The organism is Streptomyces inhibens, assembly GCF_003389455.1.
GTDB classification, from domain to species: Bacteria; Actinomycetota; Actinomycetes; order Streptomycetales; family Streptomycetaceae; genus Streptomyces; species Streptomyces inhibens.
The window spans coordinates 1-57671 of the sequence record NZ_QUAC01000039.1 but is presented as its reverse complement, the minus strand read 5'-3'; the positions used below and the strand labels follow the sequence as shown (position 1 = coordinate 57671).

48 protein-coding genes and 5 pseudogenes (1 of these 53 running past the window's edge) are annotated in these 57671 nt (G+C 71.4%); 28 read left to right on the top strand and 25 right to left on the bottom strand.

All coding sequences use genetic code 11. The annotated features are described in order from the left end of the window. From DY245_RS06110 to DY245_RS45865, 3 genes and pseudogenes are all read right to left on the bottom strand, one after another. On the bottom strand, positions 1-336 hold the 5' end (the start) of the coding sequence (locus DY245_RS06110) for a Dyp-type peroxidase (protein ID WP_220377856.1). The gene continues 1143 nt to the left of window position 1, outside the view; the window shows 336 of its 1479 coding nt (coding positions 1-336); its start codon is at positions 334-336; its stop codon lies beyond the left edge, outside the window. Positions 337-818: 482 nt separating this feature from the next. Beyond that, positions 819-1166, bottom strand: coding sequence for a DoxX family protein (locus DY245_RS06105; protein WP_128504329.1), 348 nt, complete (start codon positions 1164-1166; stop codon positions 819-821). A gap of 251 nt (positions 1167-1417) precedes the next feature. Then, positions 1418-1602: pseudogene (locus tag DY245_RS45865) on the bottom strand (MFS transporter); the annotation flags it as partial. A 171-nt stretch (positions 1603-1773) separates the two neighbouring features. Between DY245_RS45865 and DY245_RS06095 the strand changes: the two are divergent. The 3 genes and pseudogenes from DY245_RS06095 to DY245_RS06085 all read left to right on the top strand — a co-directional run. Continuing rightward, a pseudogene (locus DY245_RS06095) lies at positions 1774-2936 on the top strand (cytochrome P450); the annotation flags it as partial. A gap of 107 nt (positions 2937-3043) precedes the next feature. Beyond that, on the top strand, positions 3044-3694 hold the full coding sequence (locus DY245_RS06090; RefSeq protein WP_128504327.1) for a TetR/AcrR family transcriptional regulator: 651 nt from the start codon (positions 3044-3046) through the stop codon (positions 3692-3694). 166 nt (positions 3695-3860) lie between these two features. Continuing rightward, positions 3861-4055: a ferredoxin gene (locus tag DY245_RS06085; protein WP_128504325.1), complete on the top strand. Its 195-nt coding sequence runs from the start codon at positions 3861-3863 to the stop codon at positions 4053-4055. Positions 4056-4103: 48 nt separating this feature from the next. Here the strand turns inward: DY245_RS06085 and DY245_RS06080 are convergent, their stop codons facing one another. Further along, positions 4104-5048, bottom strand: coding sequence for a GlxA family transcriptional regulator (locus tag DY245_RS06080; RefSeq protein WP_128504323.1), 945 nt, complete (start codon positions 5046-5048; stop codon positions 4104-4106). Between the two features lie 219 nt (positions 5049-5267). Here DY245_RS06080 and DY245_RS06075 point away from each other — a divergent pair, with 219 nt between their 5' ends. The 8 genes and pseudogenes from DY245_RS06075 (at position 5268) to DY245_RS45860 (ending at position 9067) form a co-directional block, all read left to right on the top strand. After that, the gene (locus DY245_RS06075) at positions 5268-5936 is read left to right on the top strand and encodes a DJ-1/PfpI family protein (RefSeq protein ID WP_128504321.1); all 669 of its coding nucleotides are present in this window, start codon (positions 5268-5270) and stop codon (positions 5934-5936) included. Between the two features lie 46 nt (positions 5937-5982). Further along, positions 5983-6291 carry a hypothetical protein gene (locus tag DY245_RS06070; RefSeq protein WP_128504319.1) on the top strand — a complete coding sequence of 103 codons (309 nt, stop codon included), beginning with the start codon at positions 5983-5985 and terminating at the stop codon, positions 6289-6291. A 20-nt stretch (positions 6292-6311) separates the two neighbouring features. Next, entirely contained in the window at positions 6312-6791 is a 480-nt protein-coding gene (locus tag DY245_RS06065) for a DUF2269 family protein (RefSeq protein ID WP_128504317.1), read from the top strand. A 2-nt stretch (positions 6792-6793) separates the two neighbouring features. Then, positions 6794-7063, top strand: coding sequence for a DUF3817 domain-containing protein (locus DY245_RS06060; RefSeq protein WP_128504315.1), 270 nt, complete (start codon positions 6794-6796; stop codon positions 7061-7063). 387 nt (positions 7064-7450) lie between these two features. Continuing rightward, a complete protein-coding gene (locus tag DY245_RS44125; protein ID WP_181923540.1) occupies positions 7451-7606 on the top strand; it encodes a hypothetical protein in 156 nt (51 codons plus the stop codon). A gap of 61 nt (positions 7607-7667) precedes the next feature. Continuing rightward, positions 7668-7952 (top strand): annotated as a pseudogene (locus DY245_RS06055) (site-specific integrase); the annotation flags it as partial. A gap of 237 nt (positions 7953-8189) precedes the next feature. Then, a complete protein-coding gene (locus DY245_RS06050; RefSeq protein WP_128504313.1) occupies positions 8190-8624 on the top strand; it encodes a VOC family protein in 435 nt (144 codons plus the stop codon). Between the two features lie 104 nt (positions 8625-8728). Beyond that, positions 8729-9067: a hypothetical protein gene (locus tag DY245_RS45860; RefSeq protein ID WP_244942856.1), complete on the top strand. Its 339-nt coding sequence runs from the start codon at positions 8729-8731 to the stop codon at positions 9065-9067. Positions 9068-9119: 52 nt separating this feature from the next. Here the strand turns inward: DY245_RS45860 and DY245_RS48160 are convergent. From DY245_RS48160 to DY245_RS06030, 4 genes and pseudogenes are all read right to left on the bottom strand, one after another. Beyond that, positions 9120-9245 (bottom strand): annotated as a pseudogene (locus DY245_RS48160) (low temperature requirement protein A); the annotation flags it as partial. An 85-nt stretch (positions 9246-9330) separates the two neighbouring features. Continuing rightward, positions 9331-10698, bottom strand: a complete 1368-nt coding sequence (locus DY245_RS06040; protein ID WP_181923539.1) for an FAD-dependent oxidoreductase — start codon at positions 10696-10698, stop codon at positions 9331-9333. A gap of 240 nt (positions 10699-10938) precedes the next feature. Then, on the bottom strand, positions 10939-12648 hold the full coding sequence (locus DY245_RS06035) for a flavin monoamine oxidase family protein (protein ID WP_128504311.1): 1710 nt from the start codon (positions 12646-12648) through the stop codon (positions 10939-10941). 177 nt (positions 12649-12825) lie between these two features. Further along, positions 12826-13521 (bottom strand): TetR/AcrR family transcriptional regulator, encoded by a 696-nt coding sequence (locus DY245_RS06030; protein WP_128504309.1) that lies wholly within the window; start codon positions 13519-13521, stop codon positions 12826-12828. A 126-nt stretch (positions 13522-13647) separates the two neighbouring features. On the opposite strand from DY245_RS06030, the gene DY245_RS06025 reads away from it, so the two are divergent. From DY245_RS06025 to DY245_RS06000, 6 genes are read left to right on the top strand one after another with little or no spacing between them, the layout of a single operon-like run. Continuing rightward, entirely contained in the window at positions 13648-15330 is a 1683-nt protein-coding gene (locus DY245_RS06025; protein WP_128504306.1) for an amidohydrolase, read from the top strand. A gap of 40 nt (positions 15331-15370) precedes the next feature. Further along, positions 15371-17044 carry an ABC transporter substrate-binding protein gene (locus DY245_RS06020; protein ID WP_244942852.1) on the top strand — a complete coding sequence of 558 codons (1674 nt, stop codon included), beginning with the start codon at positions 15371-15373 and terminating at the stop codon, positions 17042-17044. Beyond that, positions 17041-18009, top strand: a complete 969-nt coding sequence (locus DY245_RS06015) for an ABC transporter permease (RefSeq protein ID WP_128504303.1) — start codon at positions 17041-17043, stop codon at positions 18007-18009. Before DY245_RS06020 ends, DY245_RS06015 begins: the two co-directional genes overlap by 4 nt. Next, entirely contained in the window at positions 18006-18869 is an 864-nt protein-coding gene (locus DY245_RS06010) for an ABC transporter permease (protein WP_128504301.1), read from the top strand. The genes DY245_RS06015 and DY245_RS06010 overlap by 4 nt, the downstream gene beginning before the upstream one ends. Beyond that, a complete protein-coding gene (locus tag DY245_RS06005) occupies positions 18869-19900 on the top strand; it encodes an ABC transporter ATP-binding protein (protein ID WP_128504299.1) in 1032 nt (343 codons plus the stop codon). The genes DY245_RS06010 and DY245_RS06005 overlap by 1 nt, the downstream gene beginning before the upstream one ends. Next, positions 19897-20760: an ABC transporter ATP-binding protein gene (locus tag DY245_RS06000; protein WP_128504297.1), complete on the top strand. Its 864-nt coding sequence runs from the start codon at positions 19897-19899 to the stop codon at positions 20758-20760. The genes DY245_RS06005 and DY245_RS06000 overlap by 4 nt, the downstream gene beginning before the upstream one ends. A gap of 264 nt (positions 20761-21024) precedes the next feature. Here DY245_RS06000 and DY245_RS05995 read toward each other — a convergent pair whose 3' ends face one another. The 5 genes from DY245_RS05995 to DY245_RS05975 form a co-directional block, all read right to left on the bottom strand. Next, positions 21025-23592, bottom strand: a complete 2568-nt coding sequence (locus DY245_RS05995; RefSeq protein WP_128504295.1) for an ABC transporter permease — start codon at positions 23590-23592, stop codon at positions 21025-21027. Positions 23593-23730: 138 nt separating this feature from the next. Next, entirely contained in the window at positions 23731-24483 is a 753-nt protein-coding gene (locus tag DY245_RS05990) for an ABC transporter ATP-binding protein (RefSeq protein ID WP_128504361.1), read from the bottom strand. Positions 24484-24636: 153 nt separating this feature from the next. Then, the gene (locus tag DY245_RS05985) at positions 24637-25899 is read right to left on the bottom strand and encodes a sensor histidine kinase (RefSeq protein ID WP_425329350.1); all 1263 of its coding nucleotides are present in this window, start codon (positions 25897-25899) and stop codon (positions 24637-24639) included. A gap of 5 nt (positions 25900-25904) precedes the next feature. Further along, entirely contained in the window at positions 25905-26645 is a 741-nt protein-coding gene (gene cseB / locus DY245_RS05980; RefSeq protein WP_128504293.1) for a two-component system response regulator CseB, read from the bottom strand. A 550-nt stretch (positions 26646-27195) separates the two neighbouring features. Next, entirely contained in the window at positions 27196-29298 is a 2103-nt protein-coding gene (locus DY245_RS05975; RefSeq protein WP_128504291.1) for an ATP-binding protein, read from the bottom strand. 166 nt (positions 29299-29464) lie between these two features. Between DY245_RS05975 and DY245_RS05970 the strand changes: the two genes are divergently transcribed. Together DY245_RS05970 and DY245_RS05965 are read left to right on the top strand one after the other, a co-directional pair. Then, entirely contained in the window at positions 29465-31513 is a 2049-nt protein-coding gene (locus tag DY245_RS05970; protein WP_181923538.1) for a sensor histidine kinase, read from the top strand. Continuing rightward, entirely contained in the window at positions 31506-32219 is a 714-nt protein-coding gene (locus DY245_RS05965; protein ID WP_128504286.1) for a response regulator, read from the top strand. Before DY245_RS05970 ends, DY245_RS05965 begins: the two co-directional genes overlap by 8 nt. On the opposite strand, the gene DY245_RS05960 is transcribed toward DY245_RS05965, so the two are convergent. The 7 genes and pseudogenes from DY245_RS05960 to DY245_RS05935 form a co-directional block, all read right to left on the bottom strand. Then, on the bottom strand, positions 32182-34482 hold the full coding sequence (locus DY245_RS05960) for a M14 family metallopeptidase (protein ID WP_128504284.1): 2301 nt from the start codon (positions 34480-34482) through the stop codon (positions 32182-32184). The genes DY245_RS05965 and DY245_RS05960 overlap by 38 nt on opposite strands. A gap of 121 nt (positions 34483-34603) precedes the next feature. After that, complete coding sequence (locus DY245_RS45140) at positions 34604-34705, bottom strand: ALQxL family class IV lanthipeptide (RefSeq protein ID WP_220377855.1); 102 nt, start codon at positions 34703-34705, stop codon at positions 34604-34606. A 5-nt stretch (positions 34706-34710) separates the two neighbouring features. Then, a complete protein-coding gene (gene lanL, locus DY245_RS05955) occupies positions 34711-37509 on the bottom strand; it encodes a class IV lanthionine synthetase LanL (RefSeq protein ID WP_128504282.1) in 2799 nt (932 codons plus the stop codon). 1 nt (position 37510) lies between these two features. Next, a complete protein-coding gene (locus tag DY245_RS05950) occupies positions 37511-38662 on the bottom strand; it encodes a radical SAM protein (RefSeq protein WP_220377854.1) in 1152 nt (383 codons plus the stop codon). A 310-nt stretch (positions 38663-38972) separates the two neighbouring features. Then, positions 38973-39851: pseudogene (locus DY245_RS05945) on the bottom strand (haloalkane dehalogenase); the annotation flags it as partial. Between the two features lie 25 nt (positions 39852-39876). Beyond that, positions 39877-40281 (bottom strand): pyridoxamine 5'-phosphate oxidase family protein, encoded by a 405-nt coding sequence (locus DY245_RS05940; protein WP_128504278.1) that lies wholly within the window; start codon positions 40279-40281, stop codon positions 39877-39879. Then, the gene (locus DY245_RS05935; RefSeq protein WP_128504275.1) at positions 40278-40970 is read right to left on the bottom strand and encodes an NAD(P)-dependent oxidoreductase; all 693 of its coding nucleotides are present in this window, start codon (positions 40968-40970) and stop codon (positions 40278-40280) included. Before DY245_RS05935 ends, DY245_RS05940 begins: the two co-directional genes overlap by 4 nt. 76 nt (positions 40971-41046) lie before the next feature. Here DY245_RS05935 and DY245_RS05930 point away from each other — a divergent pair, with 76 nt between their 5' ends. Next, a complete protein-coding gene (locus DY245_RS05930; protein ID WP_128504273.1) occupies positions 41047-41703 on the top strand; it encodes a TetR/AcrR family transcriptional regulator in 657 nt (218 codons plus the stop codon). 292 nt (positions 41704-41995) lie between these two features. On the opposite strand, the gene adh is transcribed toward DY245_RS05930, so the two are convergent. Together adh and DY245_RS05920 are read right to left on the bottom strand one after the other, a co-directional pair. Further along, a complete protein-coding gene (adh, locus tag DY245_RS05925) occupies positions 41996-43519 on the bottom strand; it encodes an aldehyde dehydrogenase (RefSeq protein WP_128504271.1) in 1524 nt (507 codons plus the stop codon). Between the two features lie 67 nt (positions 43520-43586). Next, a complete protein-coding gene (locus DY245_RS05920) occupies positions 43587-44900 on the bottom strand; it encodes a GAF domain-containing protein (RefSeq protein WP_128504269.1) in 1314 nt (437 codons plus the stop codon). A 457-nt stretch (positions 44901-45357) separates the two neighbouring features. Here DY245_RS05920 and DY245_RS05910 point away from each other — a divergent pair, with 457 nt between their 5' ends. Further along, the gene (locus DY245_RS05910; RefSeq protein WP_244942850.1) at positions 45358-46014 is read left to right on the top strand and encodes a TetR/AcrR family transcriptional regulator; all 657 of its coding nucleotides are present in this window, start codon (positions 45358-45360) and stop codon (positions 46012-46014) included. Positions 46015-46100: 86 nt separating this feature from the next. On the opposite strand, the gene DY245_RS05905 is transcribed toward DY245_RS05910, so the two are convergent. Further along, a complete protein-coding gene (locus DY245_RS05905; protein WP_128504265.1) occupies positions 46101-47378 on the bottom strand; it encodes a glycoside hydrolase family 18 protein in 1278 nt (425 codons plus the stop codon). A gap of 517 nt (positions 47379-47895) precedes the next feature. On the opposite strand from DY245_RS05905, the gene DY245_RS05900 reads away from it, so the two are divergent. Beyond that, on the top strand, positions 47896-49071 hold the full coding sequence (locus DY245_RS05900) for an acyl-CoA dehydrogenase family protein (RefSeq protein ID WP_128504263.1): 1176 nt from the start codon (positions 47896-47898) through the stop codon (positions 49069-49071). A 161-nt stretch (positions 49072-49232) separates the two neighbouring features. Here DY245_RS05900 and DY245_RS05895 read toward each other — a convergent pair whose 3' ends face one another. Continuing rightward, entirely contained in the window at positions 49233-50399 is a 1167-nt protein-coding gene (locus DY245_RS05895; RefSeq protein ID WP_128504261.1) for a pyridoxal-phosphate dependent enzyme, read from the bottom strand. Positions 50400-50915: 516 nt separating this feature from the next. Between DY245_RS05895 and DY245_RS48155 the strand changes: the two genes are divergently transcribed. Further along, a complete protein-coding gene (locus DY245_RS48155) occupies positions 50916-51071 on the top strand; it encodes a hypothetical protein (RefSeq protein WP_425329349.1) in 156 nt (51 codons plus the stop codon). A gap of 40 nt (positions 51072-51111) precedes the next feature. Here DY245_RS48155 and DY245_RS05885 read toward each other — a convergent pair whose 3' ends face one another. Continuing rightward, entirely contained in the window at positions 51112-51537 is a 426-nt protein-coding gene (locus DY245_RS05885) for a hypothetical protein (RefSeq protein ID WP_128504259.1), read from the bottom strand. Between the two features lie 209 nt (positions 51538-51746). Between DY245_RS05885 and DY245_RS05880 the strand changes: the two genes are divergently transcribed. The 5 genes from DY245_RS05880 (at position 51747) to fxsA (ending at position 57574) form a co-directional block, all read left to right on the top strand. Next, a complete protein-coding gene (locus DY245_RS05880; RefSeq protein ID WP_043268198.1) occupies positions 51747-52187 on the top strand; it encodes an Lrp/AsnC family transcriptional regulator in 441 nt (146 codons plus the stop codon). Positions 52188-52243: 56 nt separating this feature from the next. After that, on the top strand, positions 52244-53908 hold the full coding sequence (locus DY245_RS05875) for an amidohydrolase (protein WP_128504257.1): 1665 nt from the start codon (positions 52244-52246) through the stop codon (positions 53906-53908). Positions 53909-54471: 563 nt separating this feature from the next. After that, positions 54472-56145 (top strand): apolipoprotein N-acyltransferase, encoded by a 1674-nt coding sequence (lnt, locus tag DY245_RS05870; RefSeq protein WP_128504255.1) that lies wholly within the window; start codon positions 54472-54474, stop codon positions 56143-56145. Further along, entirely contained in the window at positions 56142-56897 is a 756-nt protein-coding gene (locus DY245_RS05865; RefSeq protein WP_128504253.1) for a polyprenol monophosphomannose synthase, read from the top strand. The genes lnt and DY245_RS05865 overlap by 4 nt, the downstream gene beginning before the upstream one ends. Positions 56898-56986: 89 nt before the next feature. Then, positions 56987-57574 (top strand): FxsA family membrane protein, encoded by a 588-nt coding sequence (fxsA, locus tag DY245_RS05860; protein WP_128504251.1) that lies wholly within the window; start codon positions 56987-56989, stop codon positions 57572-57574. Positions 57575-57671 lie beyond the last annotated feature (97 nt).

Here is a 57671-nt window from a genome sequence, read left to right as displayed (position 1 = left end):
GCGGGCGACCTGGACCAGGCCCTCGAAAGTTAAGGACACCCCGACCCAGGTGGCAGTGATGGACGGATCCTGGCCATAGGCCCGGCGGGAAAGCGAGAACTCCTCATTGAAGTCCTCGACCGCGGCGGTCACCGAGACGGTGTTCAGCATGACGGACAGCCAGCCGCGGCCACCCGCGCCCTTGTCGTCGGGGAAGCGCACATAGCGGAACGCCATGTAGTCCTTGTTGAACGCGGCCAGGATGTTGCCCTGGATTTCCCTGGATCTGCGCAGTGGCGGTTCCGGAAGCTGCTCGATTTCCGGGGCAGCCGTAGGGCGCGCTGAGATAGTGGTCACTTCTCTCCTTGACGGGAACTTCGAGTGCTTGAGGAGCGTCGGGCGGCTTCGCACGCAGGCGAATTCGGCTCCTGGCACACCGATGCGGAAGTTGATGCGGAAGAGGCACAAGGGCACACCAAAGGCAGCCGGTGCACGGCTTGTGACGCCAGCCCAGCACCGAATCGGCCGCCCCGCAGAAGCACCGACGCCAACCGGAGCACAAGGTCACTCGCACCGGTGAGTACGCGTCGGTCACGGTGCACGGAACCCGCACAGTGAGAAGTTTCAGGAAGGGAGCGAGTCCAGTGAGTGCAGTGAGTCCCACCGTTCGTCGCATACGTGGGACTCCGGAGGAAGCGCGCGTGAACAACGCGAAGGGCGCCTGACGGGCAAAGCCCGATTCAGGCGCCTACTTTCGGGATCCTGGAAGAACCCGAGCTTCTTCGGGGAGTAGCTCACCGGCAGGTTCTTCGCTCCGGTTTACGGGGCCGGGACGCTGCTCAGGCGGTGAACCCGAGCACCAAGGCGCCGACCACCGGCGCCGCGTACAGCAGCGGGAACGGAATGTGCGAGTACCAGCGCGCCCGGACGACGGTGACGACAGCACCGGCGAAATACAGCACCAGGCCGATCCCGGCCATGACGCCGACAACCGGCAGGATCAGGCCGACCAGCAGGCCCGCCGCTCCTGCGGCTTTGGCGGTACCGAGCCAGGGCCACCACGAGCGGGGGATGTCGTAGTCGGCCAAGGGCTGCACGACCCACTTGGCCCGGAAGAAGAGGGAGGCGGCCGAGAAGCCCGCCATGGCGGCGGCCAGGACGGTGACGACAACGTAGGTGGTGGACATCAGTAGTGCTCCGATCACGCGGTTGCCGGTGCGGGCCTGCTCCGGCCGGGTGTCATGCGTTCCTCACTGCCATGACGTGCCGCGCCGCAGGAATGTGACCGGTGAACGACATCAATTTCGCGCGGATCGGATGCCGCCGCTGGTGGCGCTGCCGATGCCGGTGGCTGCGCGGCCCGCAGCTCCCACCGTCCCCACAGCGTGAGCACGAGAGCGGCTGCCGCAAACAGGCCCGGAGTGAGGCCGCCAGCCCAGTACATGTCTCCCAGCCGGCCCGTGACCGGCGTGGCGACGGCCCCCGCCAGCAGGGTGGCGTGACTGCCCAGGTGGCGTCGGAGGCCGAGGCGTTCAGCAGTCGGGGGAGTTCCGGGAGCAGCGGGATCGCCAGGGTCTGCATCAGGGCGACCACGATCCCGGCCAGGGCCGGAACTGCCACCACAGCGTTCGTCTGTGGCACGACCCTGGCGGGCGGGGAAGGGGCTTCGGGCGCGGTAAAGCCTCCGTCCGGCAGGGGTGTGACGCTCTCGGCCAAAATTAAATCAGTTGCTTGACTTAACTTGGCGGACGAGGTTGCCTGATCTTCAGGGACGGCCGAACCGAGGAGGCAGCGATGGAGCACAGCGACGGGCAGCAGGCGCTGAACTACCCGATTCCCAGCACGACGGCCTTGGAGCCGCCGGCAGAGTGGGCGCGGCTCCGGCAGCAGTGCCCGGTGGCGACGGTGACTTTGCCCAGCGGCGACAGCGCGTCCCTGCTGACCAGGTACGACGACGTCAAGCAGGTGCTGTCCGACCCCCGCTTCACCCGGCTCCTGAACGCCGACGACGCGGCCCGGATCTCGGACAGCGACTCCGGGGGAGTGTTCAACGACTCCCTTGCCACGACGATCCCCCAGGCGGGCGAAGAACATCAGCGGTGGCGCCGGGCAGTGGTGAAGTGGTTCACCGCCAAGCGCATGTCCGCCCTGCGCCCCGGAATCGAAGCGATGACCGAGCAGCTCATCGACGACATGCTCGACCGCGGACATCCCGCCGACCTCAAGGCCGCGCTGGCGTTCCCGCTGCCGGTGTGGGTGATCTGCGACCTGCTGGGCGTGCCGGACTCGGACCGGGACAAGTTCGCCTACTGGTCCGACACCATGCTCAACCTGACCCGCTACACACAGGAAGAAGTCGCAGCGGCACAGAGCGAGTTCGCCGACTACATGAGCGGCCACATCGCCGCGAAGCGGACCCGGCCCAGCGACGATCTGCTCAGTTCCCTTCTGGACTCCGCGGATGCCCAGGGCGGCGGACTGTCCGATCGGGAACTGGTGGCCACCGGTCAGGCGCTGCTGATCGCCGGGCACGAGACGACGGCCAACATGATCGGCAAGATGGTGGCCATGCTGCTGGCAGACCGGCGGCGCTGGGAGCAGCTGGTGCAGGACCGGTCGCTGGTGCGTTCGGCGGTGGAGGAGGCGCTGCGCTTTGACGCCAACCCGGGATTCGGTATGCCGCGCTATATCGGCGAAGATGCCGAGGTGGCCGGAACCGTGCTGCCGCGCGGAACCACCGTGGTGTGCAGTATGGCTGCGGCCAACCGGGACGAGAGTGCTTTCGGCGGCGCCGAGGAGATGGTCCTCGGCCGCAGTCCGAACGCTCATCTGGCGTTCGGTGCCGGGGCTCATTCATGCCTGGGTCAGGCGCTGGCCCGCACCGAACTGCAGGTCGTTCTGGAGGTGCTCCTGCGCCGGCTTCCCTCGCTGGAACTCGCCGTCGCGGCGGAAGGCCTNTGCGCCGGCTTCCCTCGCTGGAACTCGCCGTCGCGGCGGAAGGCCTGCGTCGGCTTGAGGGACTGGTCGTCGGAGGGTTGAGTGAAGTCCCGGTCAGGTGGTGATCATGGCAGGCAGGACGGCGCGGGCCGAGCAGGTCAGCGAGACCAGAGAGCGGATCCTTGAGGCCGCGGAGCGGCTGTTCGCCGAGCGCGGTGTCTATGCGGTGTCCAACCGCCAGGTCAGCGAAGCGGCGGAGCAGGGCAACAACGCCGCGGTCGGTTACCACTTCGGCACCAAAACCGACCTGGTGCGTGCGATCACCCGGAAACACACCGAGCGGATCGAGCAGGCACGCGTGCGGATGCTCGCCGAGACCGGCGACTCGTCGGAGCTGGGGGACTGGGTGGCCTGCCTGGTGCGGCCCACCACCGAACATCTGGCATCGGTGGGCAGCCCCACCTGGTTCGCACGGTTCTGTGCCCAGGTGATGACCGACCCGGCGCTGCAGGACATCATGGCCGAAGAGTCGCTCACCTCCCCGGCGCTGCGGCAGACGCTGGAAGGGCTGAACCGGTGCCTGCCCGAACTTCCGGCCGACGTCCACGTCGAGCGGGGTGCGATGGCCCGCCAGCTGATCGTGCACACCTGCGCCGAGCGTGAACGCGCCCTTGCCGAGAACACCTCCACCCCACGCTCCAGCTGGCATGACGCCGCCACGGGCCTGATCGACGCGATCGTCGGACTGTGGAGGGCCCCGGTCACACGCTGCCGGTGATGGCCGCCGGTGACGGCCTGCCGGAGACGGCTCGCTGGAGACGGCCTTCGCCCCCCGGCCTCGGCAGCTGAATCCGGCACTCCGAGAACATGCGCGCCGGGGAACCGGTGCAGGCGCCCCCTGTCTGCACTCGGCATACCCCGCGCCGAGAGACAGAGAGGCATCCATGCACGTATCCGTTGACCAGGACAGGTGCTGCGGCGCAGGCCAGTGTGTGCTGCTCGCGCCGGAGGTGTTCGACCAGCGGGAGGAGGACGGGATCGTCGTCCTCCTCAACCCCGAGCCGCCCGCTCAGCGTGCCGACGACGTTCACCAAGCCACGGCCGTCTGTCCGGCCGTCGCCATCCAGATCCAGGACTGACATCAACTCGGACGCTGACCCCGGCGTCCGGGAGTTGGTGGGCCAGGGTCACGTCCCTTGGAAGGCGCGCCGATAGGCGTGGGGGCTGGTGCCGATCAGGCGCTTGAAACGGTCCCGGAAGGCGGTGGGTGAGCCGAAGCCGACTTGCAGTGCGATCCGGTCGACGGGGTGGGTGGTGGTCTCCAGCAGGTACTGGGCCTGGCGGACCCTGGCCCGGTGCAGCCACTGGAGCGGTGAGGTGCCGGTCTGTTCGCGGAAGCGTCGGTTCAGGGTGCGGACGCTCATGCCGGCCTGCGAGGCGAGGTCGTCGAGGGTGAGGTCCTGGCGGGCGTTGTCCTCCATCCACCGGAGGAGGGGTTCCAGCACCGAGCCGCGGGGGGCAGGCGGGTGCTCGTGGACGATGAACTGGGCCTGGCCGCCCTCCCGTTCCAGCGGCATGACGGACAGGCGGGCCGCGTCGGCGGCCACGGCCGAGCCCAGGTCGCACCTGATCAGGTGCAGGCACAGGTCCAGCCCGGCGGCGGCTCCGGCCGAGGTGAGCAGCTGCCCGTTGTCCACGTAGAGCACATCCGGGTCTACGTCGATGGCGGGGTGGCGGGCGGCGAACTGTGCGGCGGCGGCCCAGTGGGTGGTGGCCCGGTGGCCGTCGAGGAGTCCGGTGGCGGCCAGGACGAAGGCGCCCGTACAGATGGAGGCGAGTCTGGTGCCCCGGGCGGCAGCCTGTCGCAGCGCGTCGATGACTTCGTCAGGGACGGGAGCGGCGGGGTCGGCGATGCCGGGAAGGATGATCGTGTCCGCCTCGGCCAGCGTGTCCAGCGACCAGTGTGCGCGCAGGGTGAATGCCCCGGCGTCGATGTCTTCGGTGGGCGCGCACACGCGGACGCGGTAGGCGGGGCGGCCATCGGGGCGCCGGGTTCGTTCGAACACCTCGATCGGGGTGGACAGGTCGAAGGGGATGACTCCGTCGAGGGCGAGGACGGCCACGGTATGCATGGCTCAACCATAGAAGGACGCCAGGCCTCGGCCAGCCGATTCCGGACACCCTCTGCCTTTTCTGCGCAGGTGAGAGGCCTTTCGGCTCGCTTGGCCATAATCCGTTGGGTTCTGGCATTTCAGCCACTACTGGGTCGTCCGGCCGGTGACTAGCGTCGGTGTCTGCGCTCCACATGGGGGCACTACTCCACCGGATCCACCAGAAAGGGACTCGTTCCGATGCTGTGCCAGATCGTGCTGTTCGACGGCTTCGACCCACTGGATGTCATCGCCCCGTACGAGGTGCTGTTCGCCGGCGGGATGGCCGCGGCGGGTGCGCTACAGGTCGAGCTGGTCTCGGCCGAAGGTCCGCGCGAGGTGCCCAGCGGCGCGGGAGTGCTTTCGCTGCGAGCCGTCGCCGCACTCGACCCGCAACGCGCGGACTTGGTCCTGGTGCCGGGAGCGGCGGGCCCCCTCGGTGACCCCTCCGACCCTGACGCCCCGGGGAACGAGGACTCCATCCCCGTCCTGCTCGGCCGTGCCCTGCAGACCGGACTGCCGGCCTTGCTCAAGGAAGCCCTGGAACGTCCGGGCCTGACCATGACCACGGTCTGCGGCGGCTCCATGATCCTCGCCATGGCCGGGCTGATCGACGGCCGGCACGCGACCACCAACCACTTGGGTCTCGACCTGTTGGACGCCACCGGCGTGGTCGCGATCGACGCCCGCGTTGTCGACGACGGCGACCTGGTGACCGGCGCGGGCGTCACCTCCGGTCTGGACCTCGCCCTGTACCTGCTGGAGCGCGAACTGGGCCCCCGCATCGCTCGCGCCGTCGAGCAGCTCTTCGCCCACGAGCGCCGGGGCACCGTCTGGCGCGCCACCGGCCCGGTTCCCGCCGGCTTCTGACGTCCCCCCGAACGCCAGCTCCCGAGCACTTGAGAAAGCGCACCCCATGTCTGTCGAAGGTATCTGGAACATCGTCATTGCCACTCCGATCGGCCAGCAGCAGGCCGTACTGCGGCTGTTCAGCGAGGGCGGCGCACTGCGGGGCGTCGCCACGGGCGAGGCGGAGGAGGTGCCGCTGTCCGATCTCACGCTCCAGGCCGCCGACCGGCTGACCTGGAGGCAGTCGATCACCCGGCCGATGCGCCTCCATCTCTCCTTCGACGTTGCTGTCCACGGCGACGAGCTGACCGGCACGGCCAAGGCCGGCCGGCTGCCCGCCACCAAGGTCACCGGTCGCCGCGACACCGCCGCCTAGCTGGAGCCTCCGGAACCCTCATGACGAAATTTCTCCTCACCGTCCACGTCCTGGCGGCCATCATCACCATCGGTCCCGTGACCGTGGCTGCCAGCATGTTCCCGCCCTCTGCCCGACGCGCCCTGGCCACACCCGACGATGCGGCGGCGCTCGCCACGGTGCGGACCCTGCACCGTATCTGCCGGGTCTACGCCGTGATCGCCGTCGCAGTACCGGTGTTCGGGCTGGCGACCGCCAACAGCCTGCGTGTGCTGGGCAGCCCATGGCTCATGACGTCGATCGCGCTGACCGTGGCCGCCGCGGCCGTACTCGCCGCACTCGTGCTGCCGCGGCAGAGCTCCGTACTCGCCGCCCTCGACGGCACGGACGCGACCCACGATGCCACGGCCGTCCGCCGGGTCGCGGGCCAACTGGCAATGTACACAGGGGTGTTCAACCTGCTGTGGGCCACCGTGACCGTCCTGATGATCGTCCGCCCCGGATCCACCACAGGAGCCTGACCATGAACCGACCGAGCAGACTCCTACGGGGCACCGCACCCGCCGAACTCGCCTCCCTGGCGGTCCTGCTGATCAATGTCAGCGTGCTGCACTTGCAGGCCGTTGCCTCGGCGATCGGCCCCCTGCACGGCTGCGCCTATCTGATCGTCATCATCGCGGCGGCCCGCGAGGCCGGCCCGGACCGGACGGCCACCGCACTCTCGGTCATCCCCGGCATCGGGGGCATGCTCGCTCTGCGGCGGCTCGCCACGAGGTACGCACAGCCGGCCTGACCGGCGGCTACTGCCGGAGAGTGCGCATTGAACCCCGCGGAACCAGGTTTCGGGGACGCAGTGGTGTTGAGGCCTCCGTCGGCAGAGCTCGGGTTCGCCGCATGGACCTGCTCGGTCCGCTGAAGATCGCGAGGGGCCAACCTTCCAGGACTGCGTCCGTGGGCCTCCATCTGCGTACTTGCCCAAGCAGAGGGCGAAGAGGGAGGCCGGAGTCCGGTTCCCTCTCCTCCTCCGCCGAGCGCAGGCCCGCAGTGCGGCATGGCCCGCGGTCGGCGGCGGCCCGGGCGGCACCCGCAGCCCGGGCCGCCGACCGGCCGAAGCGTTACGCTCGTTTTGTATGCACTCATTCCGATTGTATGCACTCGTTGTGATCTTGTGGAGGCGGCCATGAGGCAGTACGAGGAGTACCCGACTCCGTCGCAGGCCGAGGGCGAGCGGCTGGAAGAGGACATGGATCCGGCCGAGCAGCGGCACCCCGAGGCGACGCGCACCCAGCCGTCACAGGCGGAGGGCGAGCGCCGAGCGGAGGACGACGAGAAGTGACAGCGGTGGCAGCTGTCCGTGGCTGCCACTGAGGACGGCATGCGTCGGGGAGCCGGTATCCGGCCCCGGTCAGGGCCGGGTCGGCCGCACCTCGGCGCCGCCGTCCCGGCCGGCCCGTTCCGGCTGCGGGGCGGGCACGGCGGCCGGTTCCTCCACCACATGGGATCTGCATGAGTGGCGGCACTCCGGCCTGACCCACCTCGGCGAGGCTGGGACGAGCCTGCTCAGGCTGATGGCGAAGTCCCGGCACAAGAAGGCGGAGAACGTGCGGAGGTATTTCCACCCCTCCCCGGAGGCGATCGCCGAAGTCACCAGCCTGCTCGCGCCGGGCGACCGCCGACGCTGAGCACGGGCGGGTTGCCTCCCGTACGCTCCTTCGTCGTACTGGGGCGTGGCTACAACTCACCCGCGCGCATGCGACGTTCCCGAAGTCCGCCAGGACCTCCTCCAGTGGGGCGCTGTCAGGATCGTCGTCCCACGGCTCAAGGTCCCACTCATCGCCAAGAGTTGGCCGCATGCGCCACAACCCAGCCAGGGGCGGGTCCGTGGAGACGACGAAAGACCCCGCCTCTACGATGGACCGATGACGTCGATCAAGCAGTTCCAAATCACCTTCGACTGCGCAGAACCTGAGCGCGTCGCTCGTTTCTGGTGTGAGGTGTTGGGGTACGTCGTACCGCCGCCACCGGAGGGGTTTGCTACTTGGGACGATTTCGATCGCTCGCTGCCGCCTGAGCGTCAGGGTTCGGCGTTCGCCTGCATTGATCCCTCAGGTGTGGGCCCGCGACTGTTCTTCCAGCGCGTTCCCGAAGGCAAGGTCGTCAAGAATCGGCTGCATCTTGACGTGCGGGTCGGCACCGGGCTCGTGGGTGAAGAGCGCGTGGCCGCACTTGAGGCCGAGTGCGCACGACTGGTCGCGCTCGGCGCGGTACGCGGGCAACTGCTGCTTGCCGATGGCTTCAACGAGTCGTGCCTCGGGATGCAGGACATCGAGGGCAACGAGTTCTGTCTCGACTGAGTGGCCGCGAACGTGGCACCTCCGCGAGTCGACTGGTGCAGTTCGCCATCACGAGGGTCGCCGTCCCGCGGCGCGCCAACGGTCCTGATCCAAACCACCGTTCGGTGTCCACGAGCAGGGACCGGTACGGGGTGGGCGCCGACCGCGTCAACGACGACCAGCTGAGGGTGATCCGGACACTGCTGGGCTCCCTGCTGCTGATCCGCCGGCCCACCGACGCCCGGCGCGGCCTGTGGCAGTCCGAGGAGGTCCGGCCCGCCCGACGACGACGGTGGGGCCCGGACACCGCCGGCCGCGTCTACCGCCACCAGTGGTTCGTACGCCCCCACCGGCGCACGTATCCCGACCAGGACGACCCGAGCGGCTACTCCCGCAAGTGGGTGGGCCCCTACCTGGTCTCCCCCCGCCGGGTGCGAGGACGCCCCCCCATCTGGACCCCGTGATCTGGAGCAGCACCGCCAACCGGTAGGGGACGTCGTCCGGGTCGTAGGCGGAAGCGAACCACGTGAAGTTCATCCACGCCCACCAGAGCGTGAAGAAGACCAGCGCGAAGTGCAGGGCACCGGTGGCGTAGTGCCCGCCGGACACCGCTGCGCTCAGGCTCGCGGACGCCTGCGCCACCGCGATGACGAAGCACAGGTCGAAGAGGAGTTCCAACGAGGTGGTGGTCCGGTGCGGTTGACCGGGGTTCGACCGAGCACGGTGCTCAGCGCAGGGCTCCCAGAGCGGCTTCCACGGTCCGGTGGAAGGTGGGATAGGCGTAGATCATGTGCTGGAGACGCTCGACCGGTATCTCTGCATGGACGGCGACGTTCAGCCCGTACAACACCTCGCCTCCCGCCGGTCCCGCCGAGGTCGCCCCGATCAGCACGCCCCGGTCGGCATCCTCGATCAGCTTGATGAACCCCTCGTTGCCGCGCCCGTGGATCCAGCCACGTGTGGAGGAGGCGATCGGCAGCAGGCTGGTGCGCACCCGCAGGCGCTGGTCGCGCGCCTGCCGCTCCGTGAGTCCCACGGCCGCGATCTCGGGGTCGGTGAAGGTGACCCGGGGCAGTGCCCGGTAGTCAGCGTCGGGACCGGGACGCCCGAGGATGTCCCGTACGGCGATCTCCGCCTGATACATCGAGACATGCGTGAAGCTGCCGTCGCCGGTGATGTCACCGATGGCCCAGAGCCCTTCCCCGGCCCGCATCTGCCCGTCCGTGCGCACGGTTCGAGCCGAAGGGTCGAGACCCGCCGCCTCGACGGACAGCGCGGCGAGGTCGGCGTGGCGCCCGGTCGCGACGAGCAGCCGTTCGGCTCGCAGCGGCTCTCCTTCGCCTTCCAGATGGACGACGAATCCGGTGCCGTCATGGCCGACCTGTCGGGCCCGGGCCGAGGTGAGCACGGTGACGCCGTCGGCACGCAGGACCTTTTCGGCGAGCTCCCCGGCTTCCGGTTCCTCCTGCGACAGCAGCCGGTCCTGTCCCTCGACGACGGTGACCGCGCAGCGGAAGCGGGCGAAGACCTGGGCGAGTTCCACGCCGATGGCGCCCCCTCCGAGCACGAGCATCGAGGTCGGCAGCTCCCTGGTCGCCATGGCGTCCCGGTTGGTCCAGTACGGGGTCGCCGCAAGGCCCGGAACCGTGGGAATCCGCGGCCGGGAGCCCGTGGCCAGTACGACACCGCGTCGGGCCCGGAACGTGCGCGGTCCGACCGTCACCTGGCGTGGCCCGGTGAGCCGTCCCGTTCCGCGTACGAGTCGGCCGCCCTTCGCCGCGAGGCGGTCGGCAGCGATCTGGTCGTTCCAGTCGTCGGTGGCCTCGCCCCGGATACGTCCGGCGACCCGGCCCCAGTCGGGGGTCACCTCCGCTCCACCGGCGAGGGAGGACACACGGCCCGCCTCGGCGAGCAGGTTCCCGGCCCGGATCATCATCTTGCTGGGTACGCACCCCCAGTACGGGCACTCGCCTCCGACGAGCTCCTTCTCGATCCCCACCACATCCAGTCCGGCCTCGGCCAGCGTGCCCGCGACGTACTCGCCGCCGGGACCCAGACCCAGGACGACCACATCGACCTGCTCGCTCACGCTCATGGCTCTCCTTGCCGCTCCTCGGATGTCCGTGAGGAGGCTAGAGGCGGTGGTGCACCGGATTGTGCCCTTCAGCGCACGGGGCCTTGCCCGAGAGCGAACGCCGGGTACGGCCCCTCCCTCGGTGCGCTGCCGAGCACCACCGCATGCGCTCCGGGGCAATGCGTCTGCCCTGCTCGTGCCTGGCGTCACTCGTGCAACGCGCGGTGTGCGGGCAACCTCACGGCAGGCGCCGACCGATCGTCAGATCTGGGCGGCGATCTCCGTCGCGACGCGTTCGCCGGAGGCCACGGCCGCGTTCAGGGTGGAGTTGTCGACATCGGTGTGCTCGCCCGCGAAGTGGATGCGGCCTTCCTGCAGGCCTTCGCAGCCTGCGATCGAGGTGTACTGGCCGACCTTGTAGTAGTGGTACGCGCCCAGGGACCAGGGATCGCGCGACCAGTGGTCCTCGTACGCCTTGCCGGTGAAGGCCGCCGTGGTGCCGGGGAACAGGTGCTCGATCTGGGACAGGAACCAGTTCACGTCCGCGGCGGGGGCCGGGCCGTGGGCGGCTCCCGTGAGCGTGTCGCGGGCCGTGTTCCCGCCCGGGAAGTTGACCAGCAGCGCGGGCGATCCGTTGGGTCCGCGGTCGACCGAGCCGTCCCAGGCCGTCTGGTAGCCGAGCGGGCCCGTGTTGCTGACGCCGTTGTAGCCGAGGTGCGGCCAGGTCTTCGTCGACAGCTGGGTCACGAGCTTGGCGTTCTGGCCCATTCCCTGCTGCTGGATGGCGGTCAGCTTGAGTGAGGACAGGTTCGCCCCGGAGAGATCGACAGCGCGCAGGGTGCTGAACGGCAGGGCCAGCACCACATGGTCGGCGGGAACGGAGACCGTGCTGCCGGCGTGGTCGAACGTGCAGGTGTACGTGTTGTCGCTGTTTTGGCGCAGGGCGATCAGTTCGCATCCCTGGCGGACGGTTCCGGGCGGAAGCTGTGCTGCCATCCCGCTGACGAGCTGGTCGTTGCCGCCGACGAGGTGGTACTTCTCATCGAAGCCGCGCCCGCCGGCGAAGACGGACGAGGCCCCGAGGAAGCCGATCATCCCCAGCGCGGAAGCCTCGGCGGGCTCACCGCCCGACTGGAGCTGGAGGGCCTGGATCACCTGGCCGAGCCGGGAGCCGGAGGCCAGACCGATCTCGTCGAGGTAGTCCAGACAGGACAGCTGGTCCAGGCGGTGGGCCTCCGGGGTGTAGCTGTTGTAGCGCGCGGTGCCGGCCGCGGCGTACGAGGCGCTGAAGGCGTCGTACGCCTCGGCGACCCAGTCGTCCTGCTGCTGGGCTCCGGGGTAGGAGGTGTTGCCGACCCAGGCGGCGTAGTCCCCGCCGCCCAGCTCGCCGCCGTTGGCGCGCTCAAGTCTGAGGCCGAGGTCGCGGGCCAGGTTGAGGATCGGGGTGTCGGTCGAGCTGATGAACGACCCGCCGTGCTCACTGAGGAGGCCGTCGTCGAAGAAGCCGCGCAGGGACCAGCAACGGCCGCCGATGCGGGTGGTGTTCGCCTCGTAGACGGTGGCGGCGACCGGGCTGCCCTGGGTCCACAGCCGGTGCGCGCAGCGGAGTCCCGCGAGACCCGCGCCGATGATCACGATGCGCGGTCCGGTCGCCGCCGATGCCCGGTGCGGGGCGAGCAGTCCGCCGGGCAGCGCCGCGGCGGCGGCCGTGACGGCCGCCGCGCCGAGGATCCGGCGGCGGCTGATCGTACGGCCGGATTCCGCGGCCTGTCCCTCGGCGCGGCGTGTCTGCTCCCGGCGCGTGTTCTCGATGCTCTCGCCGACGACCTCCGCGACGGGCATACGGCGGCGGCGTGCTTCGGCGTGCATCGAGAAGGTGAGGCGCAGCGGATCGGGGATACCGGATCGGTCGACGGACCTGGGCGGGGCGACGGTGGCGGGGCGGGACGGTGAGGCAGCTTCCTTGTGCATGTGATCCCTCTTCTCGGAATCCTGGTGGCAGCTCTTCGCTCGGACGATCCGAAGAGCGCGGCACGCGGGCTGAGGGGGAGTGAACAGTCGGCGCAACACCGTTGTCAACGGTGTTGCGCCGATTGCTGGGGAAGCCGGGGAAGGGCGTGGTGTCGGGTGCGGTGGCGGTGGCGGGCCCTACGCCCCGCGCAGGGTCTCGACCCGCTTCTCGATCGCGGAGATCAGGGCCTCGACCCTGACCTGGAAGATCTGCTCGTCCGTCACCTCGGCGAGCTCGGTGCTCAGGTGGGTGATGTTCGGGAATGCCTGCGCGTCGACCAGGCGGTACTCGCGGCTCCAGGCGGACTCGTCGGCCGCCCGGATGTCCGCGTCGAACAGCAGGTGGGCGGCGCGCTGGCCGACGAAGGCGAGGAGCGACTCACCGACCATGCGGTAGTGGACGGCCGCCTCGGCGCCCTGGAGCCCGGCCTCCATGACGGCTCCGATGATGAGTTCGACGACCCGGAACTCGTTGGGCCGCCGGGTGGTCCGGCTGGCCATGGTCGAGCCCACCACCGGATATCTGAGGGCGACCTCCAGCGAGCCGGCGGCGAGCGCCCGGATGCGCCCCTTCCAGTCGAGGCCCTCGGGGATGCTGTCGAGCACCTCGCCGAGCGTGCGGTCCGCAACGGACAGCAGCAGCTCGTCCTTGTCGCGGAAGTGCCGGTAGATCGCGGTCGGGTCGGCGCCGAGCTCCTCGCCGAGGCGCCGGACGGTGAAGGCGTCCTCGCTTCCGCGAGCCGCGATGCGCAGGCTCGCCTCGATGATGGCGTCGGGCGTGAGCTGGCTGCCCGCGCGCTTGCTGCGGGCGGTGGTTGCGGGTGATTTCGGCATGGTGCGGCCAGTGTAGCGATCGGAAATCGAGGCAGCGCAACACCGTTGACAACAACGTTGCGCTGCCGTTCACTCCTCCTCAACAACAAGCCAGCGGGTCCGCCCGCCGAGCCGGAGGATGCGTTGATGGCGAACACCAGCCAGCGGGCCGACACCGTTTTCGTGGGAGGCCGGGTCTTCACCGGGACCGGGCCGGCGCCGGTGGACGCCGCCGTCGCCGTAGGGGGCGGCCGGATCCTCGCCGTCGACGACGCGGCCACGGTGTGGTCGCTCGCGGACGCGGCAACGGAGGTCGTCGACCTCGCGGGCGGCCTGCTCGTCCCCGGGTTCCAGGACGCCCATGTCCACCCTGTGGTGGCCGGGGTCCAGATGCTCGGCTGCGACCTGAGCGATCAGCGCTCCGTCGACGGCTATCTGGCGGTGGTGGCCCAGTACGCCAAGGACCACCCGGACGCGGCCTGGATCCGCGGTGGCGGCTGGTCGATGGACATCTTCCCCGGTGGCACGCCGACGCGCGGCATGCTCGACGCGGTGGTGCTGGACCGGCCCGTCATGCTCACCAACCGGGACGGCCACGGCGCCTGGGCCAACTCCCGCGCGCTGGAGCTCTCGGGCATCGACCGCCACACCCCCGACCCGGCGGACGGCCGGATCGAGCGGGAGCCGGACGGCGCTCCGGCCGGCACCCTCCAGGAGGGCGCCATGGACCTGGTCGGCCGGCACATGCCCCTCGCGACGCCGGACGAGGCATACGCCGGGCTGCTCGCCGCGCAGGAGCACCTGTTCGCCCTCGGGGTGACCGGCTGGCAGGACGCCATGATCGGCGTCTTCCCCGGCAACCCCGACAACTTCGACGTCTACCTGCGCGCGGCGCGTGAAGGCTCGCTGCGCGCCCGCGTCGTCGGAGCTCTCTGGTGGGACCGCGAACACGGCCTGGAACAGCTTCCCGAACTGGAGGAGCGCCGCCGCACCGGCCAGGTGGGCCGCTTCAACGCCACCAGCGTGAAGATCATGCAGGACGGCATCGCCGAGAACTTCACCGCCGGAATGCTCGATCCCTACCTCGACGGCTGCGGCTGCGCCACCGCCAACTCCGGGCTGAGCTTCATCGAACCCGGCCTGCTCGCCGAGGCGGTGTGCGCGCTCGACCGCTCGGGCTTCCAGGTCCACTTCCACGCCCTCGGGGACCGCGCCGTCCGCGAGGCCCTCGACGCACTCGCCGCGGCCCGCACCGCCAACGGCGTCAACGACAACCGCCACCACATGGCCCACCTCCAGCTCGTCCACCCCGACGACATCGGACGCTTCGCGAGCCTGGACGTCGCCGCGAACATCCAGGCACTGTGGGCTGCGCACGAACCGCAGATGGACGAGCTGACGATCCCGTTCCTGGGGCCCGAACGCGCCGCCCTGCAGTACCCGTTCGGGGACCTGAAGCGCGCCGGAGCCCGGCTGGTCGCCGGCAGCGACTGGTCGGTGAGCAGCCCCAACCCGCTGTGGGGCATCCATGTCGCCGTCAACCGCGCCGTACCCGTCGAGGCGCCGAACGCGCCCGGGACACCGGAGCCCTGTGCCCCGTTCTTCCCCGAGCAGGCCCTGACCCTGGCCCAGGCGCTGACCGCCTACACCGCGGGCAGCGCCTGGGTGAACCACCTCGACGAGGTGACCGGCACCGTCGAGGCGGGCAAGTACGCGGATCTCGTCGTCCTCGACCGCGACCCCTTCGCGCACCCCCCTCTGGAGATCGCCGACACCCGGGTGAGCCGTACCTACATCGACGGGCAACTCGTCTTCGCCGCGACCGACTGATCACGCACTTCACCGAGCCCACCCCAGACGGAGGTAGACGATGCCCTCAGCCAGAGCGAGATCGCGGCGGCAGCCACGACCGTTCCGTCACACCGTACGGACCTTCCTCGCGGCGGCCGCGGTGCTCATCACGAGCGCCTGCAGCGGCACCGCGCACCCCGGCCAGGGCGACGGCGGAACCGCCGCGTACCGGCTCACGGACCGGACGCCCGCCGCCACCGGCGAGCTGGACTCCTTCACCTGGTCGCTCTTCGCCGAGCCGACCTCGATCGACTACGCCTACGCGTTCGACTACCCGCCCAACCAGATTCTCGCCAACGTCTGCGAGAGCCTGCTCCGTTGGAACCCCGACCTGACGACCTCGCCGAACCTGGCGGCCTCGTACGCCAATCCGACGCCCACCACCTGGGTCTACAAGATCCGGCCCGGCGTGCGCTTCCACGACGGGACGGTGCTCACCGCGGACGATGTCGTCGCCTCGCTGCGCCGCAACCTCGACCCCGCCACGGCCGGCGTCTGGGCCTATCCGTTCCGGAACGTGAGGTCGGTCGCCAAGAGCGGCCCGCTGGAGGTCACCGTCACGCTGGCGAAGCCGGACTCCACCTTCAACAAGTACCTGGCCGCCAGTCCCGGCACGGTCGAGTCCGCCGCCACCCTGGCCAAGGCCGGCAAGGACTACGGCAGCCCCAAGGGCGGCGTGAACTGCACCGGCCCCTTCTCGTTCTCCTCCTGGACCCCGGGCCAGTCACTCGTGCTCAAGAGGTTCGACGGCTACTGGAACCCCAAGCTCAAGGCCAAGGCGCGCCAGGCGAAGTTCGTGTTCCTGGGCGACCCGACGACCCGTGTCAACGCCTTCCAGAGCGGTGAGGTCGACGGCGGCTGGATGGTCCCGCCCGGCGCGTACGCCCAACTGCGGTCGTCCCAGGCCGGAACGCTGTACTTCGGCCGGAACACCACCGTCGCCGACGAGGTGGTCAGCAACCTCAAGGGCCCGCTGGGCGACGCCAAGGTGCGCCAGGCCCTGCTCATGGCCATCGACCGCAAGGGCATCATCAAGGCCGGAGTCGGCGGGGCCGGCGAGGTCGCCGACTCGCTGGTCACCGAGAACCTCTGGCACGACGTGCCCGCCGCGACCCGTAAGGGCCTCCTCAAGGACCTGCCGAGCTACCCGTACGACCCGGCCAAGGCCAAGAAGCTCGCCGCGAAGACCGGAGTGAACGGCCAGCAGATCGTGATCGCGACCAGTCCGCTGGACTCCCAGACGACGATCATCACCCAGGCCGTCGCCCAGGCGGCCACGGCCATCGGGCTGAAGCCCCGGATCGACACCCTCTCCGCGGAGAAGTACTCGACGCTCTTCACCGACCCGGCCGCCCGCAAGGGCATCGACCTCTTCCTCACCTTCTGGTACACGTCGATCACCGACCCGCTGGACATGTACGGCTCCCTGCGGACCGGCGCGTTCACCAACTACGGCGGCTGGTCCGACCCCCGCTTCGACGCGGCCGTCGACCGGGCCGTCGGCACCTACGACCCGGCCGCGCACGCCGCCGCCAGCGCGGCGGCCCAGCAGATCGCCATGAAGGAACTGCCCTGGCTGCCCCTGTACACACAGCCCGTGAGCGTCTTCCTCGGCAAGCGGATCACCGGCGTCCAGCCGTCGATCGCCTACCTCTACTACCCGTGGGCGGCCGAGATCGGGGCGAAGGGATGAGAGGCGCAATAGCGCGGGCGCTACGGGCTCTGCGCAGACTGGCCGGGATGGCCGCGACCCTCCTGGTCACCTCGTTCCTGGTGTTCTCCTCGCTGTACCTGGCGCCGGGCGACCCGGCGAGCTTCCTGGTGCGCGGACGCAGCGCGAGCCCGCAGGAACTCGCCGAAATCCGGCGGCAGTACGGGTTCGACGAGCCGTTCCTGGTCCGGTACGGGCAGTGGCTGGAGGGCGTGCTCCACGGCGACTTCGGCCGGTCCTACCTCTTCCACCAGGACGTCAGCTCGGTCATCTGGTCGCGCCTGCCGGCCTCCCTGCTGCTGGTCGGGGTGTCGGCGCTGATGATCGCGGTGGTGGGCGTCGCAGCCGGCATGGTCGGGGCGCTGCGACGGGGCACACGTACCGACGCGACGCTGATGCTGCTGGTGACGGTGGGGGCCGCCGCCCCCGCCTTCGTCGCCGCACTGCTGCTGAGGTCGGTGTTCGGGGTACGGCTCGGCTGGTTCCCCACCATCGGGAACGGCAGCGGCGTACTCGACAGACTGCACCACGTCGTCCTTCCCGCGGTGGCCCTGTCCGTGACCTTCATGGCCCTGGTGACCCGCGTGACCCGCTCGGCGATGCTGGACGAGCTGCGCCGCGAGCACGTCGAGGTCGCGCTGAGCCGGGGCACACCGCGCCGGACCGTGATCCGGCGTCATGTGCTGCGCAACGCGCTCGGACCGATCGTCACGGTCTCCGCGCTGCTGGTCTCGGGGATGCTGGTGAGCACCGCGATCGTGGAGACCGCGTTCGGCATGTCGGGCGTGGGGTCCCTGCTGGTGCAGTCGGTGAACCAGCTGGACTTCCAGGTGGTGCAGGCGATCGTCCTGCTCGTGGTGGCCGCGTTCGTCGTGGTCAACGCCCTGGTGGACCTGGTGCATCCGCTGATCGATCCGCGTGTGGCGGCAGCGGGGAGTGCACGATGAGCGCACAGATCGCAGGTGTGGTGCGCGGCCCGCTCACCCGGCTCCGGGCCCTGGGCGGCGGTTGGCTCCAGCGCCTGTGCCTGCTCCTCCTGGTCCTGTTCGTCCTGGTCTCGCTGTTCGCGCCCTGGCTGGCGCCCCAGGATCCGACCTTCGGCGGTCTGGGCGCCGGCCTCGCGGGCCCGAGCGCCGACCACTGGCTGGGGACCGACCAGGGCGGGCACGACACCTTCTCGGCCTTGATCGAGGGAACTCGTACCAGCCTCGCCGGGCCGCTCGCGGTGGTGCTGTTCTCCACCGTGACGGGCATCGCCGTCGGCCTGTTCACCGCCTGGCGGGGCGGGTGGATCGACACCGTCGTCGGCCGGATGCTCGACATCGTGTTCGCTTTCCCCGCGCTGCTCCTCGCGATCCTCGCGGTGGCCATCTTCGGCAAGGGGATGACGGCGCCGGTGCTCGCCATGGCGATCGCCTACATGCCGTACACCGCCCGCCTGGTGCGCGGCCTGGCCGTGCAGGAGAAGGCCCGGCCCTACATCGCCGCCTACCGCGTGCAGGGGCACTCCGCGATGTTCGTCGCGGTCCGCAGACTGCTGCCGAACATCGGCCCGACCGTGCTCGCGCAGTCGACGGTGAACTTCGGATACGCGCTGCTCGACCTCGCCGCCCTGTCGTTCCTGGGCTTTGGCGTACAGCCGCCGACACCCGACTGGGGCGCGATGATCAATCAGGGTCAGGCCGCCGTTCTGCAAGGCGAGCCACTGTCCGCGATCGTGCCGGCTGTCGCGGTCGTCCTGGTCGTCGTCGCCTTCAATGTCGTCGGGGAGAGCCTCGGCGACCGGCTCGCAGGGAGGGACTCCTGATGGCATTGCTCGAATACGAGTCCCTGAGCATCGCCCTGCCCGGGATGGCCCGCCCGGTGCTGGACGGCATCAGCCTGAGCGTCTTTGCCGGCGAGGTCGTCGCCCTGGTCGGCGAATCCGGCTCCGGGAAGTCGGTCACCGCCCGGGCCGCCCTCGGCCTGTTCCCGGCCGGCGCCGGGATCGACGGCCGGGTCCGTGTCGACGGGACCGACCTGGTCGGCGCCGACGCCGCGAGTCTGCGCGCAGTGCGCACGACCAAGGCGTCCATGATCTTCCAGGACCCCCGGGCCGGCATCAACCCGGTGCGCCGCATCGGGGACTTCCTCACCGAGTCGCTGCGCCTGGGCCGTGGCTGGTCCAAGGACCGGGCGAACGCCCGGGCCGTCGAACTGCTCACCGCGGTCGGCCTGCCGGACCCCGCCCGGCACCTGAATCAGTACCCGCACGAACTCTCCGGCGGAATGCTCCAGCGCGTCATGATCGCCGCCGCGCTCACCGCCGAACCCCGGCTGCTGCTGTGCGACGAACCGACCACCGCCCTCGACGTCAGCACCCAGGCCGAGATCATGGCCATCCTGGGAAAGCTGCAACGCGAACACGGCCTGGGCCTGCTCCTCATCACCCACGACATCGAACTCGCAGCCGCCGCCTGCGACCGGATCTACGTGATGTACGCCGGGCGGATCGTCGAGACGGCGACCACGGCCGAACTCTTCGCCGCACCCCGCCACCCGTACACCGCCGGCCTGCTCGGCTCGTCCCCGCCCCTGTCGGCGCCGGACGGACCGGTCGCCCGCCTCACCCCGATCCCCGGGGCTCCGATGGGCCTGCTGGACTCCGCGCCCGGCTGCTCCTTCGCGTCCCGCTGCCGCTTCGCCCGGCCCGGACACTGCGACCAGTCACCGCCGCCACTGGAACGGCAGGGCCCGGCCCTGGTCGCCTGCCACCGCGCCCACGAACTCACCGCTACGCCCGGCGCGGTCGCCGTGGCGGCAGCCGGCTCCCTCTCGCCGAGCAAGGAGGACAGTTGACCACCGATCCCACCCCCGCAGCGCGCCCGCTGCTCCAGGTGAGCGGACTGCGCAAGACCTACCGGACGGGAGCGGCGGAGGTCGTCGCGGTCGACGACCTGTCGTTCTCCGTACGGGCCGGCGGGGCGCTCGGCATCGTCGGGGAGTCGGGTTCCGGCAAGACCACCACGGCCCGGATGCTGATCGGCCTCGAACGCCCGGACGCGGGACGGATCCTGGTCCAGGGCGAGCCGCTGGCCGCGACCGTACGCGGGAAGGAGGCCCGGCTGGCCCGGGCCAAGGCGGTCCAGATCGTCTTTCAGGACCCCTACCTCTCGCTGGACGCGCGGATCAGCATCGGCGCGACCATCGACGGGGTGCTGCGCCTGCACGGGCTCCACGACCGCGCGGCCCGGACGGCCCGCGCCAGGGAGCTGCTGGCCCAGGTCGGCCTCGGCGACCGCGAGGCGGCCGCGCTGCCCCGCAGGCTCTCCGGCGGGCAGCGCCAACGTGCGGCGATCGCCCGGGCGTTGGCCGTCGAACCCGCCGTGCTCGTGCTCGACGAGGCGGTGTCCGCCCTGGACGTGTCGGTGCAGGCACAGGTGCTCAACCTGCTGTCGGACATCCGCCGCGACACCGGCATCGGCCTGGTGTTCGTCAGCCACGACCTGGCCGTCGTCCGGTACGTCTGCGACGAGGCGCTCGTCCTGTACCGGGGCCGGACCATGGAACACCGGCCCGTCGCGGACCTGCTCACGGCACCCGGACATCCCTATACCCGGCTGCTGCTGGCATCCGTTCCCCGGCCGGGCTGGGACCCCGACTCGATCAGCCGCCGGCGCCGGGAGCTCGATCCCCTGAAGCGGCATGGTCCGGGGTGACGGGGGACGGTGACGGTGGGACACGAAGACCTCCGTCCCCTCTCCCTCTCCATCGCTGATCCGCTGCTTTGCGCGGCGCCGGCGCCGGCGCGCATGTCGGCGCGGTGACGCACGGCGCTCCGGGCCGAACCTCGTAAGGCTCGGCCCGGAGCATGTGCGTTGAGTGTCAGCGCACGACCTTGATGCTGAAGCGACCGTTCTCTGCCCCGGGTGGTGACGATCGGTTCCGGAGAGAGGGTGGCGCGACGGGCCGGAGGATGTGCGTCACGACTGTGCGACGGCTTCCAGCGGGCTCAGGGCGGCTGCCCGGCGGGCGGGGACGGCAGCCGCGAGCGTGCCGATCGCGAGGGACACCAGGCACACGAGGAGCAGCGTGCCCCAGGGCAGCACCAGGGAGTAGTCCGCCATTGCGCCGTTGGCCAGCGCGCCGACCGTCCAGGCCCCGAACAGCCCGCCTGCCAGGCCCAGCAGTGTGCCGAAGGCGGCGACGGTCACCGACTCCAGGCGGATCATCCGCCGTATACCGGCGCGGTCCATGCCGATGGCGCGCAGTACGCCGATCTCGCGGGTGCGTTCCGCGACGGACATGGCCAGGGTGTTCACGACGCCGAGCGAGGAGATCACGGCGCCGATGGCGAGCAGCCCGTACATCAGGGTCAGCAGGTTGCTCATGGTGCCGGCGGCCTCGTGGACGAGTTCCGCCCGGTCCTGCACCTTCAGCAGAGGGCTGTTGCCCACGGCGGAGCGCAGCCGGTCCGCGGTGATCTTCGAGACCGCGCCGTCGTCGGTGCGGACGAGGATCCGCTGGAGGGAGCCGGGCTTGGAGCTGTGCTGCTGCACCTCACTGCGGGCGCCGAGTGCGTCCTGGGCGGTGGGGTTGTCCTTGTAGACGCCCACGACGGTGTACTTCTTGAACTCCTGGTTTCGGCCGATGTGGGCGTTGAGTCGGCCGCCCGCGCTCAAGCCGTGTTCCTTGGCGATGGTGCTGGAGACGGCGATACGGCCCGGTCCGAGGTCTTTCAGGGAGCCGCTGGCGAAGTCGAGCTTCATGACGGCGTTGACGGTGGCGGGGTCGACGCCGGAGATACTCCGGACACCGCCGCCGATGAACAGGGTGGAGTCCGTGACGGCGGTTGCGGTCCGCACTCCGGGGGTGTCGGCCACCCGCTGTACGGCAGCCGGGTCGATGCCGGTCGTGGGGGTGCGGGTGCTGATCACGTAGTCGGCGTCGAGGCCGGCTGCGGCCTGGCGGTCGAGAGCCTGTCCGGTGGAGTTTCCGATGACGGCGAGCCCTGCGACCAGTGCGGTGCTGATCATCAGGGTGGCGGCGGTGGCCGCGGTGCGCCGCGGGTCGCGCAGCGCGTTCTCCCGCGCGAGATGGCCGGTGATTCCGAAGCGGCCGGTCAGACGGCCGGTCAGCCGGATCACCGGGGCGGCGAGAAGCGGTGCCAACATGATCATGGCGACGACGAGGACGGCACAGCCGAGCATGGCGTCCCGCAGGTTCTTCTCCGAGGCGTCCTTCGCCCCCGAGAGCGAGATCAGCAGACCGGCGCCGAGGACGAGAAGGACCAGGCCCACCACGGCACGGACGCGGGATCGGGTGGTGGAGGGCGGCTGCTCGGCCGAGCGCAGCGCCTCGATGGGCGCGACCTTCGCGGCCCTGCGCGACGGCAGCCACGCGGCGAGCACGGTGACACCCACGCCCACGCCGAGCGCCGCAACGACAGGGCGAGGGCCGATCACCAGGGGACCGTGGGGCAGCGTGTCCCCGTCGGTGCTCAGGACGTCGGGCAGTACGGAGGCGATGCCGAGGCCGAGCAGGAAACCGGCCGCCGATGCGGCGAGGCCGATCAGGAGGGCCTCCAGGAGGACGGAGCGGACCACCTGGCGTCGCGCGGCTCCGATGGCTCGCAGCAGCGCGATCTCACGGGTGCGCCGCGTCACGAGCATGGTGAAGGTGTTGACGACGAGGAACGATCCGATGAACAGGGAGACCCCGGCGAAGACCAGCGGCAGCTTCTCGTAACCGCGGGTCAGGGTGTCGACGTAGGTGGCCTGCTGGGTGGCCCGGGCGGTGCCGCTGGTGGCCTCGGCCCGGTCGGCCGGGAGCAGGGCGGTGACCAGGTTGGCGAGCTCGACGGCGTTGGTGCCGGGCGTGGCGGACAGGTCGATCGAGGAGTAGTGGCCCGGGGTGGCGAACAGCTTCTGGGCGGTCGCCTTGTCGAACAGCGCGAGGGTGCCGCCGGCGGTCACCCGGGTGTCCTCGGTGGAGACGAGGCCCACGAGCCGCTTCGTCATGACCGGGCCGTCGGTGGCCAGCGTGACCGTGTCACCGATGCTGAACCTGCCGGCGGCGGCGGTGCCGCTGTCCACGGCGAGTTCATCGCTGTTCCGTGGGGCGTGGCCCTTGACCAGCGGGTAGCGGCTGTCGTCCTTGCCGTCCTTGCCCGGTATGTAGGCGCCGGCCAGGTTCGCCCACGTCTTGCCGGCCCGAAGCGGAGTGCCATCCGCTGCGTTCAGGGTGGCCGAGCCGTCGGCCGACGGGTGCACGGCGGCGACACCGGGCACATCGGCCAGTTTCCTCGCGAGCGCGTCGTCGAGCACGGTGGTGTGTTGGTCCGCTGCCGCCCCTGGTGGGGGATCCTTCGGGGTCACGGTGACCGCGATGTCCGCGAAGTTCTTCGACGCGGCGGCGCGGTAGGCCACGGCGGAGGAGTCCGCGAAGACCAGGGTGCCGGAGACGAACGAGACGCCCAGGCAGACCGCGAGGACGGTCATGGCCAGACGGGCCTTGTGCGCGAGGACGTTGCGCAGGGCTGTTCTCAGCATGGGCAGCTTTCGTGAATGTGGGGGTACAGGGACGTGCGACGCAGGTGAGTGGGGCCTGGGAGGCGGGCTCGGCGGATACGAGCCGGTGGCCGGTACGGTTCCGGTGTGACGGTGAGTCAGCTCGTATGCGAGGGCTGGTCAACTCGTGCGCGAGCGGGTGTCGAGGGCCTTCATCCGGTCCAGGACCCGGTCCGGGGTGGGATGTGTCATCTCGTCGACCAGGCGGCCGTCGGCGAGGAAGACCACGCGGTCGGCGTAGCCGGCGGCGACGGGGTCATGGGTGACCATGACCACGGTCTGGCCCAGCTCGCGCACCGAGTCGCGCAGGAAGCCGAGGACCTCGGCCCCGGCGCGGGAGTCGAGGTTGCCGGTGGGCTCGTCGCCGAAGATGATCGCGGGTCGGGAGATCAGTGCGCGGGCCACCGCGACCCGCTGCTGCTGCCCGCCGGACAGCTGTCCGGGCCGGTGGCCGAGGCGCTGGGAGAGGCCGACCGTGGAGACCACGCGGTCCAGCCACTCCCGTTCCGGCCGGCGGCCGGCGATGGTCAGCGGCAGCGTGATGTTCTCCAGCGCGGTCAGCGTCGGCAGCAGGTTGAACGCCTGGAAGATGAAGCCGATCCGGTCCCGGCGCACCTGGGTGAGCTGCCGGTCGTTGAGCGTGCCCAGTTCGGTGGTGCCGATGCGGACGGAGCCGGAGCTGAACGAGTCGAGCCCGGCGGCACAGTGCATCAGGGTCGACTTACCGCTGCCGGAGGGGCCCATGATCGCGGTGAACTCGCCCTTCCGGAAGGCGATGCTGACACGGTCCAGGGCGACGACACGGGTTTCGCCGCTGCCGTAGACCTTCGACAGGTCGGTGGTGGCGGCCGCGATCCCGGTCGTCGGGTGCAGCGAGAGCGTGCCAAGGGATGGGGCGGTCACGGGGACTCCTCTTCGGGTGCCAAAGGGTGCACGTCGAAGGGTGTCCGGGGAACGTATCGGTGCCTGGGCCGCCGTGTATCGGCGTCCGCGCCGCTTCGTATCGGTTCTGTAGGGGCCGGGTGGTCAGTCCGGCAGGCGCAGCGTGGCGACGGCGCCGCCGTCCGGGGCGTTGTCCAGGCGCAGCTCGGCGCCGAGGAGCCGGGCCTGGCCCAGGGCGATGGTCAGGCCCAGACCATGGCCCGAGCCGCGCTCCGTCGCGCCCGTGTGGAAGCGGCGCGGGCCGCCCCGCAGCAGGTCAGGGGGGAAGCCGGGGCCGTTGTCGCGCACGACGACCGTACGGCCCTCGACGGTGACCTGCACCGGGGTGTCCCCGTGCCGGTGGGCGTTGATGACGAGGTTGCTGACGATCCGTTCGAGGCGGCGTGGGTCGGTCTCCACGGTCTGCGTGGTCGGTGCGCACTGTGCGTCGGCGGCGGTGACCTCTGTGTCGAGGCCGGTGCGCGCCACGGCCTCGGCGACGACCGCATCGAGCGGGACATGGGCGCGGACCGGCTGTTCGGCGCCGGCGTCCAGCCGGGAGATCTCCAGCAGATCCTCGACCAGGCCGCGCAGGTCGCGCACCCCGGCCCGGAGCAGATCCTCCGTCTCACCGGGCGGCAGCAGGTCGGCGGCGGCCAGCAGGCCGCCGACGGGCGTGCGCAGCTCGTGGGCCACGTCCGCGGTGAACTGCCGCTCGGTGTGCAGTCGTCGGCTGAGACTGTCGGCCATGAGGTCGACGGTGGCAGCGATGTCGGCCACCTCGTCGCGGCCCTTGGTGGGCCCGGTCCGGGCATCCAGGTCCCCGGCCGAGATCCGGCCCGCGGTCTCGGAGACCCGCCGCAGCCGGCGGCCGAGCAGCCCGGCCCCGTAAACCGCCAGGGGCGTGGCTGCTGCGAGTGCGGCCAGCGAGGCCACCGCCATGACCACGTCGAGCCGCCGCAGCCCGTAGAGCTCCGAACTCATGTTGACGCGAACGGCCAGCACCCGGCTGCCGGGGCCATCGACCCGCTGGGCGGCCCAGACGCTCGGGCCCAGGTTCCCGTTGACGCGCCCGTCGTAGGCCGTATGCCGGTCGCCGTCGGCCGGATGCCGCAGTGCGGCGGGCAGCTCGGCCGGATCGAGCTCGGCACCGTCCGTGAGAGTTCCGGTACGCCGGTACGCGTCCATGGCCGAGTACACACTGTTGAAGACCTGTGCTTCGGCCCGGCTCCGGATGTCCTGCGCGGTCCACAGGTGCACCAGCACGCCCACCGCCGCCGCGACCAGACAAGCCGTGGCCGCGGCCAGCGCGGCGATCTTCCAGCGCAGGGGCACACGGGCGGGCCGCGGCCGGTTCAGCGGGCGCACCGGCCTCAGCGCCTGAGCTTGTAGCCGAAGCCGCGGACCGTCTCGATCCGGTCCCGGCCCAGCTTCCTGCGCAGCCGCTGCACACACAGGTCCACGACGCGGCTGTCGCCGTCCCAGCCGTACTCCCAGACGTTGCGCAGCAGGGTGTGCCGCTCCAGCACGATGCCCGGGTGGGCGGCGAATTCCAGCAGCAGCTTCAGCTCGGTCGGGGTCAGCGCCACCGGGCTTCCGGAGACGAACACCTCCATGCCGCCGGTGTCGATGGTCAGGTCGCCGAAGACCAGCAACATCCCCTCGGACGGTGGCGGCCCGTCGCCTGTGAGCCGCCCGGGTCCTGGGGCGGGCGCGTACGTCGCCCGCCGCAGCAGTGAGCGGATACGCGCCACGAGCACATAGGTGTCCACGGGTTTGACCACGTAGTCATCTGCCCCCGCCTCCAGACCGGCGACGACGTCGAGCCCGTCGCCGCGAGCGGACATCATCAAAACCGGCACCAGGCTGGTCTCCCGGACTCTGCGGCACAGACCGATCCCGTCCAGACCGGGCAGCATCACGTCCAGAATGAGCAGGTCGAAGCTTTCGTCGCGGAAGCACTCAAGGCCCGCCAGCCCGTCGGCAGCGGTCTTCACCTGGTAGCCGTAGCGTTCCAGCGCGAGCGCGAAGGACCGGCGCATCAGCTCGTCGTCCTCCACCAGCAGTACGCGAACAGGCGGCGGAGCGGCCGGAGCCGGGGTGGACGAGGACACGAGCGGATCACTCCTGTGCGGACGGTCGTGGGGCACCGGTCCCGTGTGCACTCATGCGCAGCTCGCGACCTGACATGAACGATATGACAGAACCCAGGCGCGCCAACTGCCTCACACAGAGGACACCCGTCCCACCCCCACAGCCTCTTCCCTCCGCGAACACGCAGGTCAGATGGGACGGCACGGCTCAGCCGGCTGCCGGGGCCACGGCACTCCAGCTCCCTGTGCACCCCCTCACAGTGGCCCGGCGCACGGATTCGATGGGCAACCAAGCGCTCCCTGATACCCACCGGATACAAATCCCGCCCAGAGCAGCGCATCGCTTCGGGATCACGGCACCACGGCACCATTCGCCTGAAGCGTGTTGTACAGGGCCGTGGACAGGCCGGTCTGAGGCAGCGTGCGCCCCGTGGTCACCCATCGGAGCGGGCCGCACCAGGTCGCTTCGCCCAGCAGGTCCACGCCCCCGTCCCACCGTCCGGCCCCCTCGCCGGCTCCAGAACCGGGGAGCCGTTCGCCCGCGCTCTCGTACGTCCCGAACTGCCGTGAATCACCACCCGCGCCCCGCCCCGGCCACCGTGCCGCGCCGGGCGGACGGGAAGGCGGCCGGGGTCACCTCGATCTCGTTCATCGCCGCGGCGTACAGGAGGTAGCGGCGGCGTGCCTCGCCGTGGCGGCCCGTGGTGGTCAGCAGGGAGACCAGACCGAGATGGGCGTCCTCGTCGTAGGGGTCGCGCTCCAGGAGCCGCAGGCGGTAGTGGGCCTCGGCGTGGCGGTCGTCGTTCTCGGCGGCGGCCGCGGCGAGTTGGGTGAGGAGCTCCAGATGGACGGCCTGCGCCTCCTCGCGCAGGCCCGCCGCCCACGGGGCGTACGGCTCGTCCTCCAGGACGTCCCCCCGGTACAGCTCCTCGGCGGCGGCCAGGGAGGCGAAGGCGCCGCTTCCGGTGCGCTGCGCACCGCTGATCGCATGGCGGGCGGCGGCCAGGAACTCCTGTACGTCGACGCGGAGCCGGGCCAGACCGACGACATGCTTGTCGGCGGTGATGAAGTGATCCTGCGGCATCCGGCGTCCGGGGTCGAGCACGAGCCGTACCGTCGACAGGGCGACCGACAGACGGTTGGCGCAGCGGGCCGGATCCTCGTCCGGCCACAGGGTGTCGATCAGGACCTCGCGGGACGTGGGCAGGCCGCGCCGGGCCACCAGCACCTTCAACAGATCGCGGGCCTTCTTCGACTGCCACTCGTCGGCACCCACCGGTACACCGTCCCGGATCACCCGGAAGCCGCCCAGGACGCGGACGCTCACGCACGGTTCCCGGTCCGCCATGACCCGGTTGAGCAGACCGGCTGCCTCGGCCGCCGCGGGCGACACGCCGAACTGCCGCAGCCAGAGCGTCGCTTCACACAACGCCCGGACCGGGCCCCGCGCCGGCGCGGGACGCAGCCGCGCCCGGGCCACGGCCACCCGTGCCACCGCCAGCGGACGCTGCGCCGTGGCCCACAACGCCTCCGCGTCGTCGAGGAGCCGCTGCCGTGCCCGCCCGTCGGCCAGGCACATCGCCTCCAGTTCGAGGATCTCCGCGCACACCGTCCGCGAGATCTGCGCACCCGGTTCCCCGGCCGCCTGCCGGGCCACCTCGGCCGCCGTCTCGGGGCGGTTGTCCGCGAGAGCGATCCAGCCGCCGGCGAGCAGGGCACGGATCCGCTGCGGGCCCACGCACCCGTCGGCCGCCCGGCGCGCCAGCACGGCCGCGGTACCGGGTGCGTCGGCACATCGTGTCAGCGCCAGACCGGTCAGTGCCGAGGCCAGCAGCTGGGCGTCGCCCGAGTGTTCCGTGCGCACCACCGCCTCCTGATAGGCCGCCCGCGCCAGGCCCAGATCACCGCGCTCCCGGTGCGCGTCCCCGAGGCCGACCAGCGCCGCGGCGCCCAGTGGGCCGCTCTCCAAGGACTCGCCGAGCCGCTGGTAGCCGTCGAGCGCGCCGGTGAAGTCCGCGATCGCACGGTCCAGTTCGCCGAGGGCCAGGTGCGCGGAGCCACGCCGACAGCGGGCCAGCAGCACCAGCGGCACATCGACGCCGCCATGGTCCCCGCCCAGGGCCCGCAGCGCGGTGCCGAGCGTGTCGCAGACGTCCCGGCAAGCGCCGTGCTCAAGACGTTCCGCCGCCAGGCTCGTATGGACGAACAGATGGAGCATCGCGTCCCCCGAGGAACGCGCCGCCTCCCTGGCCCGGTCCGCGTGGTGCTCGGCGAGACTGCCGTGGCCCTCCAGCGCGGCGATCGTCGCGGCGGTGGCGTGGGTGACGGCCTGGGCGCGGGGATCGCAGCAGTGCCGCAAGGCCCGCAGGGCGAGCTGTCCGAGCGCGCGGGCCGGGCGCAGCCTGCCCCGTGCGCAGTGCGCGGCGGCGGCCCAGGCAAGGGACGTGATCTCGTCCGGGGTCCCAGCTCCGGCGAGGGCGGTCCTGCGGTGGACGTCCAGGGCGCGGGCCGGCTCACCCAGCAACTGGTAGGTCATTCCCAGTCGCTGTCCGAGCGCCGGTTCCATGGGATCGGTCCTGGACGCGGCCCGGCGCAACAGGCCGGGCGTGGCGGTCCAGTCCTCCCCGGTACAGCCCGCCGCACGGCCGGACTCCTCGGTCGGTGTGATCGTCATCGTGCTCCCCCCAGCTCCGGGGCGGGACCCCGGACATGACGAGTGTGCTCGGGCGCTCGGGCGCGCGGCACCCGGGCGGCCTCGCTTCGGTATGGAGGTCTGCCGCCATGGGGGAATGGAGGCAGGCTTTCTGTACACCGTGCGGCGGGACCGGGAAACTCGTGGGATGGCAGGTGTTCACGGATGGCCGGTCCGCGTCCTCGCCCTGTGCGGCGGGCTCGGACTGCTCTACGCGGTGCCCGCCGGCGGCATCTGGATCTCCGCCGAGCGGACGCTGGCATGGAGCCTGGGCGCGGTGCTGCCCTGCTATGCGGCCGGGCTGTTCCTGTGGTGGCGCGCTCCGGCGCACCCGGTGGCCCGGCGGCTGATGGCGGCCGGCTCCTGTGCGGCGCTGGGGTTGGTCGTCCGCTTCACGCTGACGCTCTTCGTCGAGCCGTCGGACTGGAACCCGCCCACGCCGCTGGTGTGGACCGCTGTGCTGGTGGCCAGGACGATCGACGTGGTCGTGAGCGTGCTGCTGGTCCGTCTGGTGGCGCTGCTGCCGGACGGGCGTCACCGGTACGTCCACGAGCGTGTCCTGCTCGGTGCGTTGTGGCTGCTGACGCTCTACCCTCCGGCCCTGATGGCGTCGGACGTTCCCGAACAGCTGCTGTCCCGGCTGCTGGTGCAGCCGGAGGCGTGGCTGCCGGCGGTGGGCGCGGGCCTGCTGCTCGTCCGGTCCCTGCTGCCGGCGCGGGACCGCGGTGCCCGAAGCAGCCGTCTGACGCTGGTCGCGGCGGCGGCGTTCGCCGTACTGCTGGGGCGAGGCTCATCGCGGTTGTTCCGGATGTGGCAGGGAGAGACGGGAGTCGCGTACTTCATCGGTGCGGCGCTCGGGGCGCTGCCCTATCTGCTGATCTCGGTCGGCGTCGTGTACGCCGGGTTCCGGCATCTGCTGCCCGGCATGGACATCGCCCTGCGCAAACCCGTGGTGTACGGGCTGCTCTGGCTGATCATCGGCGGCTGGTATCTGGGCATGACCACCGCGTTGGGCCTGACGGCGGGGCAGTACCTGCCCATCGGTCTGGCCGTCCTGGTGGCGGTGAGCGCGACCATGCTGTTCCAGCCGGTGCGAGGGCGGCTGAACCAGCTCGCGGCGCGCCGGGTGTTCGGGGCGCGCCCCTCCAACTTCGAACTGCTCGTGCAGTGCGGCACCACGCTGGAACACGCCTACGACGTGAAACGGCTGGCACCGCAGCTGGCGACCAGCCTGCGGGAGGGACTCAACCTGCGCTGGGTACGGGTCGAGCTGGGCGCGGCCGATTCCGGGGACGGGCCCTTCGCCGTGGCGACGGCCGGCTCCCGCGCCGCGGGCGACATCGGCTCACGGGCCGGGGTGCGGCTTCGGCACGGCGAGGAGATCCTCGGGTTCATCGAGTACGGCCCCAAGGACGAGGGCTGGTTCACCCCCGAGGACCGGGACCTGGTCGAGACACTGGCCAGACAGGCGGCGCTCGCCGTGCACAACGCCCGGCTCACGGCCGAACTGTCGGCGCGGGTCGACGAGGTCCAGCGCCAGGCGAGCGAACTCAACGCCTCACGGACCCGGATAGTGCAGGCCCAGGACACCGAGCGGCGACGCATCGAGCGGCAGCTGCACGACGGGATCCAGCAGGAACTCGTGGCGCTGGTGGCGAAGTTACGGCTGGCGCGCAATCAACTGCGCGGCGGCGGCAGCACCGTGGACAGCACCCTCACCGAGATCCAGGAGGACGCCGTCCGGGTCATCGACGAGTTGCGGGAGTTCGCGCACGGCATCCACCCCCCGGTCCTGACCGACCAGGGCCTCGCCGCCGCGGTGACCTCCCGGGCCCGCCGGCTGCCGATCCCCGTCACCGTCCATGTGGAACCCACGGTGTGCGCGCGGCGCTTCGCGCCCGAGATCGAGGAGTCCGCGTTCTTCCTGGTGTCCGAGGCGCTGACCAATGTGCTCAAACACGCGGACGCGGCCCGGGTGACCATCCGTATCTCGCACGCCGAAGCGGCCCTGCTCCTGGCCATCAGCGACGACGGAGTCGGCTTCCCCGCCGGGTCCCGGCTCGGCTCCGGGCTGACCGGGATGCGCGACCGGATCGAGGCGGTGGGCGGGGAGCTGTCCATCGAGTCCCGGCCCGGGGGCGGCACGACCGTCCATGCACGGCTCACCGAGCGGCGGAGGGAAACGACCCATGCCTGACCGGAACACACCCGAGACGACCGCCCCCGAGCGGCTGCGCATCGTCATCGCCGAAGACCACTATCTGGTCAGGGAGGGCACCCGCCGGCTCCTTGAGGACACCGGCGAGGTCGATGTCGTCGCGGCGGTCGGCACGGCCGGGGAACTTCTCGACGCGGTCGAGCGGTTCCGGCTCGACGCGGTCATCGCGGACATCCGGATGCCTCCCGACCACCACACCGAAGGCATCACCGCCGCACACTCCATCCGGGCACGGCACCCGGACATCGGCGTGGTCGTCCTGTCGCAGCACGCCAACGAGCAGTACGCCTTCGCCCTGTTCCAGCGCGGTACGGACGGCCTGGCGTATCTGCTCAAGGAGCGGATCGGCGAGCTCGATCAGCTGCTGCGCGCCCTGCGCGAGGTGTCCGCGGGGCGCTCGGTGATCGATCCGCGCATCGTGGAGGTGCTGGTCGGCAGCCACATCCGTACCACCGATTCACCGCTGGCCCAGCTCACCCGCCGCGAGCTCGACGTACTGCGGCAGATGGCGCAGGGCATGAACAACCGGACCATCGCCGAGTCGCTGTCGCTGTCGGAGTCGACCATCGAGAAACACGTGAACTCGACGTTCGCCAAGCTGTGCCTGGCGGAGGAGTCCCAGCTGCACCGCCGGGTCACCGCCGTGCTCACCTATCTGCGGCACGGCCCGACCGGGCCGGCGTGAACGCGGCGCCGCGCGCCGGCCGGGCACACACCTCGCCCAGGTCCACGCGCTCACCCCGCCCGACCCGCACCTCGGTGATACCGAGGGTGCGCCCGGCGCGGTCCGAGCAGCTGAGGGAGTACGACTCCGAGGGGCCGTAGGTGGCGGGCAGCGGCGATTGGAACGTCACCCGGCCCGTCCAGTCGTCCGGGGCCGTCTCCGTCTGGTCGTAGTTGACGACGACGGCGGTGTAGCGGCCCGGGGGAGGGTCGAAGAGGACCGCCTGTTCGGAGTTGGCCGCGCCGGTGACGGACTGAGCCACGGGACGGCCGTCCGCGTCGAGGACATAGAGGTCCCAGTCGGTGCGGGGCGACGTCCAGGACACCGACACGGTCATCCGGCCGGCGTCGGCCTCCGGCGGACCGAGGACGGTGAACGGGACCCGGTCCGCGGCCGGATCCTGCGGGAACCCGGTGTTCTCGGGCGGCAGACCGGGCGGATTGGCGAGCTCGGCCACCGGCTGGGCCGGGCCCTGCGGGTCCCTTCCGTACCGTCCCGCGACATAGGGCCGGGTGGAGGGGTTGACGGACCAGGTGAACCGGCCGCCGGGGGCGACGAGGTCCGACACGAGCGTGTCGGTGACCTGGAGCGGCGGCCCGGTCGAGCCGTCGGGCCCGCGTACCGGCGAGGTCGGGGTCCGGAAGGTCTTGTGGAGCCGCAGCCGGTGGCCGCGGGGCGCCGTGCCGGTCAGCGTCGCGTGCGCGGCCGGGTCGGCGGTGTGGGCGAGCAGATCGAACAGCGCTTGGCGGTTTCCGCCCTTGCCCGCGCCGGCCGCCGGAGCCCTGCCGGTGTACTCGGCGACGACCGCGTCCGCGTACGGGCCATGGGCCTTGGCGGGACCGATCTCCAGGGTGAAACCGAAGCCTCCGGTCGCCCAGTACGACCAGTCCTCCGTCATACCGGTCGCCTCGTACAGCCTCCAGGCCGGTTCGCTGCGGTAGCCGGTGCGGGAGGCCAGCCGCGCGCCCAGGGCCCGGTAAGCCGGCTCGTCCAGCGGCGGACGGGTGTCGAGGGCTCCCGGCGGGCGCAGCACCAGATTGCCGTAGGTGTGCAGGGAGACGAGGTCGGTGACCTGCCGGGTGGAGACGAGATGGCGGACATTGCGGGTCTCGGGCTCGGAGAAGGGGGCGGGGCCGCGGTAGTGGTCGGCGTACCACTGCGGGTCACCGCCCACACCGCCCCAGAACCCGGCGTAGTTGCGGTTGAGGTCCACACCGCGGTCGCGGCCCGCGGGGTTGGCCCCGCACGGCCCCGAGGTGTGGGAGGGCGGGGCGTCCAGGGCGCTGCAGTTCTTGCGCTTGTTCTCGTAGTCGAAGCGGGTGAAGTCACCCCGGGGCGTGGCCCGGCGGGAGACCGAGAACCCGTCGGGGTTCACCACCGGGACGACGACGGCACGGGTCCGGTCGAGCAGGCCTCGGACCCACGGATCCGTGCGGTAGCCGCGCACCAGCTCATAGGCCCATTCCAGGGCGATCTCACCGCTGGGCCATTCGGTCGCATGGTGCAGCCCCAGGGTGAGCATCACCGGTTTGCCGTCGGCGATGTGCGGCGCGTGGCTGCTCACCTCGACTCCGGAGACGTCCCGGCCCTCGACCGTCGGGTGCGGCAGAACGAAGGAGCGCACGAGGGACGGGTGGGCGCGGGCGAGTTCCTTGAGCTCGTACTCGTACTCGTACAGATGGCGGTAGCCGGACCGTCCGGACGGCAGCGCCGAGCGGTGCGGAGTGCCGCCTTCCGTGCGAGCGGCGGCGGGTGCCGGGCCGCTCCCCGGGGGCGGCGCCAACAGGTCCACACGCAGCGACACCGTGCGCGCGGGCCCCAGCCTCCGGCAGCTCTGCACCACAAGGCGCCGGCCCCCGGCGACGGATACCTCGGCGAGTTCACGGCTGCGGGGCGCGGCCGAGGCCGCCAGGAGCGTGCCGTTGTCCGCGTCGAAGACGGCGAGGTCCCAGTCGCCCTCCGCCCCGGCGAGGGGCGCGAGCCGGGCGCGCAGCACGCCGTCCGCCGTGGCGGTCATCGGGTACGTGGCCACGCCCGGTGTGTGCGGCGGCAGCAGGGCGGTGTGGCACGGCCGGGGCACCGCCCGCTCGGAGGACAGCACCTGCCGCGAGGAGGCGGCCGGTGCGGGCGATGCCGGCGCGAGCACGGCGAGGAGCACCGAACCGCTCACCGCGGCCGCGAGCGCGGCCCGTTCCGCCCTGCCGGAAGGATGACGTGTCCTCATGTCCCGCTCCTGTCGTGTCGCCGTGCCGGGCCGGCGCCGGTTCGCGGCCGGTGCCCCCATGAAGGTGCCCACCGTTCCCGCCGTCGGCGGGCGGGAACGGTGGGCCGAAGGTGCCGCTGCGTCAGAAGGTGCTGCAGCACGAGCACGCGGTCGGCGGCGGCCAGGCGCCGCTCTCGGCGGTCTCTTCCTCCAGGAGCTGGAGAGCGTTCACGTCGAACTCCATGATGTTCACCCCCTCTCCGCTGTTCGGTGGTGAGGGGCCGGCACGGCCGCGGCCGTGCCGGAGTCTTCGTCGCCGTGCCCCGTGAAGGAGCGCGGCTGCCACAGGCGGGGCCCGCCATGGGCGTGGCGCAGCAGGAAGGCGAGGACTCCCGACAGACCGGTGTTGAAGTCGGCCCACACCTCCGTCCCGCCGTCGTCCGGCAGGACGACACGCCCGTCCCGCAGGACATGACGGACATGGATCCCTGCCGCGAGCTCTCCCGCCCACTCGCGGTAGGTGTCCGTGCCGCACGCCTCGGCGAGGTCGAGCAGGAACTCCCCGTCGCCCGCGAGACCGTGGCACTGAGCGGTGCCGACGTGCCAGCGGGAGCGGCGGACGGCGACGGCGGCCCCGTGCGCGGCCTCCCGGAAGGCGTCCTCGCCGGTTTCCTGCCACATCCGCACCAGGAAGGTCCCGACACCGGAGGAGCCGCTGCACCAGTGGGTCTTGCGGGGGCTGTTCTTCTCCCCGCTGCGCCAGTACGCGGCGCCTTCCTCCACCTCGGCCACGGCGAGCAGGGTCCGCGCGGCCTCGACCGCCAGTTCCCTGTACGCGGCGGTGCCGGTGGTCCGCGCCGCCGCGAGAAGGAACGCGCCGATTCCGGCGATACCGTGGGCGAACCCGTAGTGAGTGATGTCGGAGGGGCTGGACAGGAGTTCCCCCGGCACCGGCCATACAACGGAGCCCTCGTTGCGGACGGCAGCCCAGGCGAGATGGTCGGCCGCCTCCCGCGCCCGGTTGAGGAACCGCTCCTCTCCCGTGGCCTCCCAGAACCGCAGCTGGGTCATGCCCGCACCGGCCACTCCGTGGCAGACGTCGGGATTGGGCCAGCGGACCGGAACCCGCACCGCCAGGTCCTTGGCATGGGCGAGCAGCGCCGCGTCGCCCAGCAGTACGGCCGCGTCCAGCAGGGCCCAGGCGGTCCCGGACCTGCCGTAGTAGAGCCCCGGAAGGGTCCGTGGCTCCCGCCCGACGCTTCGGTTGATCCACCGGGCCGCCTGTTCCACGGCCGTACGCAGCCCAGGATGCGGCCCATCGGCATGGGCGCGGACGAGCACGCCAAGGACACCGGCCGCGCCGTGCTGGACATTGAACGCGTCCGTCACCGTCCCCACCGTGCTGGTGGGCCACAGGCGCTCCGCGTGCTCCGGGTCCATGGTGACGAGGAGATGGCCGAGGCCGTCCGAGAGGAGCTGCTTCAGCTCGTGGTCGGCGAGACCGCGCGCCGGGGCGGGGCCGCTCGGCGTCCTCTCGCCGACCGTTGTCCCCGCCAGACGGCCCAGGACCTCGTCCACACCGGGCCGCAGCTCCGGATCCTCCTGCAGGAGGTCCAGGATCAGCGGGGCGAGCCGATGCGCCGACGCGTTGCCGGACGACAGGCGTAGCAGCCAGGCGGCGAGGCGTTCGCCGTACGGACGGGTGGCCGGTACGTCGGCAGCCAGCAGCGGGTCGACGCCCGTGACCAGGTAGAAGAGGGTGGCACCGAGGCTGTAGAGGTCAGATGCGGGGCGGGGCGCCGCACCGATGCTGGGCGCGGTGCTCTGCTCGACGCCCGCGTATCCCGGTGTGTAGATACGGGTCGTGGGTTCGCCGGGCCGGGCGAGCATCTCCAGGTCGATGAGGCGCACCTCGCCGCTGCCATCGATCATCACGTTGTTGGGGTTGAAGTCCCGCAGTACCCATCCCGCCGTGTGGACGGAGCGCATGACGCCGGTCAGGCCGCGCGCCAGGCGCAGGGCGTCCGCAAGGGGGATTCCCCAGGGGCCCCCGTCGTCGAAGTCGAGGTGGTCGAGCACCCACTGACGCAGCGTCGTGCCGGGAACGGCCTCCTGCACGAGGAACGTGTCGTTCTGCTGCTCGAAGACGCCGACCGGGCGCGGGGTGTAGCCGCTGTCGGCGAACAGGTCCAACATGGCGGCCTCATGACGCCGTCGGTCGCGGACGTCCTGCCCGGTCAGGGTCGCGGCGGTGTGCGGGCGCGCCTGCTTGACGATGACGGGGTCGCCGGTGTTCTGGTCGGTGGCCCGGTAGACGCCGCCGGCGAACGCATGCCGGATCACTTCATGGACCAGATAGCGGCCGTCCAGCAGGACCGGCTTGGGCGCCGGGGCCGCGGCCTTACGGGGCGCGGGGGCCTGCTCCACGGCGAAGGGATCACGGGGCGCCCAGGGCGGCGGGGAGAACCACGGTTTGCGCTGGTCGCGCACGAGTGTGCCGTCCGGAGCGATCAGCATCGCCCCGTGCATGCCGTCGTCGCCCAGGGCACGTACGCCGCTGAACACCCCGTACCGGTAGTGGACCAGGCTGCCCGGAAAACACGGACGGTCGGAGAGGATGCCCGGCCCCGGCAGCCCCTCGGTGGCCCGGTGCAGCTCCTCGGCCAGGGCGCGCAGCCCGTCGTCGTCGCACTCCGGGTAGACGGTGAGGAACTTGCCGCCGCCGCCCCGGTCGTAGCGGTGCGACACCAGCTCCCCGGCACGGCCGAGGGTGCCGGCGAACTTGAACCTGCACCGCCGGCGTACGAGCACATGCGCGGCGCGGGACAGGACCAGCGGTGCGGACAGCGCAGTCGCGGAGATGTGCAGCTTCCAGCCCTGCACCCTGGTGGGCTCGTCGACGGGGGACACATAGCACCAGAAGTCCCCCGGGCGGACGCGCCATGCGCCGTCCTCGTCCTGGTGCCGGGAGAGCACCGACTCCACGACATCGACGAGGAAGGTGTCGTCGCCCGCGCGTCGTGCGTCCTGCGGCGGCATCGGATCCATGTCACTGACCTCGGTTTCCAGGGGCCGGGGAGGGGAGATCGTGGGGTACGAAGGCGGGCCGCCGGTCGATACGGGCACGGACCGCGTCCGAGCCGAAGCGGTAGTCGATCCGCCGGGCGGCCTCCGCCCAGTCGCGCACGGTCCGTACCGGGGTGAGTGTCCGGATCACGAACGGGTCGCTCCACCGGGAGACCGCGCGCTGCCAGAGCACGTCCGCGGGCTCCGTGAGGAGATTGCCGACCGTGCCTTCGTAGACCGGCATGGCCCGCACCGCGCCGTCGGGCTCCACCTGGATCGCCTGGAAGTCGAGGCCCCGCGCGATCTCGCGCGGGTGCATCTGCAGATGCAGATTGTCGGTGACCAGGACGAGCACGGACGACGGGGCCAGGGCTGTGAGCCGCTGGTGGAGCGGCTCTCCGGAGAGTTGGGCCATCTGCGCGTCGGAGAGCAGCTCATGGTCCGCGAAGCCGGTCCGACTGGCGAGTCCGGCCGGGATCACCGCGCCGAACGACAGGATCCGCATCTCGGGAAAGCGTGGCGCGATCCGGGTGCAGAACTCTTCGAGCCGGTCGAAGTTGCTGCGGACCACCACGCAGTCCACACCGAACTGGATGGGCTGCACGCCTTGTTCGCGGCGGGCACGGGAGGTCCGGTCGAGGAGGCCGAGCGCGTCGAGCGCCCGCTCGAAGGAACCCGCCCTGCCACGGATCCGGTCGTGCACCTCCGCGGTGGCGCCGTCCAGGCTCACGACGACGCGGTGGCACACCTCCGCGAGATCGTCCAGCATGCCGGGCGTCAGTCGCCATCCGCCGGTGTACAGCACCACCTGGACACCGGCGGCCGTCAGCCGCGCCGCGATCTCGGCGATCCCGGGCACCAGGAGGGGCTCGCCACCGGCCAGGGAGACCACATCGGGCCGCAGCGCGATGATGGCATCCGCGATCCGCAGCAACTCCTCGTGATCCGGCTGCTGGGCGGGGCGCCGGCCCGACTCCGAGTAGCAGTGGGTGCAGCGCAGCGGGCACGCGTAGGTGATGTCCCAGATGACGTCCCTGGGACCGGTGGAGCCGGGCTTCGCAGTCGTCGTGGCATCGGCCGGACCGTCCATGGCCTGAGTACCCCCTTCCTGAGGGACCGTGGGGCGATTTCCCATGTCCGTCATGGTGCTCACGACTCTGTGCGTTGCCTTAGTCCGTCCTTAGGGCGCCGGCATCGCGGCCGTGACCAGGGGGTTCTCGGAGACGATCGGGCCCTGTCAGGCGAGTCGGGCGGTGGACGGAAGCGAGAAGCCGTCCGCGAGGGCAGCGGCCATGCGCTGTACGGCTCGCGCAGGGTGTCGGGCGGCGTGGTGCAGTCAGGGCCAGGATTTAGTGCACCGCCTCGGCTTCATCGGCGGTGCGTGGACCCGTCGGCGGCAGCTCAGCCGGCCCCAGGACGATCGGCACCGCCGTGATCCAGGACACCTACGGGCGCGCCAGCCCGTGGCGGTCGGCCCAGGCGTTGATCGCCGCGGCCAGCTCCTCGGGGCGGTCCTCCGGGGTGTGGTGGCCGGCGATGCCGTGGCGGGAGACTTCCAGGCCCGCGATGTTCTCCTCGCACCAGGCCACGGTCCTTCGGTCGGTCATGGCGCCCGGGCCCGGCTCGAACGCGGCGAGCAGCTTGGGGACTTCGGGGCTGGCGGCCAGCCAGGTGTCGTAGCGCTCGACCCGGGCCACGACGTCGGCGGGCTCGGCGTCCAGCGGCATCATGCGCGTCCACGCCAGCACCGGGCGGCGGCTCTGTGGGGTCGGGAAGGGGCGGCGGTAGACCTCCAGGTCGGCAGCGGCGAGCGGGGTGGCGAGCGTGTCCGGGAGTCCCTCGATGAACAGCGACTTCTCCAGGATCATCTCCTCGCCCACGCCGGGGGTGCGCAGCAGGGTGAACAACTCCCGGCCCGCCTCGGGGAATTCGTCGCCGTGGAGCGGCTTGATGATCGTCTCGGTGAAGGCGAGGCCGCGGACGCGGCCCGGGAGGCGGGCGGCCCGGTCGAAGGCAAGGGCGCCGCCCCAGTCGTGGCCGACGAGGACGGCCTCGTCGAGGCCGAGGGCGTCGAACCAGGCGTCGAGGTAGCGGGCGTGGTCGTCGAAGGAATAGGCGAGGTCGGGCTTGCCGGAGTCACCCATGCCGATCAGGTCGGGGGCAAGCAGGCGGCGGCCGGGCGCGGCCACGCCCGGCAGGACATTCCGCCACAGGTGGGAGGAGGTGGGGTTGCCGTGCAGGAAGACGAACGGCAGCCCGTCGGGGTCGCCGGACTCGCGGTGGTGGAGGGTGGAGTCGAGGACCGGGGTGGTGGGCATCGCGGTGTCACATCGCTTTCGGTACGGGGTTTCAGAGGTTGAGGCTCAGGACGCGGTCGACAGTGATCTCGACGACGGCCAGGTCCGGCGGGGCGGGCGGAGCCGCGTGGTACCGGGCGGTATAGCGACGGACGGCCTCGGCCAGGCGCTCGGGGTCGTCGCTGACCACGGCCGAACCCTCAAGGGTGATCCAGCGGAAGCCGTCCGCCTGGCAGAGCGCGGCCCGGGCCGCCGGGCCCCCGGACGCCACGTTCCGGGCCTTGCGGGCCCCGGCCCGGGTGGTCACCCGGGCCACGCCCGAGGCCGGGTCGAAGCTGAAGCGGACGGGGGTGACATGCGGGGTGCCGTCGGGGCGGAGGGTGGTGAGGGTGGCCGTGTGGGGGCGGGCGAGGAACGCCCGCGCGGCGGCCGCGGGTTCGGCGCGCGCCCGGCTCACCTCTTCTTCACGCCCTCGTTCCAGATCAGCTTGGCGATGTTCGGCTTCACGGCCGTGGTGATGATGCCGATGGCCGTACGGACATATCGCCGCTCCTCCATCTCGTGCAGCATGCCGGCGGCGAGGTCGGCACGGGCGGTGAAGACGCCGTCGGCGCTGTTCTCGGCGGTGTGGTAGGCCGTGACGACGGGGTGTTCGAAGAGGCCCGAGGGCCGGACGAGGGTCCAGTCGAGGTCCGTCTGATGGATCACGGCCTCCATGCGGCGCATGTCCTCGTGGAGGGTACGGCCGAGGCGTCGGTTCACCAGCGGGTCGAGTACATGATTGAAGAAGTGGGCGCCGGTGGGGCGCCAGTTCGGGTCGGCGATGCTGGAGCTGACGGCGAGCAGCCGCTTGATGCCGTGGCGGGCCATGGCCCCGGTGATGGCCGTGGCGCTCGCCGAGTAGGTGGTGATGGTCTCCTTGCTGAAACGCGCGCCCAGCGCGGACAGGACGGCGTCCGTGCCGCCGATCGCGGCGTCGACGGCCGCCGGGTCGGTGGCATCGGCGACGGCTACGGTGAGGCCGGGCCGCGCGGGGACGGAGCCGGAGCGGCGGGTCACGGCGACGACCTCGTGGCCGGCGGCGAGCGCCTGGTCGGTGAGCCGGCGGCCGGTCGGTCCGTTGGCGCCGAAGATGGCGATACGCATGGTGTCGGGTCATCCCTTCGTGTGGTTCCCGGAATGCCCTTGACTGTGCCGATCGCGAAACGCAGGCTCACCCCTGATGAATAACGCTGCCCCCGCACCCGTCCGCCCCCGAGGGCGCCCCCGCGGCAACCCGCCGACTCGCGAGTCGATCATCTCCGTGGCCCGTGAGCTGTTCCTGGAGCACGGCTACCGGCGCACCACCCTGCGCGCGGTGGCCGGGGCCGCCGGGGTCGACCCGGCGCTGATCGCGTACCACTTCGGCTCGAAGAAGGGCCTGTTCGCGGACGTGATGCAGTTCCAGTGCGCCAACGCGCTGACAGTGGAGGCCGTCCTCAGCGGAGACCCGGCCACCCTCCCCGACCGCCTGATCGACGCGGTGACGGACCTGTGGGAGGACGCGGACTTCCGACAGCTGACCACCCGGGGCGAGGAGGCCGCCGAGGTGATCCGCGAATACCTGGAACGCGAGCTGCTGACCCGGCTTGTTGAATTTCTCGGCGGCCGGGACGCGACCGCCCGCGCCACGGCCGTGGTGACGATCCTCGGCGGCCTCATCTACACCCGCTACCTCAACCCCCTCCCCACCCCCGCCGCCCTCACCCCGTCCGAGACCCGCCGCGTGCTCACGCCGGCGCTGCGCGCGGCACTGGCCCCGAGGCGGCGCACCGCGGCAACCACCGGAGCAGGCCGTCGTGGCTCACCGACCTCCGGTGGAGGCGCCGTCCGGCCTTGACCACCTCAGCGCCTCCGGTGCGGATACCCCTGTAGGTAGCGGTGCAAGGAGCTTTTCGGGATGCCGGTCTTGGTGCTGCTCTCCCCGTAGCTGCTGCCCTGGTCCCTGCCCGTCAGCGCTCTTACGGAAGCCGATGTGCTGCGACGGGCGCTGGACGCGCTGTGTCGCAAGCTGGACGGCAAGGCGGCTGCGGCCAGGAGGCACGGCGCAACAGGGCCGGCCCTGCTGCAAGCGAGCCCAGCGAACGGCGCCTGACGGGCAGAGCCCAGGTCAGGCGCCTTGTCTCATACCTCTAGAAGAACCCCAGCTTCTTAGCCGAGTAGCTCACCAGCAAGTTCTTCGTCTGCTGGTAGTGATCCAGCATCATCTTGTGGGTCTCGCGGCCGATGCCGGACTGCTTGTAGCCGCCGAACGCGGCATGGGCGGGATAAGCGTGGTAGCAGTTGGTCCATACCCGCCCGGCCTGGATGGCGCGGCCCGCGCGGTAGGCGGTGGAGCCGTCGCGGGTCCAGACGCCCGCGCCCAGTCCGTACAGGGTGTCGTTGGCGATGCCGATCGCGTCGTCGAAGTCGCTGAACGGTGCCACGGCGACCACCGGACCGAAGATCTCCTCCTGGAAGACCCGCATGTCGTTGTTGCCCTCGAAGATCGTCGGACGGACGTAGTAGCCGCCCTCCAGTTCGCCGCCCAGTTCGGCCCGGGAGCCACCGGTGAGGACGCGGGCGCCCTCCTTCTGGCCGATGTCCAGATAGGAGAGGATCTTCTCCAGCTGGTCGTTGGAGGCCTGTGCGCCGATCATGGTGTCGGTGTCCAGAGGATGGCCCTGGACGATCTTCTCGGTACGGGCCACCCCGGCCGCCAGGAAGTCCTGGTAGTGCCCGCGCTGGATCAGCGCACGGGACGGGCAGGTGCACACCTCGCCCTGGTTGAGGGCGAACATGGTGAAGCCTTCCAGCGCCTTGTCCTGGAAGTCGTCCGCCAGGGACGAGACATCGTCGAAGAAGATGTTGGGGCTCTTGCCGCCCAGTTCGAGCGTCACCGGCCGCAGGTTCTCGGACGCGTACTGCATGATCAGGCGGCCGGTCGTGGTCTCACCGGTGAACGCGACCTTGGCGACGCGCGGGCTGGAGGCCAGCGGCTTGCCGGCCTCGACGCCGAAGCCGTTGACGATGTTGACCACGCCGGGCGGCAGCAGATCCGCGATCAGGCTCATCCAGAAGTGCACCGAGGCGGGGGTCTGTTCGGCCGGCTTGAGGACCACGGCGTTGCCGGCGGCCAGCGCCGGGGCGAGCTTCCAGGTCGCCATCAGGATGGGGAAGTTCCAGGGGATGATCTGGGCGACCACGCCGAGCGGCTCGTGGAAGTGGTAGGCGATCGTGTCCTCGTCGATCTCCGAGAGAGAGCCCTCCTGGGCGCGGGTGGCGCCCGCGAAGTAGCGGAAGTGGTCGATGGCCAGCGGGATGTCGGCCGCCAGGGACTCCCGTACGGGCTTGCCGTTCTCCCAGCTCTCGGCGACCGCCAGCGCCTCCAGGTTCGCCTCCATCCGGTCGGCGATCTTGTTCAGCACGGCGGCGCGCTCGGCGGCGGGGGTACGGGCCCAGCCGGGCGCGGCCGCATGCGCCGCGTCCAGCGCGCGCTCGACGTCCTCGGCGGTGCCGCGGGCGACTTCGGTGAACGGCTGCCCGTTGACCGGGGTCGGATTCTCGAAGTACCGGCCCAGTACGGGCGCCACGAACTCGCCGCCGATCCAGTGGTCGTAGCGGGGCAGATAGCTCATGACGGCATCGGCGGAACCCGGGCTGGCGTAACGGGCCATGGGGCGGCCTCCCAATCGCTCTCGGCGCGGTGCCCGCCACTCCCGTGCGACGGGCGTTGTGCGCAGGCTATGACCGGGGAGGTTGCGTGAACGTTGCGACGCGCGCGGTGAGCGGTGTGCCGGGGGAGCCGCCGGGAAGGCCGTACGCGGCGCGCAGCCGGTCCGCCGCGGCCATCGGGGCGGTACGGGCCGGTGAACGCTCCGGCAAGGCCTCCACCAGGGCTTCCCAGACCTCCAGATCGTCCTCGCCCCAGGGGGTGCGCGACCACTCGCGCAGCAGGTCGGGGTCGCCCGCGCCGAGCAGTGCGCGCCGCATCCGTTCCTCCAGCGCGCCGCGCAGCCGCCGTACGCCGGGCGCCTCCGACAGCGGCAGCAGCGGACCGGGGTAGCCGCTCAGCGCGGACCCCGGCTCCCCGGCCGCCAGCTCCGCCTCGACCGCGCACAGGTCGGTCTCGACGGGCCTGCTCAGCCGGTACGGGCGGGAGTGCAGCAGCGCACCGACGAGCTGCCGCAGCCGGGACAGCTCGGCCCGCAGCGTCACCGGGCGCATCTCGCGCTCGCCGTACAGCAGTACCGAGAGCTGATCGCCCGTCAGCCCCTCGGGGTGCCGGGCCAGCAGCACCATGATCTCGCTGTGCCGGCGCCCGAGCCGCAGCCGCTCCCCGTCCACGACCAGCAACGCCTCGTCCCGGCCCAGCGCCGACAGACAGACCCCCAACTCCGGTACCCCGGAAGCGAGATGGACCTCCGCGGCACGCGCGGTGGCCTGCACCAGGGCCAGGCTGTGCGGGCTCGCCAGATGGTCGCCGCCGGTGATGTCCACCGCGCCCAGCAGCCGCCCGGTCCGCGGATCGTGCAGCGGAGCGGCGGCGCAGGTCCAGCGCTGCACCTGCCGGTTGTAGTGCTCGGCCGCGAAGATCTGTACGGCGTGATCGGCGGCGAGCGCGGTGCCCGGGGCGTTGGTGCCGGCATGCCGTTCGTCCCAGCGGGCGCCGACCACGAAGTTCATCCGCTCGGCGCTGCGCCGCACCCCGCGGTGCCCCTCCACCCACAGCATCCGCCCCTGCGGATCGCAGACGGCCAGCAGATGCGCCCCGTCCTGCGCGAAGCTGCCCAGCAGCTCCCGGAAGACGGGCATGGCGCGGGCCAGTGGATGCCCGTCCCGGTAGGCGCGCAGCGCGGCCTCGTCCAGCTCGATGGGTGCGACGCCGTCCGAGGACGCCCGCGCGTCGGCCGAGCGCCGCCAGGAGTCGGCGACCACCTGGCGGACCGGCGGTGCGACGGTCCCGTCGGCCAGGAACGCCGCATGGGCCCGTCGCACCGTGCGGGTGCGTTCCGCCGGGTCGGCACCGGCCTCCATCGCCAGCCAAGGGTTGACCACGTGTCACCTCTTCGATGCAGCTCCTGCCCCCGTACGGCGATGGTGCTCGTAGCGGACGGGGCCGTAAACCCCGCGTGGTGCGCCGCGTCACGAACGGGTGTCGCGGTGGCCTCCCGCGCGCAGCCACAGCCCGTCCGCGGTGATCGGATCCGAGGCGACCAGCGCCTGTTCGGCGTCGACATCCGTCATGAACACGAACGAAGGTACGACCGGCGGCGCCGGGAGGGTGTCGGGGGTGAAGGTGAGACAGGCCGGCGGGCAGCGCCACCACGGCGCTCTTCTTCCAGGAGGTTCGCCCCTCGGGCGAGATGTCCGTCGTTGAGCTCGCTGCGTCCTCCCCGGGGCAGCGGTCGAATGCACGAGGGAAGTGCTGGAGGTGCCTTGCGGAGTGTCGGTCGAGGTCATGACGTTCTGTCATACTGCCAAAACTCTTGGCAGTTGGAGACTGGGGCGGATTTTGAATAATAGTCAACAGCGTGGACGGGGCGGCTCGCCGGCCGTCCGCGGCACCGTGCGCTCCCAGGCGCGTCGCGCCGAACTGATAGCCACCGGACGGAAGTTGTTCGCCGACACCTCCTACGACGCGCTGTCCATGGACGACATCGCGCGCCAGGCCGGCGTCGCCAAGGGCTTGATCTACTACTACTTCACGAACAAGCGCGGCTATTACCTCGCGATCATCGAGGACGCGGTGGCCGAGCTGGTCGAGCGGGCCGGCAGCACTCATGACCTCCCGCCCGTCGAACGTGTGCAGCGCACCGTCGACGGCTATCTGCGCTACGCCCAGCACCACCAGGCCGCCTATCGCGCCATCGTCACCGGCGGCGTCGGCTTCGACGCCGAGGTGCTGGCGATCCGCGACACCGTACGCGCCCGGCTGCTGGGCACCATCGCCATCGGCGCCTGGGGCCGGACCGACATTCCGCCGCTCGCCCGTACCGCGCTGACCGGCTGGCTCTCCAGCGTCGAGGGCGCCACCCTCGACTGGATCGCGGAGCAGGAGGTGCCACGCGAGACGGTGGTCACGCTGCTGGTGCGCGGCCTGGGCGACACCCTCCGGCTGATCGAGGAGTACGAGCCGGGCTGCCCGGCGCCGCCTCGTCCGCCCGCCTGAGACGCCCCCTCGGGGGCGGCGGCACCGCACGACGAACGGGCGGGAGGCCGTCGCCGCCCGCCCGCCCGACCCGCCTGTATCTGCGGTTACTTGATCGCCTTGATCAGCTCACCGTTGGCGGTGTCGCCGCTCAGCTCCCAGAAGAACGTGCCGGCCAGGCCCTGCACGTCCTTGAAGGCCATCTTCGTGCCGATGGTCGCCGGTGTGTCATAGCTCCACCACTGGTCACCGCACTTGGCATAGGCGGTGCCGCCCACCTTGCCGGTCGCCGGGCAGCGGTCCTTGATCACCTTGTAGTCGTCGATCCCGGCCTCGTACTTGCCCGGTGCCGCGCCGGTCGCCGTACCGCCCGGCGCGTCCTGGGTGACGCCCGACCAGCCACGGCCGTAGAAGCCGATGCCGAGCAGCAGCTTGCCCGCCGGCACGCCGAGGCCCTTGAGCTTGGCGATGGTGTCGGTGCTGTTGAAGCCGGCCTTCGGTATGCCGCTGTACGACGTGAGCGGGGAGTGCGGCGCCGTCGGGCCCTTGGCGTCCCAGGCGCCGAAGTAGTCGTACGTCATCGGGTCGTACCAGTCGACGTACTGGGCCGCGCCCGCATAGTCGGTGGCGTCGATCTTGCCGCCGGCCGAGGCGTCCGCGGTGATCGCCGCGGTCACCAGATTGTTCTGGCCGAACTTCGACCGCAGCGCCTTCATGACCTTGGTGAAGGCGTCCTTGCCGCTGGTGTCGCAGGTCAGGCCGCAGGCGTTGGGGTACTCCCAGTCGACGTCGATCCCGTCGAAGACATCCGCCCAGCGCTTGTCCTCGACCAGGTCGAGGCAGGACTGCGCGAAGGCGTCCGGGTTCTTGGCGGCCTCGGTGAAGCCGCCCGACCAGGTCCAGCCGCCGAACGACCAGAGCACCTTGAGGCCCGGGTGCAGCTTCTTGAGCTTGCGCAGCTGGTTGAAGTTGCCGCGCAGTGCGCCGTTGTCCCAGGTGTCCGCCTGGCCGTCGACGCTCTGGTCGGCGGTGTAGGCCTTGTCGTAGTCGGCGTAGGAGTCGCCGATGGTGCACTTGCCGCCCTGGACGTTGCCGAAGGCGTAGTTGATGTGCGTCAGCTTGGCCGCCGACCCCGACGTCTCGATGTTCTTGACGTGGTAATTGCGGTCGTAGACACCCCAGTTGGTGAAGTATCCGACGACCTTGTTGCCCGCTGCGGCCGGCTGTGCCGTTGTCGCGGTGGCCGCGTGGGGCGCGGACGGGCTGGGTGCCGGGTCGGCGGAGGCCGGTCCGGCGAGAAGGGTGCCGGCCAGCGCCGCCGTACACAGCGCGGTGGCGGCGGCGATCAGCCTGCGCGGCGATCGCATCCGGTGCGGTCTGAGCATGTCGTCTCCTCGGAGGGGGGGCTAGGGGGTGTCCGCAAACTCCCGCCTGGCCCGCGACGCCTGGCACGCGCGCTCGCTGCGTTGTCGGATCGTCCACGTAGACCCGCTACGAGGACGACCCTCCGCCTTGCGATCGCACGTACCAGACGCCGCGGGCCCCGCCCTCCGGGCGGACGGCGGGACTTTGCGGACACCCCCTAGGTGTGGAGCCTGACCTGCGTTCCGAATTGGCATGAACGCGTTGAACGTTGAGGGAGAAAGTAGAAGGACTAGACCACTGAGTCAATGGTTCGGACCAATTTCATGACCGGCCGGTACGGGGCCGGATCTCCACAGCCGATGATGATCAACCCGTGACGCGGGGCCTCCGATCGGGCATACTCCTAGCGCCACAGCCGCAGGTCATCGCCTTCCGCGACCCGGAACGCGATCATCGGCGTGGCACTACGGAAACCGGCGCCGCCGCCCACCCCGCGCGCGCGTCGCCGCAGCGCCCGACAGGGAGGAGAGCGCCGCCATGACCGAGTACGGCCCCCGGCCGGTGGACCGCAGGCTGCCCACGGAGGAAGCCCGCGACCTGATGACACTCGTACGCGAGCTCGCCGAGCGCGAGATCAGGCCGACGGCGGCCGAGGAGGAGGACGCCGGCCACTTCCCACGCGAGACCTTCACCTTGCTGTCGGAATCCGGACTGCTCTCGCTGCCCTACGACGAGGAATTCGGTGGCGGCGGCCAGCCCTACGAGGTCTACCTCCAGGTCCTGGAGGAGCTCGCGGCCGCCCGGCTCACCGTCGGCCTCGGCGTCAGCGTGCACACCCTCGCCTGCCACGCCCTCGCCGGATACGGCACCAAGCAGCAGCGCGCCGAACACCTTCCCGACATGCTCGGCGGCGGGCTCCTCGGCGCGTACTGCCTCTCCGAGCCCTCCTCGGGCTCCGACGCCGCCTCGCTGACCACCCGGGCCACCCGGGAGGACGGGGGCACCTGGACGCTGAACGGCACCAAGGCGTGGACCACCCACGGCGGCGTGGCCGACTTCTACACCGTGCTGGCGCGCACCGGCGGCACCGGCGCCCACGGCATCACTGCCTTCCTGGTCCCCGGCGACGCCGAGGGACTCAGCGCCGCGGCACCCGAACGCAAAATGGGCATGAAGGGCTCCCCGACGGCCCAGCTGCACTTCGACGGCGTACGCGTCCCCGACTCCCGCCGCATCGGCGACGAGGGCCAGGGCTTCGCCATCGCCCTCTCCGCCCTGGACTCCGGGCGCCTGGGCATCGCGGCCTGCGCCATCGGCCTCGCCCAGGCGGCGCTGGACGAGGCGCTCTCGTACACCTCCGAGCGACAGCAATTCGGCCGCCCGATCGTCGACTTCCAGGGCCTGCGCTTCATGCTGGCGGACATGGCCACCCAGATCGAGGCCGGCCGTGCGCTCTATCTCACCGCCGCCCGGCTGCGCGACGCCGGCCAGCCGTTCTCCAAGGAGGCGGCGATGTCCAAGCTCTTCTGCACGGACACTGCGATGCGGGTGACCACCGACGCCGTCCAGCTCCTCGGCGGCTACGGCTACACCCTCGACTTCCCCGCCGAGCGCTATATGCGCGAGGCCAAGGTCCTGCAGATCGTCGAGGGCACCAACCAGATCCAGCGGATGGTCATCGCCCGCCACCTCGCGGGCCCCGAAACACGCTGAGGGGGTGAGGCGGGCCCGGGGACCCCGGCCCGCCTCACCGCTTCTCCCGGCGATCGCCCTCGCGGGCACCACGGCGGCTCGTCGTGCGACGCCGCAATCCCGTGAGCCCAGGTACCTCGTCCACCTCGTCCAACCGCCGCGCAGCCGAGTCCGAACCCCCCTCAGTCGCCCAGCCCCTTCATCCCCGTAGCCGTCCCGATGGCGACCACCAGGGCGTCCGGGCCGCCCACCAGCTCACGCGCCACCGCGACCCCGACCGCCGACGACGGCTCCACGATCAGCCCCTCGGTGGCCAACCGTCGATATTCCGCCATGATCGCGTCGTCCGCCACCGCCATCGCCGTGCCCGAGCTGCGCCACAGCGCGTCCAGCCCCTGCCAGCACGGCCGCTCCTCGCCGAGCGAGAACGCCACCGTCGGCCCGTCCGCCACCCGCGTACGCTCCTGGTCGGCGCGGTCCGGGTGGCGCAGCGCGGCGGTGTACGGAGCCGACGCCGCAGGCTCGGCGGCCACCAGCCGGGGCTCCCGTGCGATCAGGCCCGCGGCCGTCAACTCCCGGAAGCCACGGCCGATTCCGGCCAGCAGATCCGCGCGGCTGGTGGGTACGACCACCGTGTCGATCCGCCGCCCGGAGAAGTCCCGCGCCAGCTCGTAGGCGACCGACTTGTACCCCTCATTGGCATACGGATTCCCGCCGGGCGAGGGCGAGGAGTAGCTGGTCAGCGGGTACCAACCGCGCTCCTCGACGGCCCGGGCCATCTCCGCGTTCCGTTCGGCGGTGGTGCCCCTGTGCACCACCCGCTCGGCGCCCAGCGCATCGATCTGGGCCCGCAGCCCCGTCGGCACCGCCTCGTTGGTGAACACCACACACCGCAGCCCGGCCCGCGCCGCGTATGCCGCGGCCGCCGCACCGGCGTTGCCGGAGGACGCGGCGACCACCGTGTCGGCGCCGGCCGCCACCGCCGCGGCCAGGCCGACGGCCATCGCCCGGTCCTTGTGCGAACCGGTCGGGTTCCCGCCCTCGTACTTCAGCCACAACTCGCCCACCGGGCGGCCCTCTTGAGCGTGCTCCGGGTCCCTGCGCAGCCGGACGACCGGGGTGTTGCCCTCGCCCAGGGTGACCGGCGGGCCGGACACCGGGAGCGCCGCCGGCAGACCCCACGGCCCGCCCCGGTACGCGGCGAGGTCCACTCCGCCCAGATCCGCGAGCGGCGGCATCGTATTGACGCCGATGCCCTCTGCGGCGCAGGCCCGGCAGCCGTCGAAGCGCGTTCCCCCGGCCGCCGCGGCGCGGCCGCAGCGCAGACAGTGCAGGACTGGTGAGGTCATCGTGGCTCCGAGGGGCGAGGGGCAGGTCGGGATCGACCTGGTGACGGTAACAGGCGTAGCGGCCCATTGCCCCCTACTTCCTCTTGTGGGCCCGGCCATCCGTCCCAGCTGACGTACCGTCAACTCTCGCCGTGGGGCCGTACCCCCGGGCGATGCTCTGCCGGCCACGCGCCCAGGAGGAGACCGCCGGCGTCTCGGTCCTCGCCCGTTTGTATGACCAAGTCCCGCCCGGTGCGGCCGACTTCCTCGCCACTCCTGGTACCGGCAGGCCCTGCACCGTCATATCGAGGCCCAACGCGCCTACCACGCCTGGGTCGTTGACGGCCTGCCTCGCTCCCCGCCCTCCGAGCGCCGTTTCACCTGGCTCATCGACCGCTGGCCGTCCGACCTTGGACAGACCGTCGTGACCTGGGGCGACGCCCGTATCGGCGATATCGTCCACGACGGCTTTGCACCGTCCGCCGTACTCGACGGGGAAATGGCCGCCCTCGGCCCCGTGAACTCGACCTGGGCCGGATGGTCGCCTACGCGACCCTGTGGCATGCCATCGTCATGCTCCGGGTCGACTGTCGCCAGGTCCACTTCGGCGAGGTGCCGGTCCCGGCCGACGCCGATGCGCTGATCCTCCACAGGGAGGCCCTGGAGGCGATGATCGAGGGCCGCTACCGGTGAAGACTCGAGCGGCGGCCCTACGAGGTCAGCAGGCCCGCTCTCAGGCGCTGCGGCGCATCTGCGGTACCCGGATCGGGTGCGTGCCCGGCCCGCCGATGTGCGAGAACGGCTGACGGCGCCAGTCCAGGCTCTCCGGGAGCGTCAGCAGCATGGCCGCGTCCTGCTCCTGGGTGTCGAGGGTGTCTTCGGTCTCCGGTGCCTCGGACACCTGCCGGCCGGAACCCTGGCAGACCGTCAGGCCGAACGGGTTCCACGGCGTGGGGCACAGCGCGTGCTCAGGGAGGGTGTCCTCGTCCGCCAGCAGCGCGATCGGCTGCAGGCAGTCGGGGCAGGTCACCCGGTAGATCTCAAAGGTCTCGAACGCGTCGTACGCACCGTCGTCGCCGGAGAAGCCGAGACTGTCGCCCTCCTGGGCGCCGGTGTTCGCGGCAGCGGAGTCCTGCTCAAGGCGTCGCATGATGTCCATCCCCCTCGGGTGGGCCGATCGGATCGCTGACTTCCTGTGACGGGCGGTCCTGGCCACCAGCAGCAATTCCCTTCATGCCGCGCGCATAATCGCCGGCGCCCGTCGGACACCGGTTCACCCGTGTGGCATTGGTCACATGACCCGGCGCGAGGGTGTCCACGATCCGGCGCGCGGTGCGCACACGCGCCCGCGCGCAGTAGGTTGAACGGGTGGAGGAGTTGGACCGACAAATCGTGGATCTGCTCGTCAAGGACGGGCGGATGAGCTACACCGACCTGGGCAAGGCCACCGGCCTGTCCACCTCGGCGGTGCACCAGCGGGTGCGCCGCCTTGAGCAGCGCGGTGTCATCCGGGGCTATGCCGCCATAGTCGACCCCGAAGCCGTGGGCCTGCCGCTCACCGCCTTCATCTCGGTCAAACCCTTCGACCCCAGCGCGCCGGACGACATCTCCGACCGCCTGGCCGAGGTCCCCGAGCTGGAGGCCTGTCACAGCGTCGCCGGCGATGAGAACTACATCCTCAAGGTCCGGGTCGCCACGCCGCTGGAGCTGGAGCATCTGCTCACCCGCATCCGCACCCTGGCCGGCGTCTCGACCCGCACCACGGTCGTGCTCTCCACCCCCTATGAGGCCCGGCCGCCGCGCATCTGACCGGCAATCGCCCCCCGCGCGCGGTCCGTCCGCGCACAGGAGCCAAACTGTCCGGTATGAGCGAGCACATCCCCGACCCGGCCCGTACCCGTACCGTCCTGCTGCGCGGCGGTGAGGTGCACAGCCCCGCGGACCCCTTCGCCACCGCCATGGTCGTGGAGGGTGACCGCATCGCCTGGGTGGGGGAGGAGGGCGCGGCCGATTCGTTCGCCGGCGGTGTGGACGAGGTCGTCCAGCTCGACGGCGCGCTCGTCACCCCCGCGTTCACGGACGCACATGTGCACACCACGGCGACCGGGCTCGCGCTCACCGGGCTCGACCTGGCCGGTGCCGGCACCCTGTCCGACGCACTGGCCCGGATCCGCGGGTACGCGGACGCCCGCCCGTCGGACCGGATCCTGCTCGGGCACGGCTGGGACGCCAGCGCCTGGCCCGAGGGGCGCCCGCCGTCCCGCGCCGAGCTGGACGAGGCCACCGGCGGCCGTCCCCTCTACCTCACCCGCGTCGATGTCCACTCCGCGGTCGTCACGACGGCACTGCTCGACCTGGTCCCCGGCATCCGCGAGCGGTCCGGGTTCCAGGCCGACGCCCCGCTGACCGGTGACGCCCACCACGCCGTGCGCAAGGCCGCGTACGCCACCGTCACCCCGGCCCAGCGCGCCGAGGCGCAGGCCGCCGCGCTCGCCCGCGCCGCCTCCCTCGGCATCGGCAGCGTCCATGAATGCGCGGGTCCGGACATCTCCGGCGAGGACGACTTCACGGCGCTGCTCGCCCTCGCCGCGGAGGGCAACGGCCCGCGGGTGGTGGGCTACTGGGCCGAGTTGGTCGCATCCGCAAAGGACGCCGAGCGGATCCGTGAGCTCGGGGCCGTCGGCGCGGCCGGAGACCTCTTCGTCGACGGCTCGCTCGGCTCGCACACCGCCCACCTGCACGCCCCGTACGCAGACTCCCCCAGCTCCGCCGGGGGGACCCCCAGCCACACCGGTGCCGCGCACCTCGACGCGGACGCCGTCGCCTCCCATGTCGCCGCCTGCACCGAGGCGGGGCTCCAGGCCGGCTTCCACGCCATCGGCGACGCCGCCCTCACCAGCGTCGTCGACGGCGTACGGGCCGCCGCCGAGCGCATCGGCCTCGATCGGATCCGCGCCGCCCGGCACCGCGTCGAGCACGCCGAAATGCTCACCGAGCGCACCATCGCCGGCTTCGCCGACCTGGCCCTGACCGCCTCCGTCCAGCCCGCCTTCGACGCGGCCTGGGGCGGCGAGGACGGCATGTACGCCGCCCGCCTGGGCGCCGACCGGGCCCGCACCCTCAACCCGTACGCCGCGCTGCTCAAGGCCGGTGTGCCGCTTGCCCTTGGGTCCGACAGCCCGGTCACCCCGCTCGACCCCTGGGGCACCGTGCGGGCCGCCGTCTTCCACCGCACCCGCGCCCACGGCATCTCCGCCCGCGCCGCCTTCACCGCCCACACCCGCGGCGGCTGGCGGGCCGTCGGCCGGGACGACGCGGGCGTCCTGGTGCCCGGCGCCCCCGCCGACTACGCGGTCTGGCGCACCGGCGAGCTGCTCGTCCAGGCGCCCGACGAGCGGGTGGAGCGCTGGTCCACCGACCCCCGCTCCGGCACCCCCGGCCTGCCCGATCTCACCCCCGGCAACGACCTTCCGGTGTGCCTGAGCACGGTCGTCGGCGGACGAACGGTCTTCGGGCGGCCGAACGAGTGACATCGCGCGGGCTCGTGCCGTCGAGGGACGTGCTTGCCGCTACTCGGCCCACCAAGGGGTGCTCGCTGCTGACCTGGGACGACGCGAAATCGGCGCAGTTGGAGCACCTGTTGACAGCAGGCGGTCGGCGGCCGGTAGGTTCGGCCGAGTCCACCACAGGACGTCCGATCGGGAGACCTCCGCGCAGTCGTCGAACGCAGCTGGGCCATGGGGCGGTGCGCCACACCGGCACACCGCCACTGGGAGCCAGGTCCAGCACCAGCGGCACGGGACAACGGAGTGTTTCGGCCGGATGGGGGTCCCTCCCTGCTCCTTGAGAGCTTGGGGGAAGGTGCGACCCGGGTGGGGCCCGGACGCTCAGTAGACAACGGCTTTCGGTCGACCCGCAGCCAGCGGGTCCCAGGTCGGCCCGAAGGGCGCCGGGCCCCTATCCGCACCCCGCCGCGGCCCGCCCGCACCCTTCCGCCGGACCCTTCACCTTTTGTGCACCCCGCATCCGCATTACCGGTCGTCCGATGTACGGTCAGCTGACCACCGCACGACCTGCAGGAAGGCCCGCGACCGTGCCATCGGGTTCCGACACCACCGAAGAAGCCGTCAGCGGCACCTCGCCCGACGGCCCGGTGCCGTCCGCCGAGACCGGCTCCACAGCCGCGCCCCGGCGCCCCGGACGCCTCCGGCGGACGGCCGCACTCGCCCGCCGCGAGGCGCTGCGTACCGGCCTCGCGGTCGTCTCCGGCCTCGCGCTGGGTCTGGCCTTCCCGCCGTACGACCTGTGGCCGCTGTCGCTGGTGGCGGTGGCCGCGCTGTCGCTGCTGACCCGGGGCCGGACCGTCCGGCAGGGCGCCTGGACCGGCTTCGCCTTCGGGCTGCCGTTCTTTCTGATCCTGCTGAAGTGGCTGCATGTCGTCGGCTGGGACGCGGTGGTCGGCCTCTCGGTCGCCGAGGCGCTCTTCGTGACGCTGCTGGGTGCGGCCCTCGCCGGCACCTCCCGGCTGCCGGCCTGGCCGGTGTGGGCCGCCTGCCTGTGGGTCGCGCAGGAGTGGGCCCGCGACCGCCTCCCGTTCGGCGGCTTCCCCTGGGGCCGGCTGGCCTTCGCCAACACGGGCTCGCCGTTCACCCCGCTCGCCGCGCTCGGCGGCGCCCCGTTGGTGACCTTCGCCGTTGCGCTGACCGGCGCGCTGCTGGCCGCCTGCGCCGCCACCCTGTGGGGGCTGCGCGAGAAGGGGTCGCTGAACCGGGCCGTCCCGGCGCTGGAAGCATTCGGGCTGGCCGCCGCGGTCACCCTGGCCGGCGCGGTCGTCCCCGTCCCCACGAAGGCCGACGACACCGTCGACATCGCCGTCGTCCAGGGCAATGTCCAGCAGCCCGGCATGGACTTCCTGGGCCGCCCGATGAGGATCCTCGACAACCACGCCACGGCCACCGAGAAGCTCGCCGCCGACATCAAGGCCGGCCGGGCCAAGAAGCCCGATCTGGTGATCTGGCCGGAGAACTCCTCCGACCTCGACCCGTTCCAGTACCCGCAGGCCTACGACCGGATCGACGAGGCCGTGAAGGCGATCGGCGTGCCCGTGCTCGTCGGGGCCCTCGTCGACCATCCCTCCAAGAAGGGCTATGTCTTCAACGAGGGCATCGTCTGGGACCCGAAGAAGGGGCCGGGCGCCTCGTACACCAAGCAGCATCCGGTGCCGTTCGGTGAGTTCGTACCGTTCCGGGAGCAGCTCAGCAAGATCATCACGCGCTTCCAGCGGGTGCCCCGCGACTTCTACCCCGGCGACCACACCGGCGTGCTCAACGTCGGCCCCGCCAAGCTCGGCGACGTGATCTGCTTCGAGGTCGCCTACGACGAGATCGTGCACGACACCGTCGACGCCGGCGCCCGCGCCCTGGTCATCCAGACCAACAATGCCACCTACGGCCGCACCGGCCAGCCCGAACAGCAGCTGGCCATGTCCAAGCTGCGCGCCGTCGAGCACGGCCGGGCCGTGGTCACCGCGGCCACCAGCGGAATCAGCGCGGTGGTCGCCCCGGACGGCAAGGTCACCCACCAGATCCCCGAATTCACCCAGGGCGTGGTTTCCGCGCGCATTCCTCTGCGTGACGAAACGACGCTCGCCGACCGCGTCGGTGCGGCACCCGAGTGGGCGCTCGCTATCGTGGGGCTTCTGTCCTGTGCCGCCGCCGTGGTCGGCGGCCGGCGCGGACGTACGAAGGACGAGAAGGGGCAGCAGTGACAGACGGTCAGCGGCAGTACGGTCCGCTCGGCACCACGTTGGTGATCATTCCGACGTACAACGAGGCGGAGAACATCAAGCCGATCGTCGCGCGGGTGCGGTCCGCCGTTCCCGAGGCGCATGTCCTCGTCGCGGACGACAACAGCCCCGACGGCACCGGCAAGCTCGCCGATGAGCTGGCCGTCGCCGACGAACAGGTCCACGTCCTGCACCGCAAGGGCAAGGAAGGCCTCGGCGCCGCCTACCTCGCGGGCTTCCGGTGGGGCATCGAGAACGGCTACGGCGTGCTGGTCGAGATGGACGCCGACGGCTCCCACCAGCCCGAGGAGCTGCCGCGGCTGCTCACCGCCCTCAAGGGCGCCGATCTCGTCCTCGGATCGCGTTGGGTGCCCGGCGGCCGGGTGGTGAACTGGCCCAAGTACCGCGAGTTCCTCTCCCGCGGCGGCAGCACCTACTCCCGTGTGCTGCTGGACGTCCCGATCCGCGATGTCACCGGCGGCTACCGCGCCTTTCGCGCGGAGGCCCTCAAGGGCCTGGGCCTGGACGAGGTGGCCTCCCAGGGCTACTGCTTCCAGGTCGACCTCGCCCGTCGCGCCGTGCAGGCCGGCTACCACGTCGTCGAGGTGCCGATCACCTTCGTCGAGCGGGAGCTGGGCGACAGCAAGATGAGCCGCGACATCGTCGTGGAGGCGCTGTGGCGGGTCACGGCCTGGGGCGTCGGCTCCCGGGTGGACAAGATCCGCGGCCGCTGAGGCCGGGCCCGATGCGCCCGGTGGCTTCGAGCTGATCTCTCGCGCGACCCTCAGGGCGTGCGGAGAGGCGTGCCAGGCACACTTGAGGCATGACGTTCGCAGCCACGCCATCGCCGAGTCCCCGCCCGCCCCAGCGCTCGCGCGCCCGCCGGTTCATCCCCTTGGGCATCGCCGCCTGGATGGTGCTGGAGATCTGGCTGCTGACCGTGGTCGCGGGGGCCACCAACGGCCTGACGGTCTTTCTGCTGCTGGTCGCCGGAGTGATCGTCGGCGGCTATGCGATCAAGCGGGCCGGCCGGCGCGCCTGGCAGAACCTCACCGAGAGCTTTCAGGCCGAGAGCGACCCGTCGGCTCCGCGGAAGCCCGCGTCATCGGGGGAGCGGCAGTCCGGCAGCGGCAATACGGTGCCGATGGCCGGCGGGCTGCTGCTGATGGTGCCGGGGCTGCTCTCCGACGTACTGGGGCTGCTCTGCCTCTTCCCGCCGACGGGGAAGCTGATCCAGCGCCGCACCGAGAAGCTGCTGACCCGGCGGGCGTCCTACGCCCCGGGCTCGTTCGGCGACGCCTTCCAGCAGGCCAGGATGCACCGGCCGGACAGCAAGGTCGTCCAGGGCGAGGTGATACGCGATGACCGGCCGCCGTCCCCGCGCCGCCAGGATCCGCCGCTGACCGGCTGAGGGCGCCGGGGCCCGGCTCAGGGCCCGCACACGAACAAGGGCCGGGGCCACTGCGAAGTGCAGTGGCCCCGGCCCTTGCGTGCTACTTGGCGCAGTC

Excerpts from the sequence above, each read along its gene's own strand:
- DY245_RS45140 (WP_220377855.1), bottom strand. The coding sequence starts at position 34,705 with ATGGAGTTCGACGTGAACGCTCTCCAGCTCCTGGAGGAAGAGACCGCC.
- DY245_RS06010 (WP_128504301.1), top strand. The coding sequence starts at position 18,006 with ATGAGCGCACAGATCGCAGGTGTGGTGCGCGGCCCGCTCACCCGGCTC.
- DY245_RS06030 (WP_128504309.1), bottom strand. The coding sequence starts at position 13,521 with ATGCCGAAATCACCCGCAACCACCGCCCGCAGCAAGCGCGCGGGCAGC.
- DY245_RS05935 (WP_128504275.1), bottom strand. The coding sequence starts at position 40,970 with ATGCGTATCGCCATCTTCGGCGCCAACGGACCGACCGGCCGCCGGCTC.
- DY245_RS06085 (WP_128504325.1), top strand. The coding sequence starts at position 3,861 with ATGCACGTATCCGTTGACCAGGACAGGTGCTGCGGCGCAGGCCAGTGT.
- DY245_RS05905 (WP_128504265.1), bottom strand. The coding sequence starts at position 47,378 with ATGCTCAGACCGCACCGGATGCGATCGCCGCGCAGGCTGATCGCCGCC.
- DY245_RS06050 (WP_128504313.1), top strand. The coding sequence starts at position 8,190 with ATGACGTCGATCAAGCAGTTCCAAATCACCTTCGACTGCGCAGAACCT.
- DY245_RS05965 (WP_128504286.1), top strand. The coding sequence starts at position 31,506 with ATGCCTGACCGGAACACACCCGAGACGACCGCCCCCGAGCGGCTGCGC.
- DY245_RS05975 (WP_128504291.1), bottom strand. The coding sequence starts at position 29,298 with ATGACGATCACACCGACCGAGGAGTCCGGCCGTGCGGCGGGCTGTACC.
- DY245_RS06005 (WP_128504299.1), top strand. The coding sequence starts at position 18,869 with ATGGCATTGCTCGAATACGAGTCCCTGAGCATCGCCCTGCCCGGGATG.
- DY245_RS06105 (WP_128504329.1), bottom strand. The coding sequence starts at position 1,166 with ATGTCCACCACCTACGTTGTCGTCACCGTCCTGGCCGCCGCCATGGCG.
- DY245_RS06015 (WP_128504303.1), top strand. The coding sequence starts at position 17,041 with ATGAGAGGCGCAATAGCGCGGGCGCTACGGGCTCTGCGCAGACTGGCC.
- DY245_RS06040 (WP_181923539.1), bottom strand. The coding sequence starts at position 10,698 with ATGAGCGTGAGCGAGCAGGTCGATGTGGTCGTCCTGGGTCTGGGTCCC.
- DY245_RS06020 (WP_244942852.1), top strand. The coding sequence starts at position 15,371 with ATGCCCTCAGCCAGAGCGAGATCGCGGCGGCAGCCACGACCGTTCCGT.
- DY245_RS06065 (WP_128504317.1), top strand. The coding sequence starts at position 6,312 with ATGACGAAATTTCTCCTCACCGTCCACGTCCTGGCGGCCATCATCACC.
- DY245_RS06025 (WP_128504306.1), top strand. The coding sequence starts at position 13,648 with ATGGCGAACACCAGCCAGCGGGCCGACACCGTTTTCGTGGGAGGCCGG.
- DY245_RS05900 (WP_128504263.1), top strand. The coding sequence starts at position 47,896 with ATGACCGAGTACGGCCCCCGGCCGGTGGACCGCAGGCTGCCCACGGAG.
- DY245_RS05950 (WP_220377854.1), bottom strand. The coding sequence starts at position 38,662 with ATGGGAAATCGCCCCACGGTCCCTCAGGAAGGGGGTACTCAGGCCATG.
- DY245_RS06070 (WP_128504319.1), top strand. The coding sequence starts at position 5,983 with ATGTCTGTCGAAGGTATCTGGAACATCGTCATTGCCACTCCGATCGGC.
- adh (WP_128504271.1), bottom strand. The coding sequence starts at position 43,519 with ATGGCCCGTTACGCCAGCCCGGGTTCCGCCGATGCCGTCATGAGCTAT.
- DY245_RS06080 (WP_128504323.1), bottom strand. The coding sequence starts at position 5,048 with ATGCATACCGTGGCCGTCCTCGCCCTCGACGGAGTCATCCCCTTCGAC.
- DY245_RS44125 (WP_181923540.1), top strand. The coding sequence starts at position 7,451 with ATGAGGCAGTACGAGGAGTACCCGACTCCGTCGCAGGCCGAGGGCGAG.
- lanL (WP_128504282.1), bottom strand. The coding sequence starts at position 37,509 with ATGGATCCGATGCCGCCGCAGGACGCACGACGCGCGGGCGACGACACC.
- DY245_RS48155 (WP_425329349.1), top strand. The coding sequence starts at position 50,916 with ATGGTCGCCTACGCGACCCTGTGGCATGCCATCGTCATGCTCCGGGTC.
- DY245_RS05970 (WP_181923538.1), top strand. The coding sequence starts at position 29,465 with ATGGCAGGTGTTCACGGATGGCCGGTCCGCGTCCTCGCCCTGTGCGGC.
- DY245_RS05875 (WP_128504257.1), top strand. The coding sequence starts at position 52,244 with ATGAGCGAGCACATCCCCGACCCGGCCCGTACCCGTACCGTCCTGCTG.
- DY245_RS06075 (WP_128504321.1), top strand. The coding sequence starts at position 5,268 with ATGCTGTGCCAGATCGTGCTGTTCGACGGCTTCGACCCACTGGATGTC.
- DY245_RS05995 (WP_128504295.1), bottom strand. The coding sequence starts at position 23,592 with ATGCTGAGAACAGCCCTGCGCAACGTCCTCGCGCACAAGGCCCGTCTG.
- DY245_RS06060 (WP_128504315.1), top strand. The coding sequence starts at position 6,794 with ATGAACCGACCGAGCAGACTCCTACGGGGCACCGCACCCGCCGAACTC.
- DY245_RS06090 (WP_128504327.1), top strand. The coding sequence starts at position 3,044 with ATGGCAGGCAGGACGGCGCGGGCCGAGCAGGTCAGCGAGACCAGAGAG.
- fxsA (WP_128504251.1), top strand. The coding sequence starts at position 56,987 with ATGACGTTCGCAGCCACGCCATCGCCGAGTCCCCGCCCGCCCCAGCGC.
- DY245_RS05895 (WP_128504261.1), bottom strand. The coding sequence starts at position 50,399 with ATGACCTCACCAGTCCTGCACTGTCTGCGCTGCGGCCGCGCCGCGGCG.
- DY245_RS05930 (WP_128504273.1), top strand. The coding sequence starts at position 41,047 with ATGAATAACGCTGCCCCCGCACCCGTCCGCCCCCGAGGGCGCCCCCGC.
- DY245_RS05885 (WP_128504259.1), bottom strand. The coding sequence starts at position 51,537 with ATGGACATCATGCGACGCCTTGAGCAGGACTCCGCTGCCGCGAACACC.
- DY245_RS05960 (WP_128504284.1), bottom strand. The coding sequence starts at position 34,482 with ATGAGGACACGTCATCCTTCCGGCAGGGCGGAACGGGCCGCGCTCGCG.
- DY245_RS06035 (WP_128504311.1), bottom strand. The coding sequence starts at position 12,648 with ATGCACAAGGAAGCTGCCTCACCGTCCCGCCCCGCCACCGTCGCCCCG.